This window comes from Curtobacterium luteum (assembly GCF_001475545.1).
Classification (GTDB): domain Bacteria; phylum Actinomycetota; class Actinomycetes; order Actinomycetales; family Microbacteriaceae; genus Curtobacterium; species Curtobacterium luteum_A.
On the sequence record NZ_LDQC01000002.1, the window covers coordinates 1 to 55646 of the forward strand.

Sequence of the window (55646 nt, forward strand, 5' to 3'; positions counted from 1 at the left end):
GCCCGGCGCAGACCCCGACGCCCACCCCGACGGCCGGTGAGGCCCGGGGCCGGGTACCGGGCGACTGCTACCTGCTGGTCCCGTCCGCGGACTACGCCCGCTTCTTCGGCGCCGCGCGGCAGACGGCGACGATCTGGACGGCCGACGGTGGTCAGCGGCAGCCGGACGGCGACGACCGCATCCAGGGTCTGCGTGACCCCGGCGAAGCGCTGTCCTGCACGTGGAAGAACGAGGGCGTCGTCGCCTACATCTCCGTCGTGGTCCGCCCGGCCGCGGTGGACGCGGACGCCGGGATCGCGGACATGGTCACCGGATCGAACCCGACCTGCGAGGAACGGCTGGGTGGCCGTGTCTGCAGCTGGACTCCGGGCACCGACAGCGGTGACGACGTCCGGGGAACGTACTTCACCCGCGGCGGCCTGACCATCGACATCATGCAGACCGACTTCCCGACGAACGGGCTCCTGCCCGCGATCGTCGGGGAGATCTGGGGGGACTGACGGCCTGGAGGCGCGGGGCGGCCCCGCACCGTGCCTCCGGTCCGTCGGTCGGGTCCTACCCGACGCGTGCCGCGACGACGTCGCGGGCCAGTGTCCGCGTCGCGCGGTTCGGCTCCGGGGCGGTGCGCATCGCGAGGCCGATCCGCAGCGGCGGGACGTCGTCCTCGAGCTCGAGCACCGCGCCCTCGTGTCGCACCCCCGGGTCCGGCACGACCCCGACCCCGAGGCCGGCCGCCGCGAACCGGACGACCGCCGGCATGTCGTTCATCTCCGCGACGATCCGGCGTCGGATGCCCCGCTGCTCGAGTGCCTGGTCGAGGATCACCCGGTTCCCGAACCCGTGCGCCGTGTCGACGAACGGTTCGTCCGCGAGCTCCGCGAGCGACACCGACCTCCGACCGGCGAGGGGGTGGTCCGGCGCCGTGAACACCCGGAACGGGAGCTCCCGCAGCGGCTCGACGACGACGCCGCTCGGCGGGTTCGGCAAGCCGGAGTACGCGAGGTCGATGCGCCCCGCGACGAGGTCCTGCACGAGTCCGGTCGTCCCGGACGGCGACGTCATCAACTCCACCGCGACGAGCGGGTGCCGCTGCCGGAACCGCCGCAGCACTCCGGTGAGGTCGACGATGTCCATGCTCGTGAAGATCCCGAGCCGCACCCGGCCGCGCAGGTCGGCGTCGTCCACGGTCGCGAGGTCGCGCATCCGGTCGAGGGACTCGAGCACGGCGCGGGCGTGCGGCAGCAGGTCCTCACCCGCGGTCGTGAGCACGAGTGAGCGACCGGTGCGCTCGAACAAGCGGACGCCGAGCGACCGCTCCAGCGAGGCGAGGCCGGCGGAGACCGTCGACTGCGCGGCCCAGAGCCGTTCCGCGGCGCGGGTGACGCTGCCCTCGGTGGCTACGGCGACGAACTGCTCGAGCAGGCGGGTCTCCATCCACCGATCATCGACCAGATCGATGGCAGCCATCAAGAGTATCCGTTGGACTCGATGGCACTCGCAGCAGAGGATCGGACCATGTCAGTCATCGAGCACCGCACCGGATCGAGTCGGTCCGCCGAGGTCGCACCCGCTCCGCGTGGTCGTCGGGCCCACACGCGTCGTCGCCACGACGCCGGCTTCTGGGCCGTCGCGTTCGCGTTCCTGTCGGTGATGGCCTTCGCGACCGTCCCCGCTCCGCTCTACGTCATCTACCAGGCGCGCGACGGCTTCCCGACGATCACGACGACCGTGGTCTTCGCGGCGTACGGCGTCGGCGTCGTCGGGTCCCTCTGGCTCGCCGGGCACCTCAGTGACGTCCACGGTCGGAAGCCGCTCATCCTCGTGTCGGTCGCGCTCGAGCTCCTCGCCGCCGTGCTCTTCCTGGTGTGGAACGACGTCACCGGTCTGGTCGTCGCCCGGCTCGTCACCGGCCTCGGCGTCGGCACCCTGACGGCGACGGCGACCGCGCACCTCGGCGAGCTGCGCGTCCGGGCGACCGGCTCCGAGGCGTCGGCGAAGGGCGCGAGCGTGGCCGCGGGTGCGGTCAACCTCGGTGGGCTGTCCCTCGGCGCCCTCGTCGGGGGCGCGCTGGCGGAGTTCGTCGGGCAGCCCCTCATGGTCCCGTACGTCGTGTTCGTCATCGCGCTGACGATCGCCTTCGTCGTGGTGCTCGCTGCGCCCGAGACGGTCGACCGTCCGGTGTCGCCGGTGCCGTACCGCCCGCAGCGCCTCCAGGCTCCCGAGGGGCAGGGTGCGGCGTTCTGGGCCGCCGGCACAGGAGCGTTCGCGGCACTCGCCGTCCAGGGCCTGTTCACCTCGGTCGCGCCGACGTTCCTCGCCACGACGTTCCACGTGACCGACCGACTCGCCGCGGGAGCGACCACGTTCGGGGTGTTCGCCGCGAGCGCGCTGAGCCAGCTCGTGTTCGCCCGGCTGTCGCAGCGGAGCCAGATCCGGCTCGGCGTCGTGCTCCTCGTCGGTGGGCTCGCGGTGCTGGCCGTGGCCGCGGTGCTCCTGCAGGTCGGGGGCTTCATCGGCGGCGGCGTGGTCGCGGGTGCGGGCGTGGGGCTGCTCTTCCGCGCGTCGATCGCCAGCGCGGGCGCCCTCGTGGGGCCGGAGCGTCGAGGTGGGGTGCTCGCGGCGACGTTCCTCATCGCCTACGCGGGGCTCACCGTCCCGGTGGTCGCGGTCGGCGCGGCGTTGCTGGTGTTCCCGACGATCGTCGTGCTCGTCGGGTACGTGGTGCTCGTGGCCGTGCTCGCCGTGTTCGCCGGACAGCGGCTCGCGGCGCGGGCCGGGTCAGCGCGGTAGGTCGGCGGGTCCCGACCTCCGCCTGGAGGCGCGGTGCCCGTCCGGCATACTGTCCGCATGTCCCAGAAGCGCCGCCGGTCCGTCGTCACCGGCGTCGCCGCCGTGGTCGCCGCCGGACTCTTCACGGGCGGGCTCGCGCTCACCGCGGAGCGGGGCGTCGACGAGCCGGTCCTCGACGACGGCGCCGCGACCAGCGGTCCGTCGGTCCCAGGGCCCACGCTGCCGAGCGACGGCGTCGTGGTGATCACGCGCGACGGACCGGACCTGCCCGGAGCCGACGTCCTCGACCGGTGCGACGCGGACAGCCGACAGCTCGTGGCGCGGTACGACACCGACGCCCTCGGCCGGGTCGTGCTCCAGTGCGGCACCTCCGCGCAGGGGTACGAGCACATCCGGGTCCGGCACGACCAGGACTGGACCGACGTCCTCGGCGGGCGGGGCTCGCGTGACTGGGACGACGCCATGCTCACCGCGGTCCGGACGGCGCTGACGAGCCCGCGCTCGGGCTACCCGCAGGACGCCGGCGACGGCAAGGTCTGCTTCGTCGCACCGATGTCGTTCGACGACGGATCACGCCCAGAGCGCGAGCCCTTCGTCAAGGTCATCGTCTCGGCCACGACGGACCGCGTCATCACCGCCTACCCCACGCGCACCGACGGCTGCTGACCTCCGCGGTCCCGCTCGTCGCCGCCGTCGTCGTCGAACGACCGCGTCGTCGTCGTGCGACAGCGGCGGCGTCGTTCGTTGCGCACGCGGCGAGCGATCGTCGACAAGGAGCGACCGCGTGGTCGTCGTGCGACAGCGGTCGAGTCGTTCCCCGGCGGCGCACGGCCGACGGGCGTCGCGTGCTCGACCGGCTAGGCGTGGACCTCGTGCTCGTGCCGGCGGTGGGAGGCGGGCTCGAGCTGGAACGTCGAGTGCTCCACGGGGACGTCGAAGTGCTGCGCCACACACTGCTGCAGTTCGTCGAGGATCCTCGGCGCGTGCGCGGTGTTGAAGCAGTGGTCGTCCACCACGACGTGCGCGGTGAGGTTCGGCACGCCCGTCGCGACGAGGGTGGCGTGGAGGTCGTGCACCGCGATGACGTGGTCGAGCTCGAGGATGTGGCCGCGGACGGCGTCGAGGTCGAGCCCCGGCGGCGTCGACTCGAGGAGCACGTTCGCGGTCTCGCGGAGCAGCCGGAGCGCCCGCGGCAGGATGAGCAGCCCGATCAGGATCGCCGCCACCGAGTCGGCACGCTCCCACCCGGTGACCATGAGCACGACCGCCGCGAGGATGACCGCGACCGAGCCGAGCGTGTCGTTCAGGACCTCGAGCCGGGCGGCGCGCGAGGTGAAGCCCTCGCCCGAGGCCCGGAGCAGCACCGCGTAGGCGACGAGGTTGCCGACGAGTCCCACCACGCCGAACACCAGGAGCGGACCCGAGTGGATCTCCGCCGGGACGAACAGCCGCTGGATCGCGGAGATGATCACGAACACACCGACCGCGAGCAGGATCGCCGCCTGCGCCGTGGCACCGAGCACCTCGGCGCGCTGGTACCCCCACGTGCGCTGCGCCGTCGGGCTCCGGCGGGCGAGCCGGGTCGCCACGAGCCCGATGCCGATCCCGCCCGTGTCGACGACCATGTGCCCGGCGTCGACCAGCAGCGCCAGGGACCCGGTGACCACGGCTCCCACGACCTCGGCGAGGAGGATCCCCGCCGAGATGCAGAACGCGACGAGCAGCGCACGCTCCGAGGCGTGGCCGTGCGCGTGACCGTGGTCGTGTCCCATGCCGCCATCGTAGGAGTCGTCACCGACGCCGTGCCAGGATCAGGACGTGGTCCGGTCGCCGTACGAACTGAGCACGCCCGCCGACGTCCTGGCTGGGCTGCATCCGAGACTCCGCACCTACTTCGGCGCGGTACCGCCCGGCCACGTGGGCAGGGGCACCGGCGTGTTCGACGTCGTCGGCACGCCACGGCGATGGCTCTGGCCGGTGCTCGTCTGGTTCGCCCGCGACGCGGTGATGTTCCCCGTGTGGGAGCAGGACGTGCCGTTCACCGTGGAGAACCGGCCGGTGCGGGTCGGACGCGGACCGGGGACCCAGGGTCACGTCGCGGTCCGGGCCCACCGGACGTTCCGCTTCCGCGCCGGTGACCGCACGATGGTCGACGCGATCACCGCGGGACCGGACGGCCTCGTCGACCACCTCGGCCGTCACGGGCGCGTCAGCGCCCTCCTCCGGGCGGAGGTCGACCCGGACGGACCCGACGCCGGAGCACTGCGCCTGGTCTCCACGCGCGTGACGTTCCGGGCGCTGGGACGCGAGTGGGGCCTCCCTGCCGCTGTCGCACCGCGTGTGACGCTCGTCGAACGATTCGATGACGATGCGGACCTGCAGCGCGTGTCCCTGGTGCTCCGGGCACCGATCGTCGGCACGCTGTACCGGTACGAGGGGGCGTTCCGCTACGCCGTCGTGCCGGAAGGAGAACGCTGATGCCAGCGCCAGCACCAGGACCGACGTCGAAGCCCCGGGTGGTCGTCGCAGGGGCGAGTGGCTTCGTGGGGCAGTACCTCCGTCGCGCCTTCGCGGACGAGGGCTACGAGGTCGTGACGGTCGGCCGGACCGGCGACGCCGTGTGGGGCAACACCCTCCGGATCCGCGAGCTCGTCGACGGCGCGGCGATGATCGTCAACATGGCGGGCAAGAGCGTCAACTGTCGGTACGGCCGGCGGAACCGGCGGGAGATCCTGCGCTCCCGGGTGGACACGACGCTGGAGCTCGCCGAGGCGATCCGCACGAGCGAGCACCCACCACCGCTCTGGGTGAACGCCTCGACCGCGACGATCTACCGGCACGCTGACGACCGTCCGCAGGACGAACTGACGGGGGAGCTCGGCGAGGGCTTCTCCGTCGGCATCGCGAAGGCGTGGGAGCAGGCGTTCTTCGGTGCCGACCTGCCCCGGACCCGGCGTGTGGCGCTCCGGATGGCGATCGTCTTCGGTGACGGGAGCGCCCTCGTGCCACTGCTCCGCCTGGCGCAGGCCGGACTCGGTGGCCCGCAGTACGACGGCTCGTGGTTCCCGACCCGAGCGCGGCTCCGCGCGGGCACCTACCACGAACACCGCCGCACCCGAGGGCGGCAGAAGTTCTCCTGGGTGCACATCGCCGACGTGCTCGGGACGATCCGCTTCGTCCGCGACCACGAGGAGATCGAGGGTCCGGTCAACGTGTCGAGTCCGAACCCGTCGGACAACCGGACCGTGATGGCGACCATCCGCGACGCCGTCGGGCGCCGTATCGGCCTCCCGACCACGCGGTGGATGCTCGAGATCGGGTCGTTCGCGATCCGCACCGAGACCGAGCTCGTCCTGAAGAGCCGGTGGGTGGTGCCGACACGGCTCCTCGAAGCGGGCTACGAGTTCCGGTACCCGGAGCTGCGGGGCGCCCTCGCCGGGATCATCGCCGAGCGTCGGGAGCACCGGGGCTGAGCAGCGGGAGCGCCGCACCAGCAGCGCCCAGCGGCGGCGTCGGGACACCCGGCACGTCCGCCGCGCCCGGCCCGCCCGGCAACCCGGTCCGAGCCGGCCGCGACGACCACAGCACCGCCCCGACGACGACCGCCCCCGCCACGACCTCGACCGCGTCCGGCACCTCCCCGAACGCCATCCACGACGCGAGCACCCCGATCACCGGCACGAGCATCGAGAACGGCGCCACGGTGCTCGACGGGTACGTCGCCAGGAGCCGCGACCAGATGCCGTACCCGACCAGCGTCGCCACGAGCACGATGTAGAGCAGCCCGAGGTCGGCCGGCAGGGCCGCGGGCGTGAACACGGTGCCGAGCGCCCGGCCGATGCGTGACGGCCCCTCGACCGTCAGCGACAGCACGGCCATCGGCACGGGCGGCACGATCGACCACCACAGCGTCAGGTGCAGCGGGTTCGAGGCCCCCGCCCGCCGGGTCGCGACGTTGCCGATCGCCCACCCGAGCGCACCGCTCAGCGCGAGCACGACCGGCAGCAGTGCCGCCGCCTGCGCCCGGTGCACGGCGATCGCGGCGAGGGCGCACACCGCCACCGTGACACCGACGACCTGCCGGCCGGTGAGCCGCTCCCGGAGGAACACCCCCGCGAGCACCACGGTGAACGGTGCCGAGGCCTGGAGCACGAGCGACGCGAGCCCGGACGGCATCCCGGACGCCATGCTCAGGTAGAGGAACGCGAACTGCAGCACGCCGAGCCCCAGCCCGACGAGCAGGAGCCGTCCGAACGGGATGCGCGGGCGCGGCACGAGCAGGACCGTCGGCACCGCGAGCAGCGTGAACCGGAGCGCCGCGAGCAGGAACGGCGGGAAGTGGTCGAGCGCGAGCGCGGTGGCGGGGAAGTTCAGCCCCCAGGCCACGGCGACGACGACGGCGAGGAGACGGTCACGGGCGAGCACCCTCCAACGATGGTGGTCGAGAAGCTGTAGCACCAGCGCACAGTTCGACACCGAGGTTGTAGGGTCCCTGCATGGTCGACTTCGACGTGCAGCTCCTCGCCGTCCTCCGGGAGCTCGCCGAGCGCGGCAGCGTCACGGCCGTCGCCGAGGCCGTCCACCGCACGCCGAGCGCCGTCTCGCAGCAGCTCCGTACCCTCCAGCGCCAGGTCGGCACACCGCTCGTCGAGCGCAGCGGCCGTGGCGTCCGCCTCACCGAGGACGGCAGGGTGCTCGCCGGACTCGCCGCGGGGATCGCCACGGCGGTCGCCGAGGTCGACGCCGCCTGGCGCGAGCACGTCGGCGGAGCGGTCGGCCGGGTGGACCTCGCGATCTTCCCGTCCGCCGCGGAGCTGCTGCTGCCCGGCCTCCTCACCCGGATGCGCGAGCACCCCGGCATCGAGCTGGTGCTGGTCGACGTGGACGTCAGCGAAGACGAGTTCGGGCCGCTGGCCGCCGACCACGACGTCGTCGTCGGGCACCGGCCGGACGGGGCGCCACCCGCGGGTCGGTCCGGCCTCGAGACCGTCCCGCTCCTCCGGGAGCCGCTCGACGTCGCGTTCCCGCCGGACCACCCGCTCGCCGGGCGCCGACGGGTCGGGATCGACGACGTGGTGGGGGAGACGTGGATCGGTGTCCCGGAGGACTACCCGATCGACCGCGTCCTCACCGCGCTCGCCGCCGCGACGGACACCCCGCCGAGCGTCGCGTTCCGGACGATCCACCTGCCGGTGATCGAGAACCTCGTGGCCGCTGGGCACGGCATCGCCCTGGTGCCGCGCTACACGTCCGGCACGCGAGCCGCCGGGCGGTTCCACCTGGCGGAGCTCGCGGACGTCCGCGCGGGGCGGCGCATCGACGCGCTCGTCCGTCCGGACCGTGCGGTCCGTCCCGGGGTGCGCACCGTCCTGGAGGCACTGGTCGCCGAGGCGCGCGACGTCACCACCTGAGGGGGTGACGTCCGCGGCGGGGCCGACCCGCGCCGCTCCCCACCGGCACGGCCTGCCCGCCGCTGGCGCGCGTCGGTCGGGAACCGGCGGCGTGGCCCGGGCCGCCGCGCCAGCGCCGGAGCGCGCCCCGCCCGCCGGACGGGCCGGTGCGCAGGCCCGCCTACGAGGAAGACGATCGCCGCCGCGAACGCCGACGGCCGCCCCCGCAGATCGCGGAGACGGCCGTCGGACGGGGGACGTCACACGTCGAGGTGGTCCACCAGCTCGTCCGCCAGCCCCGTGTAGGTGGCGGGCGTGAGGTTCGTCAGCCGGGCCTTCGCGCCGTCCGAGATGTCGAGCCCGTTCACGAACGCGACCAGGTCGGCCTGGCCGATGCGCTTGCCGCGGGTGAGCTCCTTGAGCATCGCGTACGGGTCCTCGATGTTCGACTGTCCGGACGTGACCTCGGCGCGGATCACCGTCTGGATCGCCTCACCGAGCACCTCCCAGTTGCCGTCGAGGTCCTCCGCCAGGCGGGTCTCGTTCACGGCGATCTCGGAGAGCCCGCGACGGAGGTTGTCGAGCGCGAGCAGCGAGTGCCCGAACGCGACGCCGATGTTCCGCTGCGTCGTGGAGTCGGTGAGGTCCCGCTGGAGCCGCGAGGTGACGAGGGTCTCGGAGAGCGTGGAGAACAGCGCGGACGAGATCTCGAGGTTCGCTTCGGCGTTCTCGAACCGGATCGGGTTGATCTTGTGCGGCATCGTCGACGAGCCCGTTGCACCCGCGACCGGGATCTGCGTGAAGTACCCCATCGAGATGTAGGTCCACACGTCGGTCGCGAGGTTGTGCAGGATGCGGTTCGCGTGGCGGACCCGGTCGTACAGCTCGGCCTGCCAGTCGTGCGACTCGATCTGCGTCGTCAGCGGGTTCCACGTCAGGCCGAGGCCCTCGACGAACTCGCGCGACAGCGCCGGCCAGTCGGCCTCGGGGTCGGCGGCGAGGTGCGCCGAGAACGTGCCGGTCGCGCCGCTGAACTTGCCGAGGTACTCGGTGGCCTCGACCTGTGCGAGGACGCGCTCGAGGCGGTACACCACGACCGCGAGCTCCTTGCCGAGCGTCGTCGGGGTGGCCGGCTGACCGTGCGTGTGCGACAGCATCGGCACGGCCTTGAGGTCCTCGGCCATCTGGCGGAGCGCCGCGATGACGGCCTTGAACGCCGGGAGCCAGACCTGGTCGACGGTGTCGCGGACGGTGAGGGCGTAGGACAGGTTGTTGACGTCCTCGCTCGTGCACGCGAAGTGCGTCAGCTCGGCGATCGCGTCGAGCCCGAGGTCCGAGAGACGACGACGGACGAAGTACTCGACCGCCTTGACGTCGTGCCGGGTCGTGGCCTCGATCTCGCCGAGCTCCGCGATCTGCTCCTGCCCGAACGTCTCCGCGACGCGGCGCAACGAGGCCTTGTCGTCGACGCTGAGCGGCGAGGTGGTGAACATCGCGTGGTCGGTCAGGAAGACCAACCACTCGACCTCGACGACGATGCGCGCGCGGTTGAGACCGGCCTCGGACAGGTGCTCGCCCACCGTGTGCACGATCGGGTAGTACCGCCCGTCGAGCGGACTGATCGGCTGCGGGGGAAGGGGGGTCATGGGGCTCCCTGACGGACTGCCGGCTCGAGTTGTCGGAAGAGCGCCCGGCAGGCCCGCTCGACGGTCGAGAGCACTCGGTCGAACTCGTGCCGGTCCGCGTAGTACGGGTCCGGCACGTCGGTCTGCTGGGGCCAGGCGTCGTCGTACCGCAGGAGGAGCGTCACCTTGGCGGCGTCGTCCATGGTCGGGGCCCACGATCGCAGGACGCGTTCGTGGGAGCGGTCGAGTGCGACCACCAGGTCGAGGTCCGGGAACCGGTCCGGGTCGAACTGGCGGGCGCGATGCCTGCTGCCATCGTATCCGCGCGCGGCGAGGGCCGCGATCGTTCGCTCGTCCGCGGGCTCGCCGACGTGCCAGTCACCGGTTCCGGCGGACTCGACGACGAACCGGTCGCCGAGCCCGGCGTCGGCCGCGAGCTGAGCGAAGACGATGCCGGCCATGGGGGAGCGGCAGATGTTGCCGCTGCAGACGAACGAGACGCGGAACGGGGCGTCGGCGTCCTGTGTCATGGGGACATCATGGCGCAGTGCGGTGTCGTCGGCGACACCCGTGGTCCGGCCAGGAGGCACGGTGCGGGTCTCCGGGGCCGACGCCGCCGTGTGGCTGGTCGCCCCCGGTACGTGCGCGCTCACGCGCGTCGGAGGTGCGCTTCGGCGGTGCCCGGTGCGGTCACGCGCGGCCGGGGTCGAGCACCGGTGCCCGGTGCGGTCACGCGCGGCCGCGGTCGAGGACCGGCCGGACGAAGAGGCCGATCAGCCAGGCGAACACGGCCAGCACGAAGGCGCCGACGATGCCCCAGCCGAACGACTCGACCTGCAGGCCGAAGCCGATCGCCGTCGAGATCCCGGCGACGATGAGCAGCAGCACCGCGTTCACGACGAGCGAGATGAGTCCGAGGGTCAGGATGTACAGCGGGAACGCGACGATCCGGATGATCGTGCCGATCACGGCGTTGACGAGACCGAACACGAACGCGACGAGCAGGTAGGTGAGGACGGTCGCGGTCGTGCCGCCGTCCCCGAACGCGGTCACGGAGACGCCGCTCACGAGGAGCGTGGTGAGCCAGAGCGCGAGGGCGTTGACGACGAGGCGGACGAGGAATCGCATGCGCCCATGATGCCGTCGTGCAGCCGCGAGGGTGCCGCTAACCTGCTGTGATGAGCGACGAGCGCGTCCACATCCGCCCCGACATCGCGGTGCTCCCCGCCTACAAGCAGGGTCGCCAGGCGGCGGCCGACGCCTTCAAGCTCTCCAGCAACGAGAACCCCTTCCCGCCGCTCCCCGGTGTCGTGCAGGCGGTCCAGGCGCAGACGGCGTTCAACCGCTACCCCGACGCCACCGCCCTCGCCGTCCGCGCCGAGCTCGCCCGCCGCTTCGACGTCAGCGCCGACGAGGTCCACGTCGCTCCCGGCAGTGTCGCGATCCTGCACGAGCTGGCGAAGGCCACGAGCGCACCCGGCGACGAGGTCGTGTACGCCTGGCGGTCGTTCGAGGCGTACCCCGGCGTCGTCACCGTCGCGGGTGCGACCAGCGTCCAGGTGCCGAACCGGCCCGACGGTGGGCACGACCTCGACGCGATGGCCGCCGCCGTCACCGAGCGCACGCGCATGGTGATCGTCTGCACGCCCAACAACCCCACGGGGCCGATCGTCACCGCGGACGAGTTCGAGCGCTTCATGGCGTCGGTGCCCGCGACCGTGCTGGTCGTCCTCGACGAGGCCTACGCCGAGTTCGTCACCGATCCGTCGGCGGTCCGCGGCGGCGCGCTCATCGGCCGGTTCCCGAACCTCGTCGTCCTGCGGACGTTCTCGAAGGCGTACGGACTCGCCGGGCTCCGGGTCGGGTACGCCATCGGTCCCCAGTACGTGCTCGACGCCGTCCGCGCGTGCGCGATCCCCCTCTCCGTCACGGCACAGGGACAGGCCGCGGCGCTCGCGAGCCTCGAGCGCGAGGACGAGCTGCTCGAACGCGTCGCCGAACTCGCCGCGAGCCGGGACCGCATCGTCACGGCGCTCCGGGAGCAGGGCTGGCCGGTGCCGGACGCGCAGGGCAACTTCGTGTGGCTGCCGACCGGAGCCGGGACGGCCGCCGCGGCCGAGGCGTTCGAGGCCGCGGGCATCATCGTCCGGGCCTTCCCGCCCGAGGGGATCCGCGTCTCGATCGGCGAACACGAGGCTGTGGAAACGCTCCTCGAAACGGCCCGGTCGCTTGTGGGGGACCTCACATCGGCGCGTTGAGCGCTGCCGCTACGCTGGCCCGCATGTCATTCCGCGCCGCGGCCCCCGCGACGACCACCGTCCGGCTCCTCGATCCCGAGGGCCGGTTCGTGGAGACCGACGAGAACGCCGAGTTCGCCGCCGCAGCGCGTGCGATCCCGGACGAGACCCTGCTGGCGATGCACCGCCGCATGGTCCTCACCCGTCGGTTCGACCACGCCGGTCACAACCTCCAGCGCACCGGGCAGCTCGGTCTCTGGGTGCCGAGCCACGGGCAGGAAGCCGCGCAGACCGGCTCCGTGTTCGCGCTCCGCGCCCAGGACCACGTCTTCCCGTCGTACCGCGAGCACGCCGTCACCACCGAGCGTGGCGTCGAGCCGATGGAGATCATCGCGATGTACCGCGGTCAGACCCACGGCGGGTGGGACCCGGACGAGCGCGGCAACACGCACATCTCGACGCTCGTGATCGGCTCGCAGACGCTCCACGCGACGGGCTACGCCCTCGGCCAGAAGCTCGACGGCGTGGTCGGCACGGGCGACCCGGACGTCGACGCATGCTCCATCGTGTACTTCGGTGACGGCGCCACGAGCCAGGGTGACGTGAACGAGGCGTTCGTCTTCGCCTCCTCCACGCGGGCACCGGTCGTGTTCTTCCTCCAGAACAACCACTGGGCGATCTCGGTCCCGGTGACGGTGCAGTCGCCGACCCCGCTCGTCGACCGTCCGCGGGGCTTCGGCATCCCGAGCGTCCTCATCGACGGCAACGACATCCTGGCGTCCTACACGGCGTCCGTCGTCGCGACGGAGCACGCCCGCAGCGGCCAGGGCCCGGCGTTCATCGAGGCCGACACCTACCGCATCGGCGCCCACACCAGCTCGGACGACCCGAGCCGGTACCGCGCCGACGGCGAGCTCGAGGACTGGGTGCGTCGTGATCCGATCGCCCGCTCCGAGGCCTACCTGCGTTCGAAGGGCGCGACCGACGAGCAGTTCGCCGCGTTCGACGCCGAGGGCGAGGACCTCGCCGCCGACGTCCGACGCCGCACGGTCGAGCTCACCGCGCCGGCCGTCGACGTCATGTTCGACAACGTGTACCGCGAGCCGCATCCGCTCGTCGCCGAGCAGAAGGCCTGGCTCGAGCAGTACGAAGCCGGCTTCGAGGGGAGCGCCCACTGATGAGCACCACCGAGCAGCTCTTCGACTACACCCTCCGCGCCCACCCCGGCGCCGGCGAGGTCCCGAGCGACCCCACCCCCACGCTGACGATGGCGAAGGCGCTCAACGCCGGGCTCGCCGCCGCGATGCAGGCCGACGACAAGGTCCTGCTCATGGGTGAGGACATCGGTCAGCTCGGCGGCGTGTTCCGCATCACCGAGGGGCTGCAGGACCGCTTCGGCCCCGAGCGCGTCCGGGACACACCGCTCGCCGAGTCCGGCATCATCGGCACCGCGATCGGTCTCGCCCTGCGCGGCTACCGCCCGGTGGTCGAGATCCAGTTCGACGGCTTCGTGTGGCCCGGCTTCGACCAGATCACCTCGCAGCTCGCGAAGATGCAGAACCGACTCCCGGCGCACATGTCGCTCCCGGTCGTCATCCGCATCCCCTACGGCGGCCACATCGGTGCCGTGGAGCACCACCAGGAGTCCCCGGAGGCGTACTTCGCGCACACCGCGGGCCTCCGTGTGGTGAGCCCGAGCACGCCGAACGACGCCTACTGGATGATCCAGGAGGCCATCGCGTCGAAGGACCCGGTGGTCTTCCTCGAGCCGAAGTCCCGGTACTGGCCGAAGGGGCAGGTCGACCTCGTCGACGGCCACGTGCCGATGCACACGACCCGCGTCGCCCGCACCGGCACCGAGGTCACCCTCGTCGGGCACGGCGCCATGGTCGCGACCCTCATGCAGGCCGCGGAGATCGCCGAGTCGGAGGGCACGAGCTGCGAGGTCGTGGACCTCCGCTCGATCTCCCCGATCGACTGGGAGCCGCTGCTCGCCTCCGTCGCCAAGACCGGCCGCCTCGTCATCGCGCAGGAGGCCTCCGGCTTCGTGAGCGTCGGCAGCGAGATCGCCGCGACGGTCGCCGAACGGGCGTTCTACACGCTGCAGGCGCCGCCGCTCCGGGTGTCCGGCTTCGACGTGCCGTTCCCGGTGTCGAAGCTCGAGCACCTGCACCTCCCGGACGCCGACCGTGTCCTCGAGGCCGTCGACCGCGCCCTCGCGTACTGACCCCCGTCCGACCCGAACGACGTCGAAGGAGCCGTAGTGGCCACCGCCGAATTCCCCCTGCCCGACGTGGGCGAAGGCCTCACCGAGGCCGAGATCGTCCAGTGGCGTGTCGCCATCGGGGACGAGATCGCCGTCGACCAGGTCCTCGTGGAGATCGAGACGGCGAAGTCGCTCGTGGAGCTCCCGTCGCCGTTCTCCGGCACGGTGACCGGGCTGCTCGTCGCCGAGGGCGACACGGTCGAGGTCGGCCGTCCGATCATCCGGGTCGACTCCGATGCGCTCGCAGGCGGCCAGCCGGGAGGCGCGGCCCCCGTCGTCGCCGCCGCCCCGGCTTCGCCCGAGGTCGCGTCCACCCCGGCGGTCGCCCCCGTCGCGCCCGCTCCGGCTGCGCCGACCGCTGCTGCGTCCGAGCCGACCGTCGCCCCTGCGGCGCCCGCCCCCGCGGCAGCGCCGGCCGTTGCCGCTCCCGCCGCGCAGGTGCCCGTCGCACCGGCCGCTCCCGCGGCCGCGGCGCAGCCCGTGGCACCGACGTCCGTCGCCGACGGCGCGGCCGTCGTCGGGACCGACGAGACGTCCGGTGCCGTCCTCGTCGGCTACGGTTCCGCGACCTCCGCCCCCTCGCGTCGGAAGCCGGGAGCCCGCCGGGCCGCCGCCCTCGCCGCCGAGGCGAGCCGCGCCTCCAGCGCGGATGCCGCCGCACGCGCCGAGGCCTCGGCCGACCCTGGTGAGGACTCGACCGCCGACGCCGTCGCCAGCCAGGGCACGCGCCCGCGCAAGCAGAGCGTGGCGACGAACGTGCTCGCGAAGCCGCCGATCCGCAAGCTCGCCCGCGACCTCGGGGTGGAGCTGAGCGAGATCGTCGCGACGGGTCTGTCGGGTGAGATCACCCGCGACGACGTCATCCGGCACGCGAAGCAGGCCAGCGTCTTCCGCAACATCGAGACGCCGGAGTGGGGTGAGGTGCGCAGCGAGACGATCCCGGTGAAGGGCGTCCGCAAGGCCATCGCGACCGCCATGACCACCTCGGCGTTCACCGCTCCGCACGTGTCGCTGTTCGTGGACGTCGACGCGACGCACACGATGGAGTTCGTCAAGCGCCTCAAGGCCTCGCCGACGTTCGCGGGTGTGAAGGTCTCGCCGCTGCTCATCGTGGCGAAGGCCGTCATCTGGGCCGTCCGCCGCAACCGTTCGGTGAACTCGACCTGGACCGACAGCGAGATCATCGTCCACCACTTCGTGAACCTCGGCATCGCCGCGGCGACCCCGCGCGGGCTCATCGTCCCGAACATCAAGGACGCGCAGGACATGTCGCTCCTCGAGCTGGCGCAGGCGCTCGAGCAGCTGACGATCACCGCGCGCGACGGCAAGACGACCCCCGCGCAGATGGCGAACGGCACGGTGTCCATCACGAACATCGGTGTCTTCGGCATGGACACCGGTACCCCGATCCTCAACCCGGGAGAGGTCGCGATCGTGGCGATGGGCACGATCAAGCCGAAGCCGTGGGTCGTCGACGGCGAGGTCCGCTCGCGCATGGTGACGACCATCGGAGCCTCGTTCGACCACCGGGTCGTCGACGGGGACGTGGCGTCGCGGTTCGTGCACGACGTCGCCTCGGTGCTCGAGGAGCCGGCGCTCCTGCTCGACTGAGTGCGTGCTCCTGCTCGACCGAGCCCGCGTCGTGCGGGGAACCGCACGAGAGCAGCCGGGTCGCGCGGATGTCGCGTGGTGTTCACGCGGATGTCGGTGGCGGGGGTGAGGATCGGAGCATGGTCCACCAGCTCCTGGTCCCCGCGCAGGAGATCCGAACGGATCGACTGCTCCTGTCACCGCTGACCCCCGGTGACGTCGACGACGTGCACGCGCTCTTCTCGGACGCGCGCACGTGGCAGCACCTGCCCGCCGGCCGTCACCGTTCTCGCGCGCAGACGGTCGAACTGGTCCAGGCGAAGATCGGCGGACGCATCCGACACGGCCTCGGCTCCTGGGCAGTCCGCTCGGTGCACGACGGCACGTTCCTCGGGGTGGCTGGGGTGGACATGACCGCCGGGCACGTGTGGAACCTCGGCTACCGGTTCCTCCCGGAGTCCTGGGGCAACGGCTACGCGACCGAGGCCGCTGCCGCCGCGGTCCGGGCGGCGCACGACACCGCGGCGGACGTCCCCGTCACCGGGCGGGTGCTCACGAACAACGCCGGATCAGCGGTCGTCCTCCGACGGTCGGGCCTGTCGCTCGTGTGGCAGAGCACGAGCTCGGCGCCGACGCCCGCCGGCGTCGAGCGCCAGGTGTGGTCCGACCGGGCGCTGAGCCAGACGCAGCACGACTGGCTCGTCGCGCACGCCTGACCCGCGCGCACCGCCGGTCAGCCGGACAGTGCGTCGCAGAGCTGCGGCAGTTGCGAGCGCAGCGACCACTGCACGGTGTTCCAGTCGTGCCCGCTCTTCGGCGCCGGCACGAACCGCGTCCGGATGCCCGCGCGTGCCGCCGCGGCACCGAGCAGTCGAGCGTTCTCGGTGAACTCGCGGTCGCTCGACCCGGCCGTCAGCCAGAGGTCGTGCCCGTGGTAGGGCGCGTGCTCGGTCATGAGCGCCCGGGGTGCGGCGGCCCTCCACCGCGCGACGGACCCGCCGAACGCCTGGTCCGCACTGTGCTGCGGCGACTGGTCGATCGGCTGCAGCTCGCTCGAGATCGCCAGCGCCGCCGCGAAGTCGGACGGGTGCCCGGTGAGGAACTGCACCGCGCAGGTCGCCCCCTGCGAGAAGCCGACGAGCCCCCAGTGCGCCCGGTCCGGCGTCACGGGCAGGTGTGACTCCGCCCACGCCGGGACGTCCCGGGTGACGTAGGTGTCGACGTCGCCGAGCTTCGAGTCGACGCACATCGTGTTCCGGCCGGGCGCGGAGAGCTGGTCGACGGAGAGCACGATCGGCGCACGACCGTGGTGGGCCCGGGCGTAGGCGTCGAGCACGGTGCCCATCTGCCCGGCGGTGAACATGTCGCTCGGCGCACCGGGCTGACCGGCGAAGGCGAGCACGACGGGCAGCGGGCGGGGATCACGGACGAGGGCGGCCGGCGGCAGGTAGAGGATCGCGGGCCGGGCGTCGAAGTGCGAGCGGCGTCCGGGGATCGTGACCGTGCGGACCTCGCCGACGGTCGGCATCGTGACGGCGGGCGCCGCCTCCGGGTCGAACGCCGGGTAGGGGTCGCTCTGCACGACGGTCCCGAGCGTCGGGTACTTGGCGAACTCGACGTTCACCCCGAGTGCGGGCACCAGGAGCGCGGCGGGCACGAGGACGACCGCGGTGGCCCGACGCCAGCGTCCGCCCTGCACCAGGGCCGTGACCGCGAGCGCGAGGGCCGCGGCGGCGAGCGCGCACCACATGCGCGTCACGGGGCTGAGCGCCACTCCGAACAGGTTCAGCACGTCGCTCGTCACCCAGCAGACGATGACCACGACCACGGCCGCGGCGGCCGCGATGCCCGCACGCAGCCCGACAGCGCGCCAGGCGGCCGGGGAGCGCCAGGCAGCCGCACGCCCCCGGACCGCGGGGAGCAGCACGAGCAGGGCGACGACGACGAACGCGAGGTCGATCGGGACGAGCTTGGACGGCGCCTGGAGCTGGGTGGCGAGGAGCCACGCGGTGACGGTCACGCGCGGCCGGCGGGAGCGGACGGCCGCTGCTCCGGGACGTGCGACCGCCGGTGCGCCTGGCGGAGCGCCCACAGGTGCTTCGGCCGGAGCCCTGGCACGTAAGCCGTGGCGAGCGCCCGAGCGACCCGGGGCACGTGCAGCGGTGTCGGCACGACGAGCCAGAGCGGCTCGTGCCGGGCGCCGAACTTCTCCTTGAACCGCTGGAGCGACCGGAATCCGTACACCGGCTCGAGGACACGGGCGAGCACGGCGGCGCCACGGCTGACGAGGACCCCGGCACCGGGGTGCACGGCGAGCGGTGTCCCGGACAGGCTGATCGTGGTGAGGCCGGCGTCGCGGGCGCGGAGGGCGGTGCGGGCGATGAGGAACTCCATCACGCCGGGCATCCCGTCCTCGCCGCGGCGCATCACGTCGAGCGTCCACCCCGTGAGCGCGCCCCGCTCGTGCACGGGCAGCCAGCTCGTGACCCCGACCACGCGGTCCTCGGCGTCGATCGCGAGCATGAGCCGCACGTCCGGGTCGTCGAGCTCCCGGAGCCCGCCGAGTGTGAAGCCCATCTCCGGCAGACGTCGGTCGGCCGCCCACCGGGTGCAGATCACCTCGACCTCGGTGCGGTGCGCGGGCGACAGGGAGGCGAACGTCGTCCACTCGTCACGCACGCCCTCACGGTCGGCGCGGTTCGATGCTGTCCGGAGGTCCTGGCGCTTCTTGCCGCTCAGGCTGAACGCGGTGACGTCGAGCACGGCCTCGACCCCGACCGGAACGGACGTCCAGCCGTCGGCCGCGAGGATCTCCCGCACGGCTTCGTGCACGCTCGTGAACGCGGGGACCCAGCCGTTGCGTTCGCAGGCGTCCGCGAAGGCGTGGAGCACGGCGGGCCGGTCGACGGCGGCGCACACAGGGTCGGAGACGCTCAGTGCGACGTCGCCGTGCACGCGGTACGCGACCGCACCGAGGCCGTCCGGGTGCACCCAGGTGGCGTTGCCGTGCCAGGTGCCCATGTGCCCGAGGCTGCCGGCGTCCCCGTCGCGGAGCATCTCGACGAGCGCGGCCTGTGACCCGTCGACGGCGCGGAAGCGTGCACGCACGAGGCGGCCGTGCAGCCCGAGGACCACGACGACGACGGTGGCGGGCACCAGCCAGGCGCCGAGGAGGGTGACCTGCCACTCGAGTGCGTCGAGGCCGAGACCCTGCCACTGCACACCGCCCTCCTGCACCGGCTCGATGAGGAACGCGTCGGCGAGCACCGCGGTGAGCGTCACGAGGACGCCGACCGCGATCGTCACGCCGAGGCGCCGACCGTGCTGGACGAGCCACGCCGCGATCAGCAGGAGGACGCCCACGGCGGCGACGGACCGGTCGCTCATCGCGTCGGCGAACGGTGACAGGACACCGTCGGCCTGCGGGACGACGAGGGTCACCAGGGTGCCGGCGCCGAATGCGCTCAGGGTCGCGACGACGAGGGTCCGCGGTGGCGGTACCGCGCGTCCGGAGCGTTCGACCGGCCGGGAGGCACGGGGCGCGACGAGCGAGCCGGCTGCGGTCCCGAGGAGGGTCGCCAGGGCACGGGCCAGGTCCGACCCGTGGCCCGCGAACAGCACGAGCGTGAGCACGACGGTCCAGAGCACCGCGCGGACGCGCCACCGCGACTGCGTCGGCATCGTGGCGGACGCCGCACCGAGCAGCGCCGCGGCGACCGTGGACGGCGCGGTGAGGGGCTGCCCGACCGCGGCCTCCGCGTGCGCTTCACCGAGCGCCGACCCGAGGCTCACGACGGCGAGCGTGGTGCCCGCGGCGAGCAGGGGCGCGGCGACCCCGACGATGACCGTCCGGAGCGAGCCGAGCCGACGTTCGGCGACGAGCGTCGCGAGGACGACGGCGACGAGTGCGAGGCACGCCACCGGCGGGTGGTGCGGGAAGTCCGGCTCGGAGTGCATCATCCGCGCGGAGACGATCAGGACCGCCGCGACGACCGCGACGGCGACGGTCACCGGGAGCGAGCGGAGCCGGGAGAGGACGGGAACGAGTGCCACGGTCCCATCGAAGCGGGGTGCGGGGTGTCGGCACATCGCTCCGGGGCGTGATCCTCGGGTGGCCGATCGGCCACCCGGACTTCATCCGACCGGCGGCGTGTGGTCGGCGGGGATGCGGAGGTGCAGCGCGTAGCCGTCGCCGGGCTGCGGACCGGCCTCGAGCGAACCGCCCAGCAGGGACGCGCGTTCGCCGAGCCCGATCAGGCCGAGCCCCGACCCGGGCAGTTCGAGCCGTTCGGCCCGCGCGGGACCGTTCACCAGGTCGACCAGGACCACACCGTCGTGCATCCGGGCGCTCACCCGGACGGCCGCGTCGGGGGCGTGCTTCCGGACGTTCGTGAGGCCCTCCTGCACGAAGCGGTACACGGCGCGCTGCACGGGCTGGCCGAGCGACTCCGGCAGGTCCACGGTCGCGGTCGTCTCGAGGCCGCTGTCGGCGATGAGTCGCGGGAGGTCGGCGAGCACCGGCTGCGGGGCGATCTCCCGCGCGGTGCCGCCCGATGCGCGGAGCACCTGGACCATCTCGCGGAGCTCCTGCAGCGTCACGACGCACAGCTGCCGGATCGTCCGGGCGAACCCACGCTCGGCCTCGTCCCGTCCCGCGACCTGGACCGCGCCGGCCTGCACCGCGATGAGTGTGACCTGGTGGGAGACGACGTCGTGCATCTCCCGCGCGAGCAGGGCACGTTCGCGGGAGAGCGCGACCTCGGCCGCCTGTCGGCGTTCGTCCTCGCGGGCGAGCCGGACCTCGGTGAGCTGCTCGGTCAGCCGCGCGCGGGTCCGGACGAGCAGCCCGATCGCCAGCGGCCCGAGGGCGAAGATCACGGCGTAGAGGATCGAGACGACGAGCTCGTCGAGGCTCTGCGGCGGTCCGACGAAGCCGCTGAACCCGACGAACTGGACGACGGCGGCGACGAGCATGAGCCATCGCCGGTCCGTCCGCTCCCCGAGCGTGAACAGCGCGATGCTCGCCGCGACCACGGCCGACCCGACGAACAGTCCCGGCATGGTGAGGGCGAACGCGAGCACCGGCAGCCGACGGCGGAGGAGGAGGGCGCCCGCGGCGAGGAGCGACAGGCCGGTCTCCGCGCTGGTCGCACCCGAGATGTCGAGCACGGCGTCCGCGACGGCGGCCACGACGAACAGGGCGTCGACCACCCACCAGGGTGCCGGGTGGGTGCGCGCCCAGCGCAGGCCGACGTCGACGAGGCGGTCGAGCCTCCCGTCCGTCTCCCGCAGGACGTGCGCGAGCCGCGACCGGTCCCGGTGCTCAGCCATCCAGCAGTCCCGCCTCGGCCGCGCGCAGCGCGAGCTGGACCCGCGTCGGGACGCCGAACGCGACGAGGAGCGCGCGGACGTCCTCCTTGACGGTGCCGGTGCTCACCCCGAGCCGTCGGCCGATGTCGGGGTTGCTCGCGCCGTCGGCGATGCAGCGGAGGACCTCGCGCTCGCGGTCGCTCAACGGCGGGATCGCGACCGGCGTCCGGGCGGCGAAGAGCCGACGGCGGTCGACCCCGGGTGCGAGCACCACGCCGCCGCGGGCGAGGACGCGGACGTACTCGGCGAGGGCCTCGGGGTCCGTGTCCTTGAGCAGGAACCCGGCCGCACCGAGCTCCATCGCGCGTCCGATGTACTCCTCGGCATCGAACGTCGTGAGCATCGCGACCGCGGGTGGCTCGGGCAGGGCCTGCACCTCGCGGAGGACGTCGAGACCGTTCACGTGCGGCATCCGCACGTCGAGCAGGACCACGTCCGGCCGGTGCTCGGTGACCACCCGGACCGCGTCGACGTCGTTCGCGGTGGCGACGACGTCGATGTCGGGCGCCGCCCCGAGGATGAGTTCGAAGCCGTAGCGCACGAGCGTCTCGTCGTCGACGATCACCACCGAGGTCACGGCCGTCATCTTGTCACGGGCGTTGGCGTTCCGGAGTGGAATCGCTACTGTGAGGGGCACTGGTCATGTCCGCGCATGACCACCCAGCGAACCACCGCGGCAGCAGCACGAGGACGAGCAACGGAGCAGACCGAGCGATGACGACCCGCATCACCGAGGGTGCCGAACCCAAGCACCAGCAACTGCGGCGCATCCTGCTCGACCTCGCGACCACGCGGCTCGCCCCCGGCGCCGCGATCCCGTCCGAGCGGCAGCTCATCCAGGAGTACGGGGTCTCGCGGATCACCGTGCGCGAGGCGCTCGGGCAGCTCGTCAACGAGGGGTACCTCGAGCGCGTCCGCGGGAAGGGCACGTTCGTGGCGCACCGACCGGTACAGTCGACGCTGCACCTCGCGTCCTTCACGGAGGAGATGCGGGCACTCGGGCACGTCCCGACCACGGTCGTCCTCGTCCGCGAGGAGCGCGTGCCACCGACCGACACCGTCGCTGCGCTCCGGCTCGCCGAGGACGAGACCGCCTACCACCTCAAGCGCCTCCGGATGGCGGACGGGGCGCCGGTGTCGATCGACGACGCCTGGCTCTCGGCGTCGGCGTTCCCCGGGCTGCTCGACCACGACCTGTCGGGGTCGGTCTACTCCCTCGCGGCCACCGAGTACCGGACGCCGATCGACCGGGCACAGCAGACCGTGGCGGCGAAGCCGGCGGCCGACGACGTCGCGACGCTGCTCGGCACGAAGACGGGTGCCCCCGTGCTCGAGTTCGACCGGGTGTCGTACTCGGGGGACCGCCCCGTCGAGCACAGTCGCTCGTGGTACCGGTCGGACCGCTACCGCGTGCAGATGGAGGTCACCGCGACGGCGCCGCAGGCGGTCGCGTAGCGGGACGGTCGCGGCTGCGGTCGCCGCCCACCGCTGCCGCCGCACGCCGAGTCTCGCGTGGGCGGACACTCCCGCGGCTGCGGAGCAGCGAAAGTGTCCGCCTGGCCGAGTCTCGTGGCCGCCACCTACGCCTCGAACAGCGCGTCACCCTCGCGGACCGTGGTGCCGACGGCGCCCTGCGGCACCGAGTCCGGCGCGGAGCCGAGCACGACGACGGGGCAGATCGGCGAGTACCCGGCGGCCGAGATCACCGACGGGGTGAACCGGACGACCGGGTCACCTGCTGCGACCGTGTCCCCCTCGGCCGCGAGGAGCTCGAACCCCTCGCCCGAGAGCTTGACGGTGTCGATGCCGACGTGCACGAGGACGTCCGTCCCCGCGGCCCCCTGCAGCGCGAACGCGTGCGGGTGCAGCTTCACGATCGTGCCGTCGACCGGCGCCACCGCGGTGACCGGCCCCTCGACGCCCGTCGGGTCGACAGCGACCCCGGCGCCGACGAGCTGCCCGGCGAACACCGGGTCCGGCACGTCCGCGAGCGCGACGACCGGACCGCCGAACGGCGTGCGGACCGCCGTCACAGTTCGTCGCCGTCGATCGAGTCGTTGATGTCCTGCGCGAGGTTGTCCGCGATCGGACCGACGATGACCTGCCAGCCGGTGCCGCCACCGACGACGGCCTGGGCGCCGGCGGCCTGGAGGGCGGCCTTGTCCACGAGGTCGCCGTCCTCGACCTCGACGCGGAGGCGCGTGATGCAGCCCTCGACCTCGTCGATGTTGTCGGCACCGCCGAGCGCGGCGATGATGTCGGCTGCCTTGATGTCGGCCATCGTTTCCTCCTCGTTAAGGGTGTTCGCACCGGGTTGACATGCATCCGGTCCGGGTTCAGACTACGGAACTGGTCATGACCGGACAGGACCGGCCAGGTGTCTCCGCCGAGCGTACCTGCGCCCGCCCGTACCGCTCAACCCACCCGCAGCTCCACCCGCACCCCGAAGCTCCACCCAACGACGAGAGGAACTCCGATGAGCGCCACCACCGCCACGGACGTACCGGAGAAGAAGACCCCGAAGAAGCAGTCGAAGCTCTTCGCCAACGCGCAGCGCCTCGGGCGGAGCCTGCTCCTGCCGATCGCGGTCATGCCCGCCGCGGGCATCCTGAACCGCATCGGCCAGCCGGACCTCCTCGGCGCGATCCCCGGCTTCGAGACCGGCGCGAGCGTCATCTCGGCCGCGGGGCAGGCGATCTTCACGTGGCTGCCGCTGCTCTTCGCGGTCGGCATCGCGATCGGCTGGGCGAAGAAGTCCGACGGCACCACCGCGCTCGCCGCGGTCGTCGGCTACATGGTCATGTACCAGGTGTTCGCGGTCATGTCGCCGATCGTGCTCAAGGGGGTCAAGGACGCGAACGGCGACCAAGCGACGATCAACTTCGGCGTCCTCGGCGGCATCGTGATGGGTCTCGTCGCCGCGGGCCTCTGGCAGCGGTTCCACCGCACGAAGATGCCCGACTTCCTCGGCTTCTTCTCCGGCCGCCGCCTCGTGCCGATCCTCACCGCGGCCGCCGGCCTCGTGATCGCGGTCCTCATGTCGTTCGTCTACCGCTACTTCGACATCGCCCTCACCGCAGCCGGCCAGGCCGTCGCGGACAACGCCGTCATCGGCGGCGGGATCTTCGGCTTCGCGAACCGACTGCTCATCCCGATCGGTCTGCACCAGCTGCTCAACTTCTTCCCGTGGTTCCAGCTCGGCAGCTTCACAGACGCGGCCGGGAACATCGTCCACGGTGACATCCCGCGCTTCCTCGCTGGCGACCCCACCGCGGGGATCTTCCAGACCGGCTTCTTCCCGATCATGATGTTCGCCCTGCCGGCCGGCGCCCTCGCCATCTGGCGGAACGCGAAGCCGCAGAACCGGAAGGTGGTCGGCGCGCTGATGGTCTCCGCTGCGCTCACCTCGTTCGTGACCGGCATCACCGAGCCGCTCGAGTACTCGTTCATGTTCGTGGCCTTCCCGCTCTACGTCATCCACGCGTTCCTCACGGGCACCTCGCTCGCTCTCGTCAACGCGCTCGGCATCCACGACGGGTTCTCGTTCTCGGCCGGTGCGATCGACTACGTGCTGAACTTCGGCAAGGCGGACGGCGCGATCTGGCTCATCCCGATCGGACTCGGCTACGCGGTCATCTACTACTTCCTGTTCTCGTTCGTGATCAAGAAGTGGAACCTCCGCACGCCCGGTCGCGAGGAGGACACGATCGCCGAGAACACGATCGACGCGGCCACGAAGGCCTGATCGGCGCCTTCGCGACCACCACCGGACTGGAGGCGTGGTGCCAGCTGGCACCGCGCCTCCAGTCCGTCGTCTGGCTGTTTCTTCACGCGACTGATTTTGACAACCGTTATCAAGAAGCAGTAACGTCATCGACATGCAGCAGCGTCTCCTCGCCCTCCCGCTCATCGCCGGCGCAGCCGCGCTCGCCCTGTCGGGCTGCGCGACCAGTTCGGCCTCGAGCAACGGGAGTCCGGACGGCACCATCCGGGTGGTCGCGTCGACCAACGTCTACGGCTCGCTCGTCGAGGCCGTCGGCGGCGACGACGTGTCGGTGACGAGCATCCTGGACGACCCCTCGCAGGACCCGCACTCGTTCGAGTCGAGCGCCAAGACACAGCTCGCGGTGTCCAAGGCCGACCTCCTCATCGAGAACGGCGGAGGCTACGACGACTTCATGACCACGCTCGCGGACGCCTCGAACACCAAGGCCGACACGATCAACGTGGTGAAGCTCTCCGGCCTCGACAAGGGTGGCGACACCGAGTTCAACGAGCACGTGTTCTACGACTACCCGACGATGGTGAAGCTCGTGGACGACGTCGCGACCCGCCTGGGCGACCTCGACAGCTCGGCCGCGAGCACGTTCGAGGCGAACGCGAAGACCCTCACCGGCAAGCTCGAGCAGCTCGAGTCGCAGACGGCGTCGCTCAAGACGCAGTACGACGGCGAGAAGGTGGCGTACACCGAGCCGGTCCCGGGCTACCTCTTCGATGCGATGGGGCTCGACAACGTCACCCCGGAGAAGTTCTCGGAGGCGATCGAGGAGGGCGACGACGTCCCCCCGGCCGCCCTCAACGACACCCTCGAGCTGTTCAGCAGCAAGACCGTGAAGCTCCTCGCCTACAACGAGCAGACGTCGAGCCCGGAGACCGAACAGGTCAAGAAGGCGGCCGACCAGGCCGGTGTGCCGGTGGTCGGTGTCACGGAGACGCTCCCGAAGGGGGATGATTACGTCTCGTGGCAGCAGGCGAACATCGACGCGGTGAAGGCGGCGCTGGCGAAGTGACCGTCGCGACACCCGAACGGACCGCCGCTGCACCGCGCAGTGGCGGTCCTGCCGTGCTCGCGCTCCGCGACGCCGCACTCTCCTACGGCGCGCGGAAGCTCTGGGACGGACTCGACCTCGACGTCGCGCCGGGGGAGTTCGTCGCGGTGCTCGGACCGAACGGTGCGGGCAAGACCTCGCTGCTGCGGACCGTCCTCGGCCAGCAGGCGCTGACGAGCGGCAGCATGTCGTTCCTCGGGCAGCGCGTCCGCCGCGGTCACCGGCGAATCGGGTACATCCCGCAGCAGCGGCTCATGGAGGCCGGCACCCCGCTCCGCGCGCGGGACATGGTCGCGCAGGGCGTCACGGGCCACCGGTGGGGCATCCGTCCGGCCTCGCGGACCGACCGTGCCCGGGTCGACCGGATCCTCGACGAGGTCGGGGCGACCGCGTTCGCCGACGCCCCGGTCGCCGAGCTCTCCGGCGGCGAGCAGCAGCGCACGCGCGTCGGGCAGGCGATCGCGGCCGACCCTGCGCTCCTGCTCTGCGACGAGCCGCTCATCTCGCTCGACCTGCGGCACCAGCGCGGCGTGACCGAGCTCATCGACCGCCAACGTCGGCAGCAGGGAGCCGCCGTCCTGTTCGTCACGCACGACGTCAACCCGATCCTCGACGTCGTCGACCGGGTGCTCTACATCGCCGGCGGCCGCTTCCGGATCGGTGCCCCGGACGAGGTGCTGCGCGCGGACGTGCTGAGCGACCTGTACGGCACGCCCGTCGACGTCGTGCGCACGATGGGACGCATCGTGATCGTCGGTGCGAACGAGGCTGCGCACGACCACCACTGCGACCCGGACCCGCACGCGCCGAACACGGACGAGGGGCGGATCTGATGGACGTGTGGTCGCAGGTCTTCTCCTTCCAGGACTACGGCGAGCTCCTCGTGCTCGTGCAGAACTCGATCTGGGCGGGCGCCGTGCTCGGGATCGTCGGCGGGCTCATCGGCCCGTTCGTCGTCGCCCGGAACATGCCGTTCGCGGTGCACGGCATCTCGGAGCTCTCGTTCGCCGGCGCCTCGGCGTCGCTGCTCCTCGGGGTCAACGTCGTCACGGGCTCCCTCGTCGGGTCGGTGATCGCCGCGCTGCTCATCGGCGTGCTCGGCTCACGGGCCCGCGAGCGCAACTCGATCATCGCCGTGCTCATGCCGTTCGGACTCGGGCTCGGCATCCTCTGCCTCGCGCTCTACAGGGGCCGCGCGGCGAACAAGTTCGGCCTGCTGACCGGGCAGATCGTCTCGGTGGACAATCCCCAGCTGACGTTCCTCATCGTCATCGCCGCGATCGTCGTCGCCACGCTGCTCGTCATCTGGCGACCGCTGATGTTCTCCTCGGTCGACCCCGACGTGGCGGCCGCCGCGGGGATCCCGGTGCGGACGCTCGCGATCGTGTTCATGCTCGCGCTCGGGCTCGCCACCGCGGTGTCGGTGCAGATCGTCGGGGCGCTGCTCGTGCTCTCGCTGCTCGTCACGCCGGCTGCCGCGGCGCTCCGCCTGAGCTCGCACCCGGTCGTCGTGCCGGTGCTGTCGACGGTGTTCGCCGTCACGAGCGTCGTCGGCGGCATCCTGCTCGCCCTCGGTGGCGGCCTGCCGATCAGCCCCTACGTGACGACCATCTCCTTCGCCATCTGGGTGGTGTGCCGCGTCGTCGGAGCGCGGAAGGACAAGCGTGGACGTGACCGCGTCGCACGACGCGAGCGGAGCGGCGGAGGCGATCCGGGCCTCCAGGCAGATGGTGCCGGAGCAGTAGATGGTGCCGGAGCAGCGACGAAGATCGGAGTCAGTGCGTGAACGCCGTGCAGAAGCCCAAGCGGAACACCTGGCAGCGTGAGGCCGTCCGCGGCGCACTCGACTCGACCGAGGGGTTCGTGAGCGCACAGGCGCTCCACCAGCACCTCCGGGAGGGCGGGTCCACGATCGGGCTCGCGACCGTCTACCGGGCGCTCGCCGACCTGGCGTCCGAGGGCGACGCGGACTCGCTGCAGCAGGACGGCGAGTCGCTCTACCGCGCCTGCACGACGGACAAGCACCACCATCACCTCATCTGCCGGAACTGCGGGCGTACCGTGGAGATCGAGGCGGATCCGGTCGAGCAGTGGGCACAGGAGGTCGCCGCGCAGCACGGCTTCACGAACGCGAGCCATGTCGTGGACATCTTCGGCGAGTGCGCAGCGTGCACCGCGGAGCGGTCGGGCGCGTAGCCTGCGCGGCATGCACGTGATCCTGGTACCCGGGTTCTGGCTCGACGCGAGTGCGTGGGACGACGTCGCTCCGGTGCTGGTCGAGGCCGGCCACTCGGTGCAGGCCGTGACCCGTGCGGGCGACTCGCTCGACGAGCAGGTGGCGTCGCTCGTCGCGGTGCTCGACGAGGTCGCGACGGCTGACGAGCCGGTCGTGCTCGCGGGCCACTCCGGCGCCGGGCCGGTCGCGTACATGGCGGCGGACCAGCGGCCAGCGCTCGTCGCGCACCTGCTCTACGTCGACACGTTCCCCGGCCCCGAGGGCGGCTGCGTGAACGACGAGCTGCCCGTGGTCGACGGGGCCGTGCCGCTGCCGTCGTGGGACGTCTGGGAGGCACCGACGCTCCGCGGGATGACCGACGAGGTGCGGGAGCGGTTCGAGCGCATCGCGATCCCCGAGCCGGCGTCCCTGCCCTCGGACCCGTTCCACTACTCGGACGCTGCTCGGCACACGATCCCCGCGACGGTGATCTCGTGTGAGATCCCGGCGACCGACCTCGCGCAGATGGTGAACGACCACCAGGCGTGGGCGGCCGAGCTCGTCGCGACGGAGGAGCTCACGATCGTGGGGCTCGAAACCGGGCACTGGCCGATGTTCACGGCGCCACGGGAGCTCGGCGAGCTCATGGTGCAGGCGCTCGCACCGAAGCCGACCGACGGACCGTAGGCGGGCCGCGGGCTCCGGCGGGAGCCGGGGGCTGCGCTGGGCTGAGGTCGGTCGCACGACGCGCCGCCAGCGTTCCACCGTGGTCGCACGAAGTGTCGCCCGGGCGGGACGTGAGCGGCACGTCCTGCGACCAACGCCGACCCACGAACGCCACCAGCCTTCGCCCTCCCCGCGCACGAGACGGACCGCAGCCGCGCGCGCCGGACCCGCACCGTGCCTCCAGGCCGACGCGGGCACGCCCGCACCACCCGTCCCGGCTTGCGACACGCCCGACGCTCGCGTAACGTTGTCCTCTGGTCCTCCGCGCCCGCGCGGAGAACAGCTCGTTCCAAGCCCTCCGACCGTCGCGAACGCCGCGGTCGCGCGGTGTCCGACGGCCCTTCGACAGGGTCAGCGGGCCTGGGCGGTGCGCACAACCCCCTCGCCGGTCCCCGGACCAGCGCGTGCGCACCAGGCAAGTGACCTTGGGTGCGGTCGTCCGACCGCACGGTACTCAGGAGGAAACCATGGCAGCAGTGTGCCAGGTGACCGGCGCCACCCCCGGCTTCGGTCACAACATCTCGCACTCGCACCGCCGGACGAAGCGCCGCTTCGACCCGAACGTGCAGAAGAAGACGTACTACGTGCCCTCGCTTCGTCGTAACGTCACGCTCACGCTCAGCGCAAAGGGCATCAAGGTGATCGACGCACGCGGCATCGAGTCCGTCGTGAAGGATCTCCTCGCCCGTGGGGAGAAGATCTGATGGCGAAAAAGGGTCAGGACATCCGTCCGATCATCAAGCTCCGCTCCACGGCGGGCACCGGGTTCACCTACGTGACCAAGAAGAACCGTCGCAACAACCCGGACCGTCTCGTGCTGAAGAAGTACGACCCGGTGGTCCGCAAGCACGTCGACTTCCGTGAGGAGCGCTAAGCATGGCGAAGAAGAGCAAGATCGCGAAGAACAACCAGCGCGCCGAGGTCATCGCGCGCTACGCCGAGCGTCGTCTCGAGCTGAAGAAGGCCCTCGTGGACCCGAACGGCACCGACGAGTCGCGTGAGGCTGCCCGCGTCGGCCTGCAGAAGCTCCCGCGCGACGCGTCGCCGGTGCGCTACCGCAACCGCGACGCCATCGACGGTCGCCCCCGTGGCCACCTCGGTGAGTACGGCATCAGCCGTGTCCGCTTCCGCGACATGGCCCACCGTGGCGAGCTCCCCGGCATCACGAAGAGCTCCTGGTAAGCATCCGCTTCCCGTCGGACGCCCCGTCACCCGTTGGTGGCGGGGCGTTCGTGTTCCCTCGGCGGGAGCCGGTGTCCCCCTCGGTGGGACGCCGGGTGTGCTCGGCCGGACCGCCGGGTTCGCTCGGCAGGGCCTGTGAGCGGGGTACACGGGTCGTCACATCGGCCACATCTGCCCCGTCAGACCCGCGACAGGCCCGGAAATCCGGGCGAGTCGGCCGGAAACGCCCTGGGTGGCTGGTAGGTTCGACCCCGGTTCCACGGGCATCGCGCCTGATGGCCCGACCGATACCGAAGAAGTCCGAGGAGGACATCCAATGGCTGACAAGTCCCTGAACCGTACCGAGCTCGTCGCTGCCGTCGCGCAGGAGTCCGGCCAGAGCCAGGCCACCGTGAACGGCGTCGTCGACGCGCTGTTCAGCGTCGTCTCGAGCTCGGTTGCCGACGGCACCAAGGTCACGATCCCCGGCTGGATCGCCTTCGAGAAGACCCACCGCGCCGCTCGCACGGGCCGCAACCCGCAGACGGGTGAGGCCATCGAGATCGCCGCGAGCGACTCGGTCAAGGTCAGCGCCGGCTCGAAGCTGAAGGCCGCTGTCAAGTAAGACGGTTCTGCTGGTGGGAGGGACGGCTGCGGCCGTCCCTTTCGCATGTCCGCCCCTCCACCGGCCTGGAGGCACGGATCACCGCCCACAGGTCGCCGCGGCGGATTCTGTGGCCGGGTGGGCAACGCCTAGGCTTGTCGGGTGAACCGGATCGCGCGCACCATCGGCCCCGCCGTGCTGCTGCTCGCCGCGTTCTTCTCCCTGTTGGTCGCGCTGGTGATCGGTGGGGGAGCGAACCCCGCGCTGATCGCCGACCCCGGCGCGGTCGTGCGCTTCGGACTGCCGATCGCGCGCGTCGTGGTCGACCTCGCCGCAGCGGCCACCATCGGCGGGCTCGCCCTGACGACGATCGGGCTCTCGCGCACCGCTCCGGAGTGGGACCGCGCGATCGACGTCGCTGCCGCCTCCGCCGGGCTCTGGACGGTGTCGAGCGTCGTCGCGACGTTCTTCACGTTCCTCAGCGTCGCGGGGTCGCAGGTCTCGCTCGACGAGCAGTTCGGGCAGTCGATGGGGGTGTTCCTCACCGGGACGGACCTCGGGCTCGCCTGGCTCGTGACGGTCCTCGTCGCCGCCTCGGTCACGGTGCTCTGCTTCGCCGTACGGGCGCGGGGCATGGTCGCCCTCACCGCCGGGGTCGCGATGATCGGCCTCGTCCCGCTCGCGCAGCAGGGGCACGCCGCCGGCACCGCGAGCCACGACGCCGCGGTCACCGCGCTCGGGCTGCACCTCGTCGGTGCTGCGCTGTGGGTCGGCGGACTCGTGATGGTCGTCCTCGTCCGCCCGGTCCTCGGCGGAGATCGGCTGCCGCTCGTCGTCGGCCGGTACTCGAGCATCGCGCTCGGGTGCTTCGTGCTCGTCGCGGTCTCCGGGACGGCATCGGCGCAGATCCGGGTCGGGACGTACCCGAACCTGCTCACGCCGTACGGCGTCCTCGTGCTCGTCAAGATCGCCGCCATCGTCGCGATGGGGCTCATCGGTGTGGTCCAGCGGCAGCGGACCATCCGCTCCCTGACCGTTCGGCCCGAGCGCAGCCGTGCGTTCTGGGCGCTCGTCGTGACCGAGCTCGCGGTCATGGGTGTCGCGTCCGGGTTCGCCGCGGCACTCGGCCGGACCGCCACCCCGACGGACCAGATCGCGCTGAGCAAGACGACCGACCCGACACCGGCCGAGCTGCTCACGGACGACCCGCTCCCGCACGCTCCGGGCGCATGGGGCTGGTTGGCGTCGTGGAACATCGACCTCTTGTGGCTCATGGCGGCCGTCCTGCTCGCCGCGACGTACGTGGCCGGGGTGGTCCGGCTGCGTCGACGCGGAGAATCCTGGCCCGTCCGACGCTCGATCGCTGCGGGCATCGCCGTCGTGTGCCTCGTGGTCGCGACCTCGGGGTCGCTCCACACCTACGACCGTTTCCTCGTCTCCGCGAACGTCGGCGCCCACGTGCTCCTCGGACTCGTCGTCCCGGCGCTCGCCTGGGCAGCCGCGCCCGTGCAGCTCGTCCGCGCGGCGGTCCACCCTCGTCGTGACGGCAGCACCGGCGTCCGGGAGTGGACCGACGTCCTCGTCGACAACGCCGTCGTCCGGTACCTCGTCCAGCCGTTCCCCGCGTTCCTCCTGCTCGCGGGCATCTGGTGGGCCTTCTTCGACAGCCAGGCGCTGCGGTGGTCCGTGAGCGACCCCACCGGACGCACGGTCATCGACGCGGTGTTCCTGCTCGTCGGGCTCGTCGCGGTGCCCGGGCTGCTGACCCCGGTCGCGGCGGGAGCACAGCGGGCGTCGTGGTCCGCGGCCGTCGTCCGGATCGTCGGCGGCATCGTGGTCGCGGCGGGTCTCGTCTCGCTCGGCATCGCGATGCAGGGGCCGCTCGGGCTCCTGCAGGCGTCGTGGTTCGGCGCGATGGGCCGGACGTGGGGGACCGAGCCGTCCGTCGACCAGGCGCGCGCCGGCACGGTGCTCGTCACGTCCGGGATCGCGGTCGTGGTGCTCGTCGTCGTGGTGGTGCTCGTGCGGCTGCGGCTGGACGCGGCTGTGACGGAGACCGGAGCGCCGACGGACGCCGGAGCCGAGGCATCGGTCGCGCCGGCTGACTCCTCGCTGTCGCGCACCGTGGCGGACGACGCGACTCGTGGTGTCGGAGGGCGACGTCCGTCTGCGGGTGCGACGTCCCGGGCTTCGGCTGTCCTGGACAGCGACCCCGACGACTTCGACGACGCGAGCGACGACAGCGAACCCGGTCACGCGCCCGGCGGGGGCGACGTGGCGGGGGCGACCCGGGCCTCCCGGCCGAGCAGCGGCCACGGGGCGGACGCGCCGTGACCGTCGAGCTCAGCGCCGAACAGCGCGCCGTCTTCGACTACATCGAGCACACCCGCGACCACGTCTTCATCACCGGACGCGCCGGGACGGGCAAGTCGACCCTCCTGAACCACCTGTCGTGGAACACCGAGAAGCAGGTCGTGATCTGCGCGCCGACCGGCGTCGCCGCGCTGAACGTGGGCGGCCAGACGATCCACTCGCTGTTCCGGTTGCCGATCGGTCTCATCGCCGATGCCGAGCTCCGGCAGGGACCGGACACCCGGAAGCTCCTCAACACGATCGACACCCTCGTGATCGACGAGGTCTCGATGGTGAACGCCGACCTGCTCGACGCCATGGACCGGTCGCTCCGCAAGGCCCGCGGGCGCCAGTTCGAGGCGTTCGGCGGCGTGCAGGTCGTCATGTTCGGCGACCCGTACCAGCTCCCGCCGGTGCCGGGCGACGGCGACGAGCGCGCGTACTTCACCGACCACTACCGGTCGATGTGGTTCTTCGACGCGAAGGTCTGGCTCGAGGCCGAGCTGCACATCGTCGAGCTCGCGACCGTGCACCGGCAGCGCGACGACGCCTTCGCGGCGATGCTCACCGCCGTGCGGCACGGTCGGGTGACCGCGGACATCGCCGGGCAGCTCAACACCGCGGGAGCACGGCCGGCGCCCGACGACGCGATCACGCTCGCGACGCGGAACGACACCGTGGCACGCATCAACAAGGCGGCGCTCGACCGGCTGCCCGGGAAGGTGAAGACCGCCCGGGCCGACGTCAACGGCGACTTCGGCGGGCGGAACTTCCCCGCGGACGAGGCCCTCGAGCTGAAGCCCGGGGCGCACGTGATGTTCCTCCGCAACGACCCCGACCAGCGCTGGGTGAACGGCACGCTCGGTGTCGTGACCACGATCCGCGACACGGTGTGGGTCGACGTCGACGGGGAGTCGTTCGAGGTCCAGCCGTCCGTGTGGGAGAAGTTCAAGTACTCCTACGACCCGGACAAGAAGGAGCTCAAGAAGGACACCGTGGGGGAGTTCCAGCAGTTCCCGCTCCGGCTGGCCTGGGCGGTGACGATCCACAAGTCGCAGGGCAGTACCTACGACCGCGCCGTGGTCGACCTCGGCAACCGGGTGTTCAGCGCCGGGCAGACGTACGTCGCGTTGTCGCGGCTGACCTCCCTCGAGGGGCTGTACCTGACCAGACCGTTGCGTCCGCAGGACATCATCGTGGACCTCGACGTCCGGCGGTTCATGTCCGAGGCGCCTCGCGTGGTCGCGACCGAGCTCGAGGCGCCGGAGCCGGCCGACGGCTGAGGCCGGTCCGGGCCGGTTCGGACGCCGGCGCCCGGTGCGGTCTGCGTTCGCGCCCCGCGCCCGGTGTGGTTCGCGTTCGCACAACCGAAGTCCGTCCGAACCACGTCGATCGGCGGCGCGGATCGTCGTTGGTCGTGCGCAGCCAGCGGTGGCCGTGCGCCCGGACGCGACGACGCCCCGCCGACCACGCGGGTCGACGGGGCGTCAGGAGCGCGGAGCGTCAGCCGTGGGCGGCCTCGGCACGCAGGGCGTCGAGGTCGTCGCGGTCGGCGCGGAGCGCGCGGAGGTTCTCGCGGTCGGCAGCGAGCGCGGTGAGGAGCAGCACGAAGCCGACGATCGCGTTGAAGCCGTTGTCGACCGCGTTCAAGGCGAACACGTTGGCCGAGGTGTTCATGAAGAGGAGGCCGTAGAGCGCGAGGACGAGCAGGACGACGCCGGCGAGGAGGTTCAGGTTGCGCGACCCGATCGTGGTCCCGAGGCCACCGATGAGCATCGCAGCGGCGAGGAGCGTCCAGACGAGGCACAGTGCCGGGTTCACGAGGAAGACGCCCCAGAGGTAGCCGCCCTCGTTGCCGAAGAAGGCGTGGCCGCCCTCACCCGCGAAGAAGAAGCCCAGGATGCCCCAGATCGCCAGGATCGCGCCGACGGTCAGGGCCAGGCCCCGGTTCGGAGAAGCGGTGATGCCCGGTTCCTTGACTGCCACTTCGGTCTCCTCCTCGTACACGGCGGGCGACGAGTACGCCAGCGCGTTGCCAGCAGGTCGTCGTTCCGCGGCGTTCCCAGCGTTCGACCTGCTCGTCAACGGTATCGTGTCGGACCCCGACCGACCGAATCGGGCGGCCTGCCCGCCTCCGTCCGCAGGACGCCCGCGGAAGCGGCCGACGAGCCGGACGACGGCTCCTGCCAGCAGCACCCCGAGGAGGACAAGACCGGTGACGCGAACACCTCTGCCAGGCCCCGTCGTCTCGCGGCGGGGACGGTGGGCGCTGCTCGCGGTTCTCGGGTTCGTGATCGTGCCTCTCGTGTACGCGGTCGCCGTCCTGACGCCGCTCGGCCAGCGGGCGGAGGACGCTGCGCTCGGCGGCGTCCGGGAGTCCGACCTGTTCGGGTCGGACACGGCACTCAACGTGATCTCGGTGCCGGTGATCCTGTTGCTCGTCGTCGTGATGGTCGCCGTCGCGTTCGCCCGGCGACGCCTGGCGGTGGGGCTCGGAGCCGGGGTCGTCGTGCTCGCGTCGGCAGCGACCTCGACGCTCGTCAAACATATCGCCGTGCGCCCGGAGATCGCCCAGTCGACGACGCCGAACTCGTTCCCGTCGGGGCACGCGACGATCGCCCTGGCCGCGCTGTTCGGTGTGCTCATGGTCACGCCCCGGCGGTTCCGGCCCGTCGTGACCCTCGTCGGCGCCGCCTACGCCGTCTTCGTCGCGAACCAGACGGTCGTGTACGGATGGCACCGGGTGAGCGACATCGTGGGGGCGAGCGCGATCGCCTTGTTCTGGGCGGCGTTCGTCCGGGCCGTCGGACCCGTCGTCGACCGCGGGGTCCGCGGCGACCGAGACGGTGCCGTGGGGCTCCGCCGGGTGGTGTCGGTCGTGCTCGTCGTCGCGGTCGGCGTCGCGCTCGCGGTGGCGATCGCGGCGCTCGTCGGCGCACTCGGTGGCGGAGCCCACGACCACGCGGCGATCCTCCTCGCCGGCAGGCTCGCCTCGAGTGCGAGCGTCGTCGCGGTCGTCGCGACCGTGTGGTTCGCGGACGGCATGCACCCGCGGCCCGTGCAGCAGTCCTCCTGACGGTCGTCCCCCGGGCGCCGCACGTCGGCAGTCCTTCTCCTGTTCCTCGTCGAACGGTGTCCACGAGCGTGCTGTCGCGCACGCCGGACAGCGTGCCGTCGCGCACGCCGGACAGAAGGAGGAACATGCACACACGCATCACGGGTGGCGCGATCATCGCCACGGTGCTCGTCGGAGGAGCACTCGTGGCGCCCACCGCCGCCTCAGCCGCCACCCAGGCCCCGGCCGTGTCGCAGGGCGCGGTCGTCCCGGCGGGACCGAGCATCACCGTCGACACGCCGTCGACCTTCACGCCGTACAGCAAGGTGACGATCGGGGGGACTGCGACGCCCCGATCGGACGTGTACCTCGACGTGCCCGGGATGCAGGTCTCGGTCCGGCTCCGCTCCGCCGCAGACGGCAGCTGGTCGTACGCGCTGCCGCGCGTCGCGTCCGGCAACCTCGGCGGCAACAGCGCCGTCGTCGTCACCCCGACGGGGCAGTACGCCGAGACGTCGTTCGCCCTGCGTGGAGCCTGGCCCGCCCCGGACCACCCGGAGGCCGCGTTCCGCCCGGTCGTCGTGACCACGGCGGAGCGCACCGGGCCGGGGTCCGCCCACGTCAGCGGTACGGCCACTCCCGGCGCCGTCGTGATCGTGCAGGCGCACGGTTGGGCCCAGGGTGTCGTCACCGCTGCAGCGGACGGGCAGTGGTCGGTCGACCTCGAGACCGCGACGTTGCCCGGCGAGGGCTCCTGGTGGACCACCTCGGTCTCCCAGATCCACGACGCCGGCCTGTCCGAGACCGACTTCGTCATCGCATCCTGACCGACCGTCGATCGAGAGGAACACTGATCATGCCCTTCACCACCACCACGCTCGCGAGCTCCGCGCTCGCCGTCGGGATCGCGTTCAGCGGTTCGACCGGGACTGCGCCGGGGGCCCCTGAGCCGCCGACCGTCACCGTGCCACCGACCTCCGTGACGGCGCCCGCCGCCGTCGAGGCCCCGACGATCGCCTCGCTCCTCGTCCCGACCAGCGGGTCCGGTCCGGTCGACGTCGTCGGTCGGGGCCTCCCCGGTGCGACGGTCGAGGTGACCTACCGCGGAGTGACCGTCTCGACGGTCGCCGGCGCCGAGGGCACACGCTTGGCCGGAGTCTGGACCACGCACCTGCCCGGCGGAGGAGCGTACGACTTCCGCGAGGTCCTGACGGCCGTGCAGATCGTGGACGGCGTCCGGTCGGCCCCGGTCACGTACGAGCCCTGAGCGACCGCGAGGCGGAGTGCTGTCGGACCCGACGGCACTCCGCCTCGTCGGAGTGCGGCCCTGGCCGGTCGACCCGACCGGCGCCGAGGGAGATGCCGCGCCACACCGCGCCGCGCCACACCGCGCCACGCCACACCGCGCCACACCGCGCCGGGCCACACCGCGCCGCGCCACACTGGCTGAGCGCGACCCTGCTCTCGTTCCCGGCACTGCGCTCGGCGATGCCGGGTGCGCCGCCGATCGGGAGGACGCTCGACTTCGTGTTCCTGTTCCCGTGCCCGGCCCTCGTGGCGATCATGTTCGTCTGGACGGGCGCCCACCTGCTGTGGCGCGAGTCGCGGGTGCTGCGGGTCCGCACGATCGAGGACGACGCCTGACCGAGTGGTTGCGACCCGGCGCGGCGCACTGACGTGCCGCGTCCGTCGGCCGGAGGACGGGACGTCTCCGGCGAGGAGCACCGGCGACTGGCGGGAATGTCCTGGCGTGCGGTACGTTGTACCCGGCAAGTCGATGCAAACGCATCGAAACAGCGAAGGGCAGCACACCATGCAGTTCGGGATCTTCACCGTCAGCGACGTCACGACCGACCCCACCACCGGGACGACCCCGGACGACACCCAGCGCGTCCGCGACATCCTCACGATCGCCGAACACGCCGACCAGGCCGGGCTCGACGTCTTCGCGACGGGTGAGCACCACAACCCGCCGTTCGTCGCGTCGAGCCCGACGACGATGCTCGGGTACCTCGCCGGGCGCACGAAGCACATCACGCTCTCGACGTCGACGACCCTCATCACGACGAACGACCCCGTGCGCATCGCCGAGGAGTACGCGATGCTCCAGGTCATCTCCGACGGTCGCATGGACCTCATGATGGGCCGCGGCAACACCGGCCCCGTCTACCCCTGGTTCGGGCAGGACATCCGCCAGGGCGTCAACCTCGCGATCGAGAACTACGCGCTCGTCCGCCAGCTCTGGGAGAACGACGTCGTCAACTGGCAGGGCAAGTTCCGTACTCCGCTGCAGGGCTTCACCTCGACACCGCGTCCGCTCGACGGCGTCCCGCCCTTCGTCTGGCACGGCTCGATCCGCACCCCGGAGATCGCCGAACAGGCCGCGTACTACGGCGACGGCTTCCTCCACAACAACATCTTCTGGCCGATCCAGCACACCGAGCAGATGGTGGGCCTCTACCGCCAGCGCTTCGAGCACTACGGGCACGGTCGCGCGGACCAGGCGATCGTCGGCCTCGGTGGGCAGTTCTTCGCGCGGAAGAACTCGCAGGACGCGATCGACGAGTTCCGCCCGTACTTCGACAACGCCCCGGTCTACGGTCACGGGCCCTCGATGGAGGACTTCACCACGCAGACCCCGCTCACGGTCGGCTCGCCCCAGCAGGTCATCGACCGGTACGCGACGATGAAGGACCACGTCGGGCACTACCAGCGCCAGCTGTTCCTCGTCGACCACGCCGGTCTGCCCCTGAAGACGGTCCTCGAGCAGATCGACATCCTCGCGGAGGACATCGTCCCGGAGCTGCGCAAGATCAACGACGAGGGGCGCCCGGCCGACGTGCCGTCCGACCCGCCGTCGCACGCGGACCGCGTGGCCGCGGCCATGGCCGCCGGTACGGCGGGCAGTGACCACGTCGCCGCGGAGGACGAGTGGACGGGCGCGTCCGTCTGATCGCGTGACCTCCTGACGGCCTGGAGGCGCGGTGCCAGCTGGCGCCGCGCCTCCAGGCCGTCGCCCGGTCGCGTCCCGTGACCGGCGCTCCCGGGTCCCGTGGTGAGCGACGGCTGTCGCGACGAGGAGCCCGAGAAGTGTCGCCTACGCCGAGTCCCGTGTCGCTCGGACCGAGTCGCTCGCCGGTCGCGCGGGCACGAGCTTCAAGCCCACGACGCAGCCGACGATGCCGGCGATGAAGAGCAGCCGGAGGAACGTCACCGGCTCCGCCCCCGTCACCATGCCCCAGAGCACGGTCAGGACGGCACCGGTCCCGGTCCACACCGCGTACGCCGTGCTGATCGGGATGTGCCGCAGGACGTACCCGAACGCTCCGAGGCTCACCGCGATCGTCGCCGCGAAGACCAGGCTCGGCCCGAGCCGCGTGAACCCGCGGCCCTCGCCGAGCGCGGTCGCCCACACGGTCTCGAGCGCGGCGCTGACGAACAGGACCACCCAGGCCACGTCAGCTCACCACCTTGAGGCCGACGACGCAGGCCACGAGCCCGAACACGAGGGCGAGTCGGCCGAAGGACGCGGCCTCCTGTCGACGGAGCACCGCCACGACGACGGTCAGCGACGCTCCGATCCCGACCCACACGGCGTAGGCCGTACCGACCGGGATGGCCGTCATGGCGTACGCGAGGCCCAGCATGCTGAGCGCCATGCCGGCGACGAAGACGATGGTCGGCACGACGCGCTTGAAGCCGTTCGACGCGCTCAGTGCGGTGGCCCAGACGGCTTCGAGCACGCCGGACAGCACCAACACGACCCACGTCATCAGTGCTCCCTCCGGATAGTCGCACAACTGTACGACAAAGAAGGTAGCACAGTCGTGCGAGCATGGCCCCGTGGCCAGGAGCATCGACGTCGGGGAGCGACGGCGCCTCGTGTCGGACGCCGCGGCTCGGGTACTGGCCCGCAACGGTCTCGGCGCGCTGAGCGTCCGGGGCGTGGCTGCCGAGGCCGGGCTGCCCCCGTCGACCGTCCGGTACGTGTTCCCCACGCAGGCGAGCGTCCGGACGCACGCGCTCGAGACCGTGTTCGATGCGACCACCCGCCGCGTCGACGCGGTGCCCGACACCTTGCCGGACCGCGAGCGAGCTCGCCGGATCCTGCTCGAGCTGCTGCCGCTCGACGAGGAGCGGCTCGTCGAGCTCGACGTGTACCTCGCCCTCGGCAACGCGGCCCTGACCGACCCGGAGCTCCGGCCGGCGCTCGACCGGGTCGTGTCCGACATGCAGGAGTGGACCGCACGCATCGTGCACCTGGTCGGGGTGCCCGAGGCCGAGCGGGCGTACGAGGCACGACGTCTCCACGCCCTCATCGACGGGCTCGCGATGCACGTCTCGCGACTGGCACCGGGGGAGTCCGCGGACTGGGCGATCGAGGTCCTCGACCGGCACCTCGACGGGCTCGCCGCGCGCTGACGAGCCGGCCGTCGTCGACGTCGCCTATCCTTGCGCAGGTGACGCGAGCGACCGCCACGGCCACGATCCCGGCCCCCACCCGGAGCCTCACCGGCCCGGGCCTCGTGCTGCTCGCCGTCGTCGTGCTCCTCGGCGTCCGGATCGTCTCGCCGAGCGTCGGGTCAGCCGGCCTGCCCGACGTCGTGCAGGACTTCCTGACGCTCGCGATCAGCGTCGTCGTCGAATCCCTGCCGTTCGTCGTGCTCGGCATCCTGCTGTCGATCGTCGTCGAGGTCTGGGTACCCGTCGGCGTGCTCGAACGGATCCTGCCGCAGCGTGCGGTTCCCCGTCGTGCGGTGATCTCCCTCATCGGGATGCTCTTCCCGGTGTGCGAGTGCGGCAACGTCCCCCTCGCGCGCGGCCTCATGCTGCGCGGGTTCACCCCCGCCGAAGCCGTCACGTTCCTGGTCGCCGCGCCGATCCTCAACCCGCTCGTCATCATCAGCACCGCGCAGGCGTTCGGGTGGTCCGGATGGATCCTCCCGGTGCGGATCGTCGGCGGGTTCGTCGTCGCGAACCTCGTGGGCTGGATCGTCGCCGCGCACCGACGCCCGGCCGACCTGCTCCTGCCCGCGTTCGAGGCCCGTTGCCGCGCGACCGTCGGGGCACCTCGCTCCCGGAACCGCTGGCGGGACAGCGCCGCGCAGTTCGGCGGTGAGACGGCGACGATGATGCCTGCCCTCTTCGTCGGCGCCGGACTGGCCGCGGCGATCCAGGTCGCCGTGCCCCGCTCGACGCTCGTCGCGATCGGTGCGAACCCCGTGCTCTCCGTCGGCGCGATGATGCTCCTGGCGATGACGGTGTCGCTCTGCTCGAACGTCGACGCCTTCTTCGCCCTGTCGTTCGCGTCGACGTTCCTGCCCGGGTCGATCACGGCGTTCCTCATCATCGGTCCGATCATCGACGTCAAGATGATCGCCCTCCTCCGCACGACGTTCCGCGCACGCTTCCTCGTGCTGCTCGCCGTCGTCTGCGTCCTGTTCGCCGCGACCGTCGGGTTGGTGATGAATGTCCTCGTCTGAGTCGACGGCGCCCGCCGCCCTGGGCCTCGGGTCCGTCCTCGCGGTCGCGCTGTGCACGCTCTGGCTGGCGCTGGTCGGGCACCTCGACCTCTACATCAACCCGCGGTACGCGGTCTTCACGATCGTGCTCGCCGCGCTCGCCGTGCCGGCGGCGGTCGCCGGGCTCGTCGTCGTCGCGCGCGGCCACGGGCACTCGCACGGCGACGAGGCGCCAGGCGGCGGCCACACGCACGACGACGAGGCGGCCGACGGTGCACGCACGACCGGGGGGACGGCAGCGCGAGCGCGCGACCGCGGCGGTCGGCCGGGAGGCGCGGGCCGCCGCACACGCGCCGTCCTCGGCTGGGCAGCGGCGGCCGTCACGGTCGGGGTCACCGTCGCCATGCTCGTCCTGCCGCCGACGACCCTGTCCGCCCGGACCGCGCAACAGCGGAGCGTCGACGCCGCCACCCTCTCGAACGCCACCGGCACGCAGGGTGTCGCGCTCCTCGGCAGCGACTCCGTGGACACGTCGGACTACGGCGTGAAGGACTGGGCCGCCCTCATCCGCCAGACCACCGACACGAGCGCCCTCGTCGGCAAGCGGGTGGAGCTCACGGGCTTCGTGGTCCCCGCCGGCGACGGCTCGTTCACGCTCACCCGCTTCGTGATCAGCTGCTGCGCGGTCGACGCCCAACCCGTCGGCCTCGGCGTCACCACGAGCGGCGCCGTCCCCGACGCCGACCGGTGGGTCACCGTGCGGGGGTCCCTCGTCGCCAACCCCGACCAGTCCGCCGCCGCCAGGATCGTCGTCAAGGCGTCCTCGGTCCGACAGATCGCGCAGCCGAGTGACCCCTACGAGTACTGACCACGACCGTCGCCCCCGCCGCGACCGCTTCCGCGCCCGGTACGTCGCCGTCACGGTGGTGCTCGTCGTCGTCGGCGCGCTCGCCGCGGTCGTCGGGTCGCAGCAGGGCCCGCGCCTGCGGGACGTCACGTACGACCCCACCGGGCTCGTGTCGAAGCCGGCGCAGCGCGTGATCCTCACGGCGAACCAGGCCCTGCAGCCGGTCCGGGCCGCGGACGTGCGGGTCCGGCCGGCGGCAGCGCACACGGTCACCTCGAGCGGCAACACGATCGCGGTGGAGTTCTCCGGTCCCCTGACGTACGACCGTTCCTACGAGATCGTCGTGGCCGGCGTCCGGGCTCCGGGGCAGTCCTCGACGGGGACCCTCCGCGCCGAGGTCCGGACCGGGAGCACCGACGTCCTCGCGCTCGTGCCCGCCGGGTCGGACGGCGGGAAGGACCGGATCGTCCGACGCTCGCTCGATGCCGGCGGCGCGACGACGGTGTACACCGACACCGGGATCACGGAGTTCGCACGCCTCGGTCGGTCGCTGGTCGTCGTGCGCGATGTCGGCCGGGGCGGGTCGGCCGTCGACGTCGTCCCGCTCAGCGGAGGGGTGCAGGACGACACCGTCCCGGTCGAACACCTCACGCTGCCGACCTCCGCCGGCCGGGTGACCGCCCTGCACGCCGCCGACGACGGCGCTTCGTTCGGTTTCGAGTACGCCGACACCTCGACGGGGCGTTCCGCGGACGTCGGGCTCTACGTGGTCGACATGACCGGGACGCACATGCCGACCGCGATCGCGGCCGACGGGAAGCCGACGACGGGTGCCGTGCCGATGACGGTCGGCCAGTGGGCGTACGTGCCCCGGACCGAGAGCGCCCTCGTCCGCACCAGCGGCGACGACCTCGTGCTCGTCGACATGAGCGGAGCGGCAGCAGCCGTCCGGCTCGGCAGCGCCACCACCCTGCACGGCTTCGTCGGCTCGGGCACCACGGCGGTCGTCGAGACCGGCACCGGCATCGAGTACCTCGACCTGACCGACGGCGCCCGGACACCGGTCGCCACCCCGGCGGGCAGCACCGATGCGCCGTACCTCGGCCGGATCGCGCCGCTCACCGACGCGACCTACCTGCGTGTGGTGGGCACCGTCCGTGCCGACGGGACGCTCGACCAGCGCATCCTCCGTGTCGAGGCGACCCGCGCCTCCCGGCTGGCGGTGACGCTGCCCGCCGATGCGGGCGTCACGGCGGTGTGCCCCTCCCCGAACGGGCAGTTCGCCGCCGTCGTCACCCGGTCGGCCACCAGCGAACTGGTCAGCATCGTCGATGCGACATCCGGCGCGCTCGAGGCGAGCGTCGAGGCGTCCACGGTCGACTGGTGCGGTGCGCTCCCGACGGGCGACGAGGTCGGTTAGCGCCGCCGGAGGGTGTTCTTCGGGTACTCGCCGAAGCGATGCAGGAACTCGCTCGAGAACCTGCCCATGTGGCTGAAACCCCACCGCCGCGCGATGTCGGCGACCGTGGTCTCCTCGGGCGTGGAACGGAGCAGGTCCTCGTGTGCGCGGCGCAGCCGGACCTCGCGGAGGTACTGCATCGGCGTGCGGTCGAGCGCGCGTTGGAAGGACTCCTGCAGGCCACGGACGCTGAGGTCCGCGGCGCGCGCGATGTCCGACACCGTCAGCGGCAGGGCGGCGTGCCCGTGGATGTACTCGACCGCTGCCCGCACCCGCCGGTTGCTCCTGGCGCTGAAGTGGTCGGGCAGCTTCGGTGCCTGGAAGCGGTAGAGCCCGAGGAGTGCCCGGGCGACCCCGCGCTGTGCCTCGTGCCAGGCGAGCGACTCCGGCCCGCCGTCGCGGAACGCGCTCACGGAACCGGAGACCGCCCGTTGCCACTGCCGGATCGCGGCCGCGTCCGGTTCGACCCCGCGCTGGAAGCCGAGCGTGCCGTCGACGAGGTACTGCTCGGCCGCCACGTCGAGCACGAGGTCGCGGCTCAGGTGCACGAGCCGCTGGTCCCAGTCGCGGTACTCCACGTCGAAGCGCTGCTCGATCGGGAAGATCACCGGGACGCCGTGTCGCATGGGGGTCGCGTCACGGTGCGTGTCGACGGTCGCGGTTCCGGAGTCGATCCACTGGACGACGACCTCACCCTCGACGGCGACGTCGCCGCGGAGGTAGCCGTGCATCTGCGAGCGCCTGATGCTCATGCGGTCGTCGCCGATGCCGGCGTACCGGTACCAGTAGTCGTCGTCGATGTGGGCCGAGTACCACTGCTTGCCGGCGTACATCCCGGCGAGGTCGCGGATCGCGGAGTCCGTGTCGCTGCCGGCCACGGACACGAGTGCCGAGGTGGTGGGGGTGCAGGTGGTGGACATCACCCCACTGTCCTCGCGGTGGACCGCTCCGTCGACCTCCCTGCGTGCCGCGGATGACCGCGGCGCGGTCTGCGGATGATCGCGCGGCGCGTCGCGTCCGGCTCGACCAGGCGGAGGGACGGGAGGCGCGCGGCGAGCCCGCCACGCGCCTCCCGTCCCTCGCTCGTGTCAGGCGAGCGTGGCCGCGTCGATCACGAATCGGTAGCGGACGTCCGACGACAGGACGCGCTCGTAGGCCTCGTTGATCTGGTCGGCGCTGATGAGCTCGGTCTCCGGCAGGATGCCCTTCTCGGCGCAGAAGTCCAGCATCTCCTGGGTCTCGCGGATGCCGCCGATCGCCGACCCCGCCCAGCTCAGGCGCCGCGGGATGAGGGCGAACGCCGGGACCTCGAGCGGCTCCGACGGCGCACCGACGTTCACCATCGTGCCGTCGACCTTGAGGAGCCCGAGGTAGGACGCCATCGGGATCTTCGCCGACACCGTGTTGATGATGAGCTCGAACGAGTTCGCGAGCTCGTCGAACGTCTCCGGGTCCTTCGTCGCGTAGTGGGCCGTCGCGCCGTAGCGGAGCGAGTCCTCCTGCTTCGACGTGGTCTGCGACAGGACGGTGACCTCGGCGCCGAGCGCGACCGCGATCTTCACGGCCATGTGGCCGAGGCCGCCCATGCCGATCACGGCGACCTTCGAGCCGGGGCCGACGCCCCAGTGGTGCAGCGGCGAGTAGGTCGTGATGCCGGCGCAGAGCAGCGGTGCGACCTTCTCGATGTCGAGCGACTCGGGCACGCGGAGCACGAAGTCCTCGTTCACGACGATGGCCTGCGAGTAGCCGCCCTGCGTGATGCTGCCGTCGGCCGGGTCGACGCCCGCGTAGGTCTGGATGTTGCCCTTCAGGCAGTACTGCTCCTCGCCCTTGACGCAGTTCTCGCACTCGCCGCAGGAGTTCACCATGCAGCCGACGCCGACGCGGTCGCCGACCTGGTGCTTCGTGACGGCGTCGCCGACCGCGGAGACGTGGCCGACGATCTCGTGACCGACGACCTGCGGGTACTGGATCTCGCCCCACTCACCACGGACGGTGTGGATGTCCGAGTGGCAGATGCCGGCGTAGGCGATGTCGATCTCGACGTCGTTCGGGCCGAGGTCGCGGCGGGTGATGGTGGTCTTGACGAGCGGCTCCGTGGCGGACGGTGCTGCGTAGGCGTTGACGGTGCGCAATGGTCTCCTCGTGGGGTGGGTCGATTGCTGAGGGGGCCGGTTCCGGTCCCTCGGGAACGGGGCCGTCTCCGGTCCCGCGGCAACGGGGACGCGTTCGGCCCCGGACCAGTGTGCTCCTGCGTGCTGCGGGCAGCGTGGTACCGGTGGGGTACCCCTCCTGTGCGCCCCTTCAGACCATCCGGGCGCGTCGCCGGTGCTCAGGCCATCCGGGCGAGGCGGGTGCCGGCGATCGTCGCGAACCGGAGCGGGTCGCGGAGCGCGTCGTCCGGCTCGCCCGTCGTCTGCGTCGCGATCACGGTCAGCGAGGCGGCGGCGGCGAAGGCGACCAGCGGTGCCTCGATCGCCCCGGCGACGAGCATCGCCCGAGCGCCCGGTGCGTGCCGCCCGACGAGTTCGTGCACGACCGAGACCACCTTGCCCGCCGCGCTCTGCCCGTCGAAGCGCCCCTCGCCCGTGACCACGACGTCGGCGCCGTCGAGCAGCTCCGGCAGGCCGAGGACCTCGGCGACCCCGTCCGCGCCGCGCACGAGCGTCGCACCCCACACGAGGAGCCCGAACCCGACGCCACCGGCGGCACCGGCCCCGGGGGTCGCCGGGTCGACGTGGGGGAAGTGTGCGGCGAACGCGGACAGCCGGGCGTCGAACTCGGCCACGCGCTCGGGGACGATGCCCTTCTGGGGCCCGAAGACCGCGGCGGCACCGGTCGGCCCGACGAGCGGCGAGGTGACGTCGGTGAGGACCGTCACACCGTCACGGGGGAGCGGGCGGTCGGCGAGGACGTCGAGCACCGAGGCGCCCCCGTCGGTCGAGGCGCTGCCCCCGATGCCGAGCACGAGCCCCGTCACGCCCGCGTCGAGCGCCGCGGCGATCGCCTCGCCGAAGCCCCGCGAGGTCGCCGTGTCGGGAAGCAGTCTGCCGCCGAGCAACGGCAGGCCGCTCGTCGCCGCGAGCTCGACCACCCCGCGTCCGTCGGGGAGGAGCAGCCACGCGGCCTCGATCGGCGTGCCAGCGGGCCCGGTGACGGTCACGGGCTGTCGGACGGCCCCGGGGATCGCGGAGGCGAACGCGTCGAGTGTGCCCTCACCACCGTCCGCCATCGGCACGAGGACGAGGTCGTCGTCCGGCCGCTCGGTCCGCCAGCCGTCGGCGATCGCCGCAGCCACGGACGCCGCGGTCGCGGTGCCCTTGAACGAGTCCGGAGCCACCACGATGCGCACCCGACCACCGTAGTGGGACGGGCCCGGTCGTCGCGCTCCGGTTCCGATCTGCCGCGTCGCGGTCAGCGGACCAGCGCGAACCGCGGGTGCGGAGCGCCGCCGAGGGCCAGGTCCGCGAGCATCTCGCCCAGCAGCGGCGCGAACTTGAACCCGTGCCCTGAGAACCCGGTCGCGACGGTGAGCGGCCCGCGGCGGTCGATGACGAAGTCCTCGTCGGGCGTCGTGTCGTAGAGGCAGCTGATGAAGGTCGGCCTCGAGGCGTCGACGCCGGGGACGTACCGCGCGACGTACGCCTGCAGGCGCTCGGCCTCCGCGGGCACCGGCGTGGAATCACGGTGGTCGGGGTCGACGACCGGCCCCGTCCCGTGGAAGCCCACCTTCACGCCCTCGCCCGGGGTCAGGAGGCCGTACACGTCGTCGCCCTCCGCCCAGTGCACGAAGCTCGGCCACGCCGCGTCCGGCAGGTGGCTGGGGAAGTGGGCCGGCTGCTCCTGGGTGACGCGGACGGCCGGGAGGCGCGCCCCGCGTCGTTCGAGCAGGTCACCGACCAGGGTGGGGGCCCAGGACCCCGTGGCCGCGATCACCGATCGAGTCCGCATCCGCGCTCCGTCGCTCGTCGAGACCGTCAGCTCGTCCCCGTGGTCCTCGATGCCCGTGACCCGGGTGTCGAAGCGGAAGTCCGCCAGGCTGGTGGCCTCGGCCAGCGACAGGAACACCTCGATCGCCTCGGCCGACCGGATGCGTCCGGCGCTGGCGTGCGCGAGGACGTGCCCCTCGAACGCGATGCCGGGCCAGCGCTCGCCCGCCTGCTCCGGGGTCAGCATCTCGTGTGGGATGCCCGCGTCGGTCAGCGCCGCAGCGATGGCGTCGACCACCTCCGGTCGACCGTGGTCGACCGCGCCGGTCCGGTCGAGGAGCCGCTTGCCCGTCCGCGTCTCGAGTGCGTCCCAGAGCGCGAGCGCCCGGGTCGTCAGTGCCACGTACTCGGCATCGGAGTAGCCCTGCCGGAAGATGCGCGTGGCTCCGTGGGACGAGCCCCGGTCGTGCCCGCGGCCGTGCTGCTCGACGAGGACGACGTGCTCGCCGCGGGCGGTGAGGGCGGACGCCGTCGCCGCTCCGACGACCCCGCCGCCGATGACGATGTGGACCGGTGCGGGCTCGTGGGCGGGCATGGGGCGAGCGTAGTGCGACTCCGTCCGAGGCCGCACGTCCGGGACGGCGCGAGCGGGGCACCTGACTGCGGTGCCGTACCTCGGGATCGTCGCCGCGCTCGCCCGGCGGGGCTGGGCGAGCGCGGGCGTTGGCTGACCCGGGGCCGTCCTCGATCAGCCCGCCGTGGGGGACGGCTCGTCGGGCTCCGGGTGCTCTGCCTGCCAGAGGGCGTCGACGTCCGCGAACTCTCGCGGGAAGCACTGCGTGTCGAAGACGTCGGTGTCGGTCGACGGCGGCGAGACGGAGTACCACGGGCCCGCACCACGGCCGGCCGAGTTCCACGTCCCGTCTGCGTACCAGAGCAGGGGGACGTCACCGATCGGCTGGCCGGCCTGCGCCTGGCACGCGGCGAGCCGGTTGAACGCGGTCCGGTACTCGTCGAGCGTGACGACCCCGTCCGCGGTCTCCGCCTGCTGCTGCGCCGACGCTGCCGCGATCCGCGGGGACCTCGCCCACGAGACCCAGAGCGCGTACCGGTCGGCATCGCCCGCCGCGACCGTCACGGTGGCGTCACCGGAAGTCGGCACCGGCGCCGTTCCCCAGCCGATCCGGTCGGCAGCAGCGTCACCGCGGCCGCAGACCGCTCCCACGACGGGCTCACCGCCGACCTCGACCGACGGTGCGTCACCGTCGGTGCAGGCCCACGCCACCACGACACGGTCGGCCCCGGCCGGGCGGTGCGCGAGCGTGCTGCTCGAGTCCCCGTGGGCGGTCCGGAAGGTCGGTGTCCCGAGCACGGCGCCGTGGTTCACCTCCTCGACCATGTACCTCGCCGTGGTGGACAGCATCGTCTCCACCGCGGCGTCGGGGTCGTTGCCGGGGAGCGCCGCCGCGGTGAGTCCACCGGTGAGTGCACCGCCGACGAGGAACGCCGCGACGACCGCGACGACCGTTCCTCGCGTCGGTCGGCGACGGGGACCAAGAGTCGTCCTGGTCGAGGAGACCTCGCTGACGAGCGCGTCGCGCATCGCGGTCAGGCGGGGAGAGATGTCGTCCTTCACAGTGCGCCTCCGAGGGATTCTGCCGTGCGTGTGTACCGCTGGTGGAGTCGGGCCTTGGCCCGGTGGAGTCGGGACTTGACCGTCCCCGGTGGCACGCCGAGTGCGGCGGCCGCCTCGCGTTCGGTGAGGCCCTCGATGACGCAGAGCGTGAGGACCCGCTGATCAGCCAGGGCGAGCCCCCGCATCGCGGACAGGGCGTCGCCGTCGGTGAAGTGGTCGGCCGGGTCGGGGGCCGGGTCGTCGACCGGGAACCGCGCGAGGAACCGGCGGTGCCTCGTGCTCGCCCGCGTGACGTTGTGCGCCGTGTTCGTCGCGGTCACGAGCAACCACGGCAGCAGCGAGTCGTCGACGAACCGCACGGTGTCACGGCGTCGCCAAGCCTCGAGGAACGTGACGGCGACGACGTCGTCCGCGTCCGTGGGCGTGGGGACGAGTCGGATCGCGTGGCGACGGAGCCGTGGTGCGTGTCGGTCGAAGACTCGCCCGAACGCGTGTCCGTCCCCGGCGACGCTCAGCGCCCAGTCGGCCCGGTCACCGTCGGCCCGGTCCCCGTCGGCCCGGTCCCCGTCGGCCCGGTCCCCCGTTGTCTGCTTCATGTCTCGTAGTGTCCGCAGGTCGTCGATCGGTTCCGACCACGACGCAGACGAGAGAACGTGGAGCGAGTGACGGGAATCGAACCCGCGCTACCAGCTTGGGAAGCTGGAGTTCTACCATTGAACTACACTCGCGTATCCCGCTCGGCGGGACGTCGACAACCCTACCGGATTCTCCGCTGGAAGCCAGCCGCACGCGCTCCGGGTGTCTCCGTGGCGGCGGTGATCCGTGCCTCCAGGCCGTGACCGTGTAGGCGCTGTGAGCCCACCGACGTGACGGACAGGTGTCGCCCTCGTGTGTACCGTCCAGGGGGACCCGAGCGGCAGGACGACCGAGGAGGAACCGGATGGTCAGGCATCCCCTCATCGACGACGTGGTCGGCTCAGCGATCGTGGTGGACTCTGCTTCGTCGGTGGTGTGGCTGACCGACGCGTTCGCCTCCCTGCTCCGCCGTGCCTCCGCTGCCGGCCGGATGGTCGTGCTCCGCACCGGGGCCGGCGCGGCCCTGACCCCGGCGATGCGCCACGCACTCGGTGCGCACGGCGCGGCGTGGGCCGTCACCGACCTGGACGGGTCCGTGCGCGACGGACGCACCGGCGCGGCAGCGAGCGGGGTCGAGGACTTCGTCCGACGCGGACCGGAGCTCGTCGGGACACCGTCGCCGGAGCACCCGGTGGCGTCGGACTCCGTGCGGCAGATCAGCATCGACCTCACCCTGCGGCACCACGAAGGGCGCGCGGTCGACATGGGCTCCGCGATCGAGGCGCTCTGCGACACGGTCGGAGCGTGCCCGACCCGCTGGGGGACCGCCGAGCCGCTCACCGTGCCGTGGGACCGCTGGGTCGTGACGCAGTACGCGAAGCACGAGGCACCCGGCGTCTCCACCTCGTACGCGATCGGTGACGGGTTCTCGGCGACGATGACCGCGCACCTGCAGGACGGGGTCGTGATCGAGACCATGTCGGCGGTGCTCACGGTGCCGGAGGAGCACGCCGACCCGTCGCTCGCCGCACGCCTCTTCGACGCAGTGCGGCAGGTCGCGGACCAGGTGGAGCCGGTGTTCGGCGTCGTCATGCAGCGCCGCGGTGACGCGGACCACCTCGTGCGGGCGGTCTCGCACGGCGAGCCGTCACCGCTCGCCGTCGTCGTCGGCCCCGAGGCGACGGCCTTCCTGGACCGCGACGGGGAGTGGCCGCCGCCGCACACGTCGACCACCACGTTCGGGACCACCTCGGACCCGTCCTCGGGCGGCATCGCCGAGGACGCCGGGCTGATCGTCCGGTTCGAGCACGGGTGGGAGGCGCTCGAAGCCTTCCTGGACCGCATCGACGAAGACCGCTTCCTCCAGCTCGTCGGCGGTGCACCGCTCGACCCGGCTCACGAGGACGGCCACGTCGGGACACCGGTCAGCGGCGGCCCGGGTGCCGCGGTCGACGGAGGGCCTGGTGCCGCGGTCAGTGGAGGACCCGGTGCCGCGTGAGGTGACCCTCCTCTGCCGTCGGGCGGTGGAGATCCGGGACGTGGCGGAGGCGCTGCTGCTGCACGACGAGACGTGGGGTGTCCGCGCCCTCGACGACGGGCCGGTCATGCAGGTGTGCCGGGACGCGACGCACCCGATCGTGACGGTGCTCGGTGTTCGGCGGGTGGACGCCTTCGACGAGGTCGAACGGATCCTGCCGGAGGCGCCGACGCTCGAGGTGCCGCTGTGGTGGGTGGACGTGGTGACACCCGCGGGACACGACGGTGAGTCGGGCATCTCCGCGGCGCTCGAGGCGGCGATGGACCTCGACGCGGTGTGTCTCGTGCACGGGGACTGACGCGCTGGCGCCACAGCACGGACGCGCGGCTGGCCGACCCGTCCGACGCGGACGCACGGCTGGAGGCGGAGCGGCGGACGCGGCCGTCGGCGCACAACCGGAGTCCGTCGACACCACGGGAATGCGCAGTTCGGTCCGCCTTTGGTTGTGCGAACGCGAAACGCACCGGGCGCACCGGGCGCACCGCGCCCACCCGCCCGCGCCCGCGCGCACGAACCCCGCTCAGTCCCGGTCGCGCAGTGCCGCCAGCTGCTCGTTGTACGCCCTGAGGTCGGCGTCCCCGTCGCGGTCGGCCTTGCGGTCGAGGCGCTTGGCGTCCCGCGCGTCCGACTTCACCCAGTTCCGCACCACGAGCAGCGCGACGAACACCATCGGGAGCTCACCGGCGCCCCACGCGATCCCGCCTCCGGTGTGCTGGTCGGCCAGCAGCGCCGCGTCGTTCGTCTGTCCGAGCGCGTGGAACCAGTCGACCGCGAACACCGACTCCGAGGTCATCACCGCGACGCCGAAGAACGCGTGGAAGGCCAACGTCGCGAGCAGGGCGATGATGAGGATCGGGTACTGCGGTCGGGCGGGGCCGGGGTCGATGCCGACGAAGACCCAGAAGAACAGGTACCCGCTCAGCAGGAAGTGCACGACCATCAGGACGTGCCACTCGTGCGACTGCATCGCGTTCTGGAAGGCCGGCGTGAAGTAGAACACCACGAGGGACCCGGCGAAGATCACCCCGGCGACCGCGGGCTTCGCCATGAACTGCATGTAGCGGGAGTGCACGAAGAGCATCAGCCACTCGCGAGCCCCGCGTGAGCCGTCGTTGCGCACCGGCAGCGTCCGGAGGGCGAGCAGCACCGGGCCGCCGAGGACGAGCGGTAGCGGCACGAACATCATGAGCAGCATGTGCTGGACCATGTGCGACGAGAAGTGGATCATCCCGTAGACGGCCGGGCCGCCCGAGGTCGTCCAGATGAACAGCGCACAGCCGATCAGCCAGGCGATCGTCCGCCCGACGGGCCACTTGTCCCCACGCTTCCGGAGCTTCCGCACCGCGAGCAGGTACCAGCCGGCGCCGGTCACTGCGAGGGCTGCCCACACCCAGTCCCAGTGCCACTCGGTGAGGTACGTGTGGAGCGTCTGCGTCGGTGGGTACGGGTAGCCGATGAGTCCGGAGCGGGTGTCGTCGCCGGTCTCCGGCGTCTGCGGGATCGGCGGCTGCGAGCGCGACACCGCGACCGAGACGCCGATGGCCACGGCCATGAACACGATCTCGGCGAGGGCGAAGCGCGTGAACGATCGACGGTCGAGCGGCGAGCGGAGCAGAGCGGGCACCAGACGCCGGCGCTGTACCACCCCGGCCAGACCGAGCAGCACGAGGATCACGGCCTTCGTGGTGATGAGCCAGCCGTACGTCGTCGTGACGAGATCGAGCGGCCCGGTCAGCCGCAGCGAGGCGTTGACGATGCCCGAGAACGCGACCGCGGCGAACGACCACCCGGCCAGGGTCGAGTAGCGCGACACCACCCGGCCGGTCGCACCCTTCGTCCGGGTGCGGAGCAAGAGCACCGCGACGAGTCCGCCGGCCCAGACGCACACGCCGACGAGGTGCGTCGCGAGGGAGTTCACCGCGTTCGCGTGCTCGAGCGATCCAGCGGCGTGCCCCGAGAGCGCCAGCGGGAGCAGTGCGAACAGGGAGAGGACGGTCGCGACGGCGAGCGTCGTCACCCGCGTGGCGAACGCGGCGACGACGGTCGCGGCGAGGATCGCGGCCGCGGACACGACGAGTGCCTGGCCGATCTCGACCTGGAACGCGAAGAGCAGGAAGTTCCGTGCGAACACCGGCGAGTCCAACGGGACACCGAGCGTGTTCGCCCCGGTCAGGACGATGCTCACGACCGCGGCGAGGAACCACACGCCACCGGTCGCGGCGGCCCAGCGCGTGGCACGGTGCTGCACGCTGGAGACCGCCCCGTGGTCCTGCTTCCGCGCCGGCAGCGCGAACGCAGCGACGATGAGGAGGCCGATGGTGACGGCGGCCATCGTGTCGTGGACGGCGCGGGCGATCGGCAGGCCGTAGGTGACGAGGTCGCCGGCGGAGACGAGCTGCTGGTCGGAGCCGAACGCCCCGGTGACGACCATCCCGAGGACGGCGCAGGCCGCGGCGAGCGGGACGGCGACGACGAGGACCGTCGCGACGGTGGACGTGCGCGCGGTGACGGGCGCCGATTCCGGCGCCGCGCCTCCGGACGGGGGTGCGGAGGACGTGACGGTCATGACCGTCCCATGGTAAGCGCCCCAGCCGGGAGGCCCGGTGTGCGTCCGCCCCACCGGCTGCGGTCCGGCTCAGGCCGGGTCCGTCCGCCAGCCCGGCCCTCCGACACACCGTTCAGTCGCGGTGCTCCCAGATGCCCTCGCTGCCGACGCCGACGAAGCCGACGGCCTCGTTCACGTCGAGCATCGGCCGGTTCTCCTCGGCGTTGAAGGTGACGATCGACGGGCGTCCGGAGAACTCGCGCTCGACGTACGCGATGCCCTCCACCTTGAGCAACCACCCGAGCCGGTGTCCACGGTGCTCCCGCAGGACGAGGGTGTCCCACTGCATGACCGCACGCTCGGGTGCGTCCGGGACGGCCAGCTGCGTGAACCCGACGAGCGTGCCCGTGGTGACGTGCTCGACGGCGATCGTCACCATCGTCCTCGGCGCCCGCTCGAGCTCGGCCTCCTGCTCGCGGAGCCGGTCGGCGTCCCAGACGTCCTCCGGCTCCTCCATGTCGCCCTCGGGAGCGTCGGTCGACATCCGGGTGTGCAGCAGAGCGATGCCGTCGATCCACTGCTCGGGCGTCCGACCGGTCCAGGCGTGCGCGCGGTACGCGGCACCGGCGACGGAGGTGGCCCGCTCGCGGAGGGCGGCGACCACCGAGGCGTCGGCGGGCAGGGCGAGCCGGCTGATCCGGTTCACCTGGCCGAAGCGCCAGCCTCGACCGAGGAGGAAGCGGACCGCGGCTTCGTCCGCGGGCACGGCGCCGTACCCTGTCGGTGCCTGCAGGTACCCGTCGCCTGAGGCCGGCCCGACCTGCCGCGACACCGCGTACGTCTTCCACTGCGTCCGGCCGGCGTCCCGCGCGACCTGCTCGACCCGGTCGGCGAGCAGCGTGCCGACCCCGCGGCGCTGGTGGGCCGGGTCGACGCCGACGGCGAGCCAGCAGTTCGTCGTCCCGGGCTCGGTCTTCGAGTCGTACGCCGCCGAGCCGACGACCGTCCCGTCGGCGTCGCGGGCGACGAACAGCCGGGTGGGCGCTCCCGGCGTGTGGCACATCGGGAGGTACTCGTCCGGTGTCCAGGCCAGCTCGGCCAGTCCGTGCACCGCGCCTTCGGCGCGGTCGGACACCTCCAGCCAGTCACGGAACGCCGCCACGCGTGCGGGGTGGTCCTGCATCGTGGCGGGCACGTCGAGTTCCTCGACCACGTACCCGGTCGACGGGGCGGTCTCGGTGGGGGCTGCGTCGGTCATCGTCCTGCTCCAGTTCGCCGCCCGGACCTGGGCAGCCCCACAGGATATCGACGGCGGTGCCCGGCCGCTAGGCTTCCAGCGTGCTGCTCTCCGACCGCGACATCACCGCCCAGCTCGCCGACGGCCGCATCGGTCTCGACCCGTACGACGCGTCGCTCGTGCAGCCCTCGAGCATCGACGTCCGGCT

The 55646-nt window shown here is 72.2% G+C and carries 59 protein-coding genes and 1 tRNA gene (1 of these 60 running past the window's edge); 36 read left to right on the forward strand and 24 right to left on the reverse strand.

Annotation, left to right across the window (positions count from 1 at the left end; genetic code table 11):
• Positions 1-500, forward strand: a 500-nt coding sequence (locus tag NS184_RS18095; protein WP_058724138.1) for a hypothetical protein, incomplete at its 5' end; no start/stop codon positions are given.
• A 55-nt stretch (positions 501-555) separates the two neighbouring features.
• Here NS184_RS18095 and NS184_RS00210 read toward each other — a convergent pair.
• The gene (locus tag NS184_RS00210; protein ID WP_058724139.1) at positions 556-1467 is read right to left on the reverse strand and encodes a LysR family transcriptional regulator; all 912 of its coding nucleotides are present in this window, start codon (positions 1465-1467) and stop codon (positions 556-558) included.
• Positions 1468-1515: 48 nt separating this feature from the next.
• Between NS184_RS00210 and NS184_RS00215 the strand changes: the two genes are divergently transcribed.
• Together NS184_RS00215 and NS184_RS00220 are read left to right on the forward strand one after the other, a co-directional pair.
• Positions 1516-2790 (forward strand): MFS transporter, encoded by a 1275-nt coding sequence (locus NS184_RS00215; RefSeq protein WP_058724245.1) that lies wholly within the window; start codon positions 1516-1518, stop codon positions 2788-2790.
• Between the two features lie 57 nt (positions 2791-2847).
• Entirely contained in the window at positions 2848-3456 is a 609-nt protein-coding gene (locus NS184_RS00220) for a hypothetical protein (protein WP_058724140.1), read from the forward strand.
• 191 nt (positions 3457-3647) lie between these two features.
• On the opposite strand, the gene NS184_RS00225 is transcribed toward NS184_RS00220, so the two are convergent.
• Positions 3648-4562 carry a cation diffusion facilitator family transporter gene (locus NS184_RS00225; protein WP_058724141.1) on the reverse strand — a complete coding sequence of 305 codons (915 nt, stop codon included), beginning with the start codon at positions 4560-4562 and terminating at the stop codon, positions 3648-3650.
• A 46-nt stretch (positions 4563-4608) separates the two neighbouring features.
• On the opposite strand from NS184_RS00225, the gene NS184_RS00230 reads away from it, so the two are divergent.
• Together NS184_RS00230 and NS184_RS00235 are read left to right on the forward strand one after the other, a co-directional pair.
• A complete protein-coding gene (locus tag NS184_RS00230; protein ID WP_058724142.1) occupies positions 4609-5268 on the forward strand; it encodes a DUF4166 domain-containing protein in 660 nt (219 codons plus the stop codon).
• A complete protein-coding gene (locus NS184_RS00235; RefSeq protein ID WP_058724143.1) occupies positions 5268-6263 on the forward strand; it encodes an epimerase in 996 nt (331 codons plus the stop codon). Before NS184_RS00230 ends, NS184_RS00235 begins: the two co-directional genes overlap by 1 nt.
• Here NS184_RS00235 and NS184_RS00240 read toward each other — a convergent pair.
• Complete coding sequence (locus tag NS184_RS00240; protein ID WP_058724144.1) at positions 6232-7215, reverse strand: EamA family transporter; 984 nt, start codon at positions 7213-7215, stop codon at positions 6232-6234. The two genes, NS184_RS00235 and NS184_RS00240, sit on opposite strands and share 32 nt — an antisense overlap.
• 71 nt (positions 7216-7286) lie before the next feature.
• Here NS184_RS00240 and NS184_RS00245 point away from each other — a divergent pair, with 71 nt between their 5' ends.
• Positions 7287-8201, forward strand: a complete 915-nt coding sequence (locus NS184_RS00245) for a LysR family transcriptional regulator (protein ID WP_058724145.1) — start codon at positions 7287-7289, stop codon at positions 8199-8201.
• 239 nt (positions 8202-8440) lie between these two features.
• Here NS184_RS00245 and purB read toward each other — a convergent pair whose 3' ends face one another.
• From purB to NS184_RS00260, 3 genes are all read right to left on the reverse strand, one after another.
• Positions 8441-9826 (reverse strand): adenylosuccinate lyase, encoded by a 1386-nt coding sequence (gene purB / locus NS184_RS00250; protein ID WP_058724146.1) that lies wholly within the window; start codon positions 9824-9826, stop codon positions 8441-8443.
• A complete protein-coding gene (locus NS184_RS00255; protein WP_058724147.1) occupies positions 9823-10335 on the reverse strand; it encodes a low molecular weight protein-tyrosine-phosphatase in 513 nt (170 codons plus the stop codon). Before NS184_RS00255 ends, purB begins: the two co-directional genes overlap by 4 nt.
• Before the next feature lie 199 nt (positions 10336-10534).
• Entirely contained in the window at positions 10535-10933 is a 399-nt protein-coding gene (locus NS184_RS00260; protein WP_058724148.1) for a phage holin family protein, read from the reverse strand.
• A 50-nt stretch (positions 10934-10983) separates the two neighbouring features.
• Here NS184_RS00260 and NS184_RS00265 point away from each other — a divergent pair, with 50 nt between their 5' ends.
• The 5 genes from NS184_RS00265 (at position 10984) to NS184_RS00285 (ending at position 16614) form a co-directional block, all read left to right on the forward strand.
• Positions 10984-12063, forward strand: coding sequence for a histidinol-phosphate transaminase (locus NS184_RS00265; RefSeq protein ID WP_058724149.1), 1080 nt, complete (start codon positions 10984-10986; stop codon positions 12061-12063).
• Between the two features lie 23 nt (positions 12064-12086).
• Entirely contained in the window at positions 12087-13220 is a 1134-nt protein-coding gene (locus tag NS184_RS00270) for a thiamine pyrophosphate-dependent enzyme (RefSeq protein WP_058724150.1), read from the forward strand.
• Between the two features lie 89 nt (positions 13221-13309).
• Positions 13310-14269, forward strand: a complete 960-nt coding sequence (locus tag NS184_RS00275) for an alpha-ketoacid dehydrogenase subunit beta (RefSeq protein WP_058724246.1) — start codon at positions 13310-13312, stop codon at positions 14267-14269.
• A 36-nt stretch (positions 14270-14305) separates the two neighbouring features.
• The gene (locus NS184_RS00280; protein ID WP_058724151.1) at positions 14306-15919 is read left to right on the forward strand and encodes a dihydrolipoamide acetyltransferase family protein; all 1614 of its coding nucleotides are present in this window, start codon (positions 14306-14308) and stop codon (positions 15917-15919) included.
• 119 nt (positions 15920-16038) lie between these two features.
• Positions 16039-16614 (forward strand): GNAT family N-acetyltransferase, encoded by a 576-nt coding sequence (locus tag NS184_RS00285; protein ID WP_058724152.1) that lies wholly within the window; start codon positions 16039-16041, stop codon positions 16612-16614.
• 17 nt (positions 16615-16631) lie between these two features.
• On the opposite strand, the gene NS184_RS00290 is transcribed toward NS184_RS00285, so the two are convergent.
• The 4 genes from NS184_RS00290 to NS184_RS00305 all read right to left on the reverse strand — a co-directional run bounded on the left by NS184_RS00290 (position 16632) and on the right by NS184_RS00305 (position 21854).
• Positions 16632-17918, reverse strand: a complete 1287-nt coding sequence (locus NS184_RS00290) for an alpha/beta hydrolase (protein ID WP_152997975.1) — start codon at positions 17916-17918, stop codon at positions 16632-16634.
• Complete coding sequence (locus NS184_RS00295; protein WP_058724154.1) at positions 17915-19951, reverse strand: bifunctional lysylphosphatidylglycerol flippase/synthetase MprF; 2037 nt, start codon at positions 19949-19951, stop codon at positions 17915-17917. Before NS184_RS00295 ends, NS184_RS00290 begins: the two co-directional genes overlap by 4 nt.
• Positions 19952-20032: 81 nt before the next feature.
• Positions 20033-21229 carry a histidine kinase gene (locus NS184_RS00300; RefSeq protein WP_083513323.1) on the reverse strand — a complete coding sequence of 399 codons (1197 nt, stop codon included), beginning with the start codon at positions 21227-21229 and terminating at the stop codon, positions 20033-20035.
• The gene (locus NS184_RS00305; protein WP_058724155.1) at positions 21222-21854 is read right to left on the reverse strand and encodes a response regulator; all 633 of its coding nucleotides are present in this window, start codon (positions 21852-21854) and stop codon (positions 21222-21224) included. The genes NS184_RS00300 and NS184_RS00305 overlap by 8 nt, the downstream gene beginning before the upstream one ends.
• A 128-nt stretch (positions 21855-21982) precedes the next feature.
• Here NS184_RS00305 and NS184_RS00310 point away from each other — a divergent pair, with 128 nt between their 5' ends.
• Complete coding sequence (locus NS184_RS00310; protein WP_058724156.1) at positions 21983-22723, forward strand: GntR family transcriptional regulator; 741 nt, start codon at positions 21983-21985, stop codon at positions 22721-22723.
• Positions 22724-22848: 125 nt separating this feature from the next.
• Here NS184_RS00310 and NS184_RS00315 read toward each other — a convergent pair whose 3' ends face one another.
• Entirely contained in the window at positions 22849-23301 is a 453-nt protein-coding gene (locus NS184_RS00315) for a PTS sugar transporter subunit IIA (RefSeq protein ID WP_058724157.1), read from the reverse strand.
• Entirely contained in the window at positions 23298-23549 is a 252-nt protein-coding gene (locus NS184_RS00320; RefSeq protein ID WP_022903753.1) for a PTS transporter subunit EIIB, read from the reverse strand. The genes NS184_RS00315 and NS184_RS00320 overlap by 4 nt, the downstream gene beginning before the upstream one ends.
• Positions 23550-23744: 195 nt before the next feature.
• Here NS184_RS00320 and NS184_RS00325 point away from each other — a divergent pair, with 195 nt between their 5' ends.
• The 12 genes from NS184_RS00325 to NS184_RS00380 all read left to right on the forward strand — a co-directional run bounded on the left by NS184_RS00325 (position 23745) and on the right by NS184_RS00380 (position 34438).
• Positions 23745-25013 carry a PTS transporter subunit EIIC gene (locus tag NS184_RS00325; RefSeq protein WP_058724158.1) on the forward strand — a complete coding sequence of 423 codons (1269 nt, stop codon included), beginning with the start codon at positions 23745-23747 and terminating at the stop codon, positions 25011-25013.
• A gap of 133 nt (positions 25014-25146) precedes the next feature.
• Complete coding sequence (locus tag NS184_RS00330) at positions 25147-26058, forward strand: metal ABC transporter solute-binding protein, Zn/Mn family (RefSeq protein ID WP_058724159.1); 912 nt, start codon at positions 25147-25149, stop codon at positions 26056-26058.
• Positions 26055-26930 carry a metal ABC transporter ATP-binding protein gene (locus NS184_RS00335; RefSeq protein WP_058724160.1) on the forward strand — a complete coding sequence of 292 codons (876 nt, stop codon included), beginning with the start codon at positions 26055-26057 and terminating at the stop codon, positions 26928-26930. Before NS184_RS00330 ends, NS184_RS00335 begins: the two co-directional genes overlap by 4 nt.
• Positions 26930-27883 carry a metal ABC transporter permease gene (locus NS184_RS00340; RefSeq protein WP_242862924.1) on the forward strand — a complete coding sequence of 318 codons (954 nt, stop codon included), beginning with the start codon at positions 26930-26932 and terminating at the stop codon, positions 27881-27883. The genes NS184_RS00335 and NS184_RS00340 overlap by 1 nt, the downstream gene beginning before the upstream one ends.
• Positions 27880-28293 carry a Fur family transcriptional regulator gene (locus NS184_RS00345; protein ID WP_083513324.1) on the forward strand — a complete coding sequence of 138 codons (414 nt, stop codon included), beginning with the start codon at positions 27880-27882 and terminating at the stop codon, positions 28291-28293. Before NS184_RS00340 ends, NS184_RS00345 begins: the two co-directional genes overlap by 4 nt.
• A 10-nt stretch (positions 28294-28303) precedes the next feature.
• A complete protein-coding gene (locus tag NS184_RS00350; protein ID WP_058724161.1) occupies positions 28304-28999 on the forward strand; it encodes an alpha/beta fold hydrolase in 696 nt (231 codons plus the stop codon).
• A 506-nt stretch (positions 29000-29505) separates the two neighbouring features.
• Positions 29506-29742 (forward strand): 50S ribosomal protein L28, encoded by a 237-nt coding sequence (gene rpmB / locus NS184_RS00355; protein WP_022903747.1) that lies wholly within the window; start codon positions 29506-29508, stop codon positions 29740-29742.
• Entirely contained in the window at positions 29742-29912 is a 171-nt protein-coding gene (gene rpmG / locus NS184_RS00360; RefSeq protein WP_022903746.1) for a 50S ribosomal protein L33, read from the forward strand. The genes rpmB and rpmG overlap by 1 nt, the downstream gene beginning before the upstream one ends.
• Before the next feature lie 2 nt (positions 29913-29914).
• Entirely contained in the window at positions 29915-30220 is a 306-nt protein-coding gene (gene rpsN / locus NS184_RS00365) for a 30S ribosomal protein S14 (protein ID WP_022903745.1), read from the forward strand.
• A 316-nt stretch (positions 30221-30536) separates the two neighbouring features.
• Positions 30537-30824 (forward strand): HU family DNA-binding protein, encoded by a 288-nt coding sequence (locus tag NS184_RS00370; RefSeq protein ID WP_022903744.1) that lies wholly within the window; start codon positions 30537-30539, stop codon positions 30822-30824.
• A 141-nt stretch (positions 30825-30965) separates the two neighbouring features.
• The gene (locus tag NS184_RS00375) at positions 30966-33137 is read left to right on the forward strand and encodes a cytochrome c oxidase assembly protein (RefSeq protein WP_058724162.1); all 2172 of its coding nucleotides are present in this window, start codon (positions 30966-30968) and stop codon (positions 33135-33137) included.
• Positions 33134-34438, forward strand: a complete 1305-nt coding sequence (locus tag NS184_RS00380; RefSeq protein ID WP_058724163.1) for an ATP-dependent DNA helicase — start codon at positions 33134-33136, stop codon at positions 34436-34438. The genes NS184_RS00375 and NS184_RS00380 overlap by 4 nt, the downstream gene beginning before the upstream one ends.
• Positions 34439-34658: 220 nt before the next feature.
• Here the strand turns inward: NS184_RS00380 and NS184_RS18100 are convergent, their stop codons facing one another.
• Positions 34659-35141: a DUF4383 domain-containing protein gene (locus NS184_RS18100; protein WP_193750353.1), complete on the reverse strand. Its 483-nt coding sequence runs from the start codon at positions 35139-35141 to the stop codon at positions 34659-34661.
• 310 nt (positions 35142-35451) lie between these two features.
• On the opposite strand from NS184_RS18100, the gene NS184_RS18105 reads away from it, so the two are divergent.
• The 5 genes from NS184_RS18105 (at position 35452) to NS184_RS00410 (ending at position 39163) form a co-directional block, all read left to right on the forward strand.
• A complete protein-coding gene (locus NS184_RS18105) occupies positions 35452-36231 on the forward strand; it encodes a phosphatase PAP2 family protein (protein ID WP_193750354.1) in 780 nt (259 codons plus the stop codon).
• 125 nt (positions 36232-36356) lie between these two features.
• Positions 36357-37037, forward strand: coding sequence for a hypothetical protein (locus tag NS184_RS00395; protein WP_058724166.1), 681 nt, complete (start codon positions 36357-36359; stop codon positions 37035-37037).
• A gap of 29 nt (positions 37038-37066) precedes the next feature.
• Entirely contained in the window at positions 37067-37477 is a 411-nt protein-coding gene (locus tag NS184_RS00400) for a hypothetical protein (protein ID WP_058724167.1), read from the forward strand.
• Between the two features lie 92 nt (positions 37478-37569).
• Entirely contained in the window at positions 37570-37854 is a 285-nt protein-coding gene (locus NS184_RS00405; protein ID WP_058724168.1) for a DUF4436 family protein, read from the forward strand.
• A 169-nt stretch (positions 37855-38023) separates the two neighbouring features.
• Positions 38024-39163: a CE1758 family FMN-dependent luciferase-like monooxygenase gene (locus tag NS184_RS00410; RefSeq protein ID WP_058724169.1), complete on the forward strand. Its 1140-nt coding sequence runs from the start codon at positions 38024-38026 to the stop codon at positions 39161-39163.
• A gap of 144 nt (positions 39164-39307) precedes the next feature.
• Here NS184_RS00410 and NS184_RS00415 read toward each other — a convergent pair whose 3' ends face one another.
• Positions 39308-39667 carry a DMT family transporter gene (locus tag NS184_RS00415; protein ID WP_058724170.1) on the reverse strand — a complete coding sequence of 120 codons (360 nt, stop codon included), beginning with the start codon at positions 39665-39667 and terminating at the stop codon, positions 39308-39310.
• A 1-nt stretch (position 39668) separates the two neighbouring features.
• A complete protein-coding gene (locus NS184_RS00420; protein WP_058724171.1) occupies positions 39669-39983 on the reverse strand; it encodes a DMT family transporter in 315 nt (104 codons plus the stop codon).
• 70 nt (positions 39984-40053) lie between these two features.
• Here NS184_RS00420 and NS184_RS00425 point away from each other — a divergent pair, with 70 nt between their 5' ends.
• From NS184_RS00425 to NS184_RS00440, 4 genes are read left to right on the forward strand one after another with little or no spacing between them, the layout of a single operon-like run.
• On the forward strand, positions 40054-40632 hold the full coding sequence (locus tag NS184_RS00425) for a TetR/AcrR family transcriptional regulator (RefSeq protein ID WP_242862925.1): 579 nt from the start codon (positions 40054-40056) through the stop codon (positions 40630-40632).
• Between the two features lie 38 nt (positions 40633-40670).
• A complete protein-coding gene (locus NS184_RS00430; RefSeq protein WP_242862926.1) occupies positions 40671-41693 on the forward strand; it encodes a permease in 1023 nt (340 codons plus the stop codon).
• Complete coding sequence (locus NS184_RS00435; protein WP_058724172.1) at positions 41680-42540, forward strand: TIGR03943 family putative permease subunit; 861 nt, start codon at positions 41680-41682, stop codon at positions 42538-42540. Before NS184_RS00430 ends, NS184_RS00435 begins: the two co-directional genes overlap by 14 nt.
• The gene (locus NS184_RS00440; RefSeq protein ID WP_152997977.1) at positions 42521-43939 is read left to right on the forward strand and encodes a hypothetical protein; all 1419 of its coding nucleotides are present in this window, start codon (positions 42521-42523) and stop codon (positions 43937-43939) included. Before NS184_RS00435 ends, NS184_RS00440 begins: the two co-directional genes overlap by 20 nt.
• Here the strand turns inward: NS184_RS00440 and NS184_RS00445 are convergent.
• The 7 genes from NS184_RS00445 to NS184_RS00475 form a co-directional block, all read right to left on the reverse strand.
• Complete coding sequence (locus NS184_RS00445; RefSeq protein ID WP_152997978.1) at positions 43936-44898, reverse strand: helix-turn-helix transcriptional regulator; 963 nt, start codon at positions 44896-44898, stop codon at positions 43936-43938. The genes NS184_RS00440 and NS184_RS00445 overlap by 4 nt on opposite strands.
• Positions 44899-45066: 168 nt before the next feature.
• Entirely contained in the window at positions 45067-46113 is a 1047-nt protein-coding gene (locus tag NS184_RS00450; RefSeq protein ID WP_058724175.1) for an NAD(P)-dependent alcohol dehydrogenase, read from the reverse strand.
• Positions 46114-46310: 197 nt separating this feature from the next.
• Complete coding sequence (locus tag NS184_RS00455) at positions 46311-47330, reverse strand: glycerate kinase family protein (protein WP_058724176.1); 1020 nt, start codon at positions 47328-47330, stop codon at positions 46311-46313.
• 62 nt (positions 47331-47392) lie between these two features.
• Positions 47393-48502: an FAD-dependent oxidoreductase gene (locus NS184_RS00460; protein WP_058724177.1), complete on the reverse strand. Its 1110-nt coding sequence runs from the start codon at positions 48500-48502 to the stop codon at positions 47393-47395.
• A gap of 153 nt (positions 48503-48655) precedes the next feature.
• Complete coding sequence (locus tag NS184_RS00465) at positions 48656-49543, reverse strand: hypothetical protein (protein ID WP_058724178.1); 888 nt, start codon at positions 49541-49543, stop codon at positions 48656-48658.
• A complete protein-coding gene (locus NS184_RS00470) occupies positions 49540-50139 on the reverse strand; it encodes an RNA polymerase sigma factor (RefSeq protein WP_083513327.1) in 600 nt (199 codons plus the stop codon). The genes NS184_RS00465 and NS184_RS00470 overlap by 4 nt, the downstream gene beginning before the upstream one ends.
• Positions 50140-50197: 58 nt before the next feature.
• Positions 50198-50271: transfer RNA gene (locus NS184_RS00475), tRNA-Gly, on the reverse strand.
• A 212-nt stretch (positions 50272-50483) separates the two neighbouring features.
• On the opposite strand from NS184_RS00475, the gene NS184_RS00480 reads away from it, so the two are divergent.
• Together NS184_RS00480 and NS184_RS00485 are read left to right on the forward strand one after the other, a co-directional pair.
• Positions 50484-51617: a DUF6177 family protein gene (locus NS184_RS00480; RefSeq protein WP_058724179.1), complete on the forward strand. Its 1134-nt coding sequence runs from the start codon at positions 50484-50486 to the stop codon at positions 51615-51617.
• A 25-nt stretch (positions 51618-51642) separates the two neighbouring features.
• Entirely contained in the window at positions 51643-51954 is a 312-nt protein-coding gene (locus tag NS184_RS00485; RefSeq protein WP_152997979.1) for a hypothetical protein, read from the forward strand.
• A 222-nt stretch (positions 51955-52176) separates the two neighbouring features.
• Here NS184_RS00485 and NS184_RS00490 read toward each other — a convergent pair whose 3' ends face one another.
• Together NS184_RS00490 and NS184_RS00495 are read right to left on the reverse strand one after the other, a co-directional pair.
• Complete coding sequence (locus NS184_RS00490; protein WP_058724181.1) at positions 52177-54222, reverse strand: cytochrome c oxidase assembly protein; 2046 nt, start codon at positions 54220-54222, stop codon at positions 52177-52179.
• Between the two features lie 112 nt (positions 54223-54334).
• Positions 54335-55459, reverse strand: a complete 1125-nt coding sequence (locus NS184_RS00495) for a GNAT family N-acetyltransferase (RefSeq protein ID WP_058724182.1) — start codon at positions 55457-55459, stop codon at positions 54335-54337.
• Between the two features lie 80 nt (positions 55460-55539).
• On the opposite strand from NS184_RS00495, the gene dcd reads away from it, so the two are divergent.
• Positions 55540-55646, forward strand: the beginning of a protein-coding gene (dcd, locus tag NS184_RS00500; protein WP_022903028.1) for a dCTP deaminase. It continues 481 nt past the right edge of the window; the window shows 107 of its 588 coding nt (coding positions 1-107); it begins with the start codon at positions 55540-55542; its stop codon lies beyond the right edge, outside the window.

Coding starts and splice junctions, on each gene's coding strand:
- NS184_RS00305 (WP_058724155.1), bottom strand. CDS start 21,854: ATGACGGCCGTGACCTCGGTGGTGATCGTCGACGACGAGACGCTCGTG.
- NS184_RS00395 (WP_058724166.1), top strand. CDS start 36,357: ATGCACACACGCATCACGGGTGGCGCGATCATCGCCACGGTGCTCGTC.
- NS184_RS00300 (WP_083513323.1), bottom strand. CDS start 21,229: ATGGCTGAGCACCGGGACCGGTCGCGGCTCGCGCACGTCCTGCGGGAG.
- NS184_RS00260 (WP_058724148.1), bottom strand. CDS start 10,933: ATGCGATTCCTCGTCCGCCTCGTCGTCAACGCCCTCGCGCTCTGGCTC.
- rpsN (WP_022903745.1), top strand. CDS start 29,915: ATGGCGAAGAAGAGCAAGATCGCGAAGAACAACCAGCGCGCCGAGGTC.
- NS184_RS00445 (WP_152997978.1), bottom strand. CDS start 44,898: ATGTCCACCACCTGCACCCCCACCACCTCGGCACTCGTGTCCGTGGCC.
- NS184_RS00470 (WP_083513327.1), bottom strand. CDS start 50,139: ATGAAGCAGACAACGGGGGACCGGGCCGACGGGGACCGGGCCGACGGG.
- NS184_RS00350 (WP_058724161.1), top strand. CDS start 28,304: ATGCACGTGATCCTGGTACCCGGGTTCTGGCTCGACGCGAGTGCGTGG.
- rpmG (WP_022903746.1), top strand. CDS start 29,742: ATGGCGAAAAAGGGTCAGGACATCCGTCCGATCATCAAGCTCCGCTCC.
- NS184_RS00225 (WP_058724141.1), bottom strand. CDS start 4,562: ATGGGACACGACCACGGTCACGCGCACGGCCACGCCTCGGAGCGTGCG.
- NS184_RS00370 (WP_022903744.1), top strand. CDS start 30,537: ATGGCTGACAAGTCCCTGAACCGTACCGAGCTCGTCGCTGCCGTCGCG.
- NS184_RS00270 (WP_058724150.1), top strand. CDS start 12,087: ATGTCATTCCGCGCCGCGGCCCCCGCGACGACCACCGTCCGGCTCCTC.
- NS184_RS00235 (WP_058724143.1), top strand. CDS start 5,268: ATGCCAGCGCCAGCACCAGGACCGACGTCGAAGCCCCGGGTGGTCGTC.
- NS184_RS00400 (WP_058724167.1), top strand. CDS start 37,067: ATGCCCTTCACCACCACCACGCTCGCGAGCTCCGCGCTCGCCGTCGGG.
- purB (WP_058724146.1), bottom strand. CDS start 9,826: ATGACCCCCCTTCCCCCGCAGCCGATCAGTCCGCTCGACGGGCGGTAC.
- NS184_RS00220 (WP_058724140.1), top strand. CDS start 2,848: ATGTCCCAGAAGCGCCGCCGGTCCGTCGTCACCGGCGTCGCCGCCGTG.
- NS184_RS00285 (WP_058724152.1), top strand. CDS start 16,039: ATGGTCCACCAGCTCCTGGTCCCCGCGCAGGAGATCCGAACGGATCGA.
- NS184_RS00405 (WP_058724168.1), top strand. CDS start 37,570: ATGCCGCGCCACACCGCGCCGCGCCACACCGCGCCACGCCACACCGCG.
- rpmB (WP_022903747.1), top strand. CDS start 29,506: ATGGCAGCAGTGTGCCAGGTGACCGGCGCCACCCCCGGCTTCGGTCAC.
- NS184_RS00310 (WP_058724156.1), top strand. CDS start 21,983: ATGACGACCCGCATCACCGAGGGTGCCGAACCCAAGCACCAGCAACTG.
- NS184_RS00215 (WP_058724245.1), top strand. CDS start 1,516: ATGTCAGTCATCGAGCACCGCACCGGATCGAGTCGGTCCGCCGAGGTC.
- NS184_RS00320 (WP_022903753.1), bottom strand. CDS start 23,549: ATGGCCGACATCAAGGCAGCCGACATCATCGCCGCGCTCGGCGGTGCC.
- NS184_RS00480 (WP_058724179.1), top strand. CDS start 50,484: ATGGTCAGGCATCCCCTCATCGACGACGTGGTCGGCTCAGCGATCGTG.
- NS184_RS00495 (WP_058724182.1), bottom strand. CDS start 55,459: ATGACCGACGCAGCCCCCACCGAGACCGCCCCGTCGACCGGGTACGTG.
- NS184_RS00255 (WP_058724147.1), bottom strand. CDS start 10,335: ATGACACAGGACGCCGACGCCCCGTTCCGCGTCTCGTTCGTCTGCAGC.
- NS184_RS00245 (WP_058724145.1), top strand. CDS start 7,287: ATGGTCGACTTCGACGTGCAGCTCCTCGCCGTCCTCCGGGAGCTCGCC.
- NS184_RS00275 (WP_058724246.1), top strand. CDS start 13,310: ATGGCGAAGGCGCTCAACGCCGGGCTCGCCGCCGCGATGCAGGCCGAC.
- NS184_RS00435 (WP_058724172.1), top strand. CDS start 41,680: ATGTCCTCGTCTGAGTCGACGGCGCCCGCCGCCCTGGGCCTCGGGTCC.
- NS184_RS00490 (WP_058724181.1), bottom strand. CDS start 54,222: ATGACCGTCACGTCCTCCGCACCCCCGTCCGGAGGCGCGGCGCCGGAA.
- NS184_RS00340 (WP_242862924.1), top strand. CDS start 26,930: ATGGACGTGTGGTCGCAGGTCTTCTCCTTCCAGGACTACGGCGAGCTC.
- NS184_RS00325 (WP_058724158.1), top strand. CDS start 23,745: ATGAGCGCCACCACCGCCACGGACGTACCGGAGAAGAAGACCCCGAAG.
- NS184_RS00420 (WP_058724171.1), bottom strand. CDS start 39,983: ATGACGTGGGTCGTGTTGGTGCTGTCCGGCGTGCTCGAAGCCGTCTGG.
- NS184_RS00410 (WP_058724169.1), top strand. CDS start 38,024: ATGCAGTTCGGGATCTTCACCGTCAGCGACGTCACGACCGACCCCACC.
- NS184_RS00265 (WP_058724149.1), top strand. CDS start 10,984: ATGAGCGACGAGCGCGTCCACATCCGCCCCGACATCGCGGTGCTCCCC.
- NS184_RS00460 (WP_058724177.1), bottom strand. CDS start 48,502: ATGCCCGCCCACGAGCCCGCACCGGTCCACATCGTCATCGGCGGCGGG.
- NS184_RS00330 (WP_058724159.1), top strand. CDS start 25,147: ATGCAGCAGCGTCTCCTCGCCCTCCCGCTCATCGCCGGCGCAGCCGCG.
- NS184_RS00210 (WP_058724139.1), bottom strand. CDS start 1,467: ATGGCTGCCATCGATCTGGTCGATGATCGGTGGATGGAGACCCGCCTG.